General features: G+C 50.8%; 46 protein-coding genes, 1 pseudogene and 1 riboswitch (2 of these 48 cut by a window edge). Of the genes and pseudogenes, 29 read left to right on the forward strand and 18 right to left on the reverse strand.

The window, feature by feature from the left end; genetic code table 11:
• A protein-coding gene (locus A7589_RS00845; protein WP_000024643.1) for a LysR substrate-binding domain-containing protein crosses the window boundary here: on the reverse strand, positions 1-559 show its 5' portion. It extends 350 nt beyond the left edge of the window; only the first 559 of its 909 coding nucleotides appear in the window; the start codon lies at positions 557-559; its stop codon lies off the left edge, out of view.
• Positions 560-685: 126 nt separating this feature from the next.
• Here A7589_RS00845 and mhbT point away from each other — a divergent pair, with 126 nt between their 5' ends.
• The 6 genes from mhbT (at position 686) to dusC (ending at position 6,671) form a co-directional block, all read left to right on the forward strand.
• Positions 686-2,044: a 3-hydroxybenzoate transporter MhbT gene (gene mhbT, locus A7589_RS00850; RefSeq protein ID WP_000194206.1), complete on the forward strand. Its 1,359-nt coding sequence runs from the start codon at positions 686-688 to the stop codon at positions 2,042-2,044.
• A gap of 11 nt (positions 2,045-2,055) precedes the next feature.
• Complete coding sequence (gene gtdA, locus A7589_RS00855; protein WP_000131692.1) at positions 2,056-3,084, forward strand: gentisate 1,2-dioxygenase; 1,029 nt, start codon at positions 2,056-2,058, stop codon at positions 3,082-3,084.
• A 15-nt stretch (positions 3,085-3,099) separates the two neighbouring features.
• Positions 3,100-3,801 carry a fumarylacetoacetate hydrolase family protein gene (locus tag A7589_RS00860; RefSeq protein ID WP_108188687.1) on the forward strand — a complete coding sequence of 234 codons (702 nt, stop codon included), beginning with the start codon at positions 3,100-3,102 and terminating at the stop codon, positions 3,799-3,801.
• An 8-nt stretch (positions 3,802-3,809) separates the two neighbouring features.
• A complete protein-coding gene (gene maiA, locus A7589_RS00865) occupies positions 3,810-4,454 on the forward strand; it encodes a maleylacetoacetate isomerase (RefSeq protein WP_000781174.1) in 645 nt (214 codons plus the stop codon).
• Between the two features lie 14 nt (positions 4,455-4,468).
• Positions 4,469-5,662 carry a 3-hydroxybenzoate 6-monooxygenase gene (locus A7589_RS00870; protein WP_000170159.1) on the forward strand — a complete coding sequence of 398 codons (1,194 nt, stop codon included), beginning with the start codon at positions 4,469-4,471 and terminating at the stop codon, positions 5,660-5,662.
• 61 nt (positions 5,663-5,723) lie between these two features.
• Positions 5,724-6,671: a tRNA dihydrouridine(16) synthase DusC gene (dusC, locus tag A7589_RS00875; protein WP_105282578.1), complete on the forward strand. Its 948-nt coding sequence runs from the start codon at positions 5,724-5,726 to the stop codon at positions 6,669-6,671.
• A 371-nt stretch (positions 6,672-7,042) separates the two neighbouring features.
• Here the strand turns inward: dusC and yohP are convergent, their stop codons facing one another.
• Positions 7,043-7,126, reverse strand: coding sequence for a small membrane protein YohP (gene yohP, locus A7589_RS23455; RefSeq protein ID WP_000691708.1), 84 nt, complete (start codon positions 7,124-7,126; stop codon positions 7,043-7,045).
• Positions 7,127-7,349: 223 nt separating this feature from the next.
• Here yohP and mdtQ point away from each other — a divergent pair, with 223 nt between their 5' ends.
• Together mdtQ and A7589_RS00900 are read left to right on the forward strand one after the other, a co-directional pair.
• Positions 7,350-8,786 carry a multidrug resistance outer membrane protein MdtQ gene (gene mdtQ, locus A7589_RS00895; protein WP_001078096.1) on the forward strand — a complete coding sequence of 479 codons (1,437 nt, stop codon included), beginning with the start codon at positions 7,350-7,352 and terminating at the stop codon, positions 8,784-8,786.
• Between the two features lie 52 nt (positions 8,787-8,838).
• Positions 8,839-9,600 (forward strand): SDR family oxidoreductase, encoded by a 762-nt coding sequence (locus A7589_RS00900; protein ID WP_000079554.1) that lies wholly within the window; start codon positions 8,839-8,841, stop codon positions 9,598-9,600.
• A 125-nt stretch (positions 9,601-9,725) separates the two neighbouring features.
• Here A7589_RS00900 and A7589_RS00905 read toward each other — a convergent pair whose 3' ends face one another.
• On the reverse strand, positions 9,726-10,304 hold the full coding sequence (locus tag A7589_RS00905; RefSeq protein ID WP_010356678.1) for a DedA family protein: 579 nt from the start codon (positions 10,302-10,304) through the stop codon (positions 9,726-9,728).
• Positions 10,305-10,473: 169 nt separating this feature from the next.
• Between A7589_RS00905 and A7589_RS00910 the strand changes: the two genes are divergently transcribed.
• Together A7589_RS00910 and pbpG are read left to right on the forward strand one after the other, a co-directional pair.
• A complete protein-coding gene (locus tag A7589_RS00910; RefSeq protein WP_000020073.1) occupies positions 10,474-11,061 on the forward strand; it encodes a Yip1 family protein in 588 nt (195 codons plus the stop codon).
• Between the two features lie 173 nt (positions 11,062-11,234).
• Positions 11,235-12,167, forward strand: a complete 933-nt coding sequence (gene pbpG, locus A7589_RS00915; protein WP_010352881.1) for a D-alanyl-D-alanine endopeptidase — start codon at positions 11,235-11,237, stop codon at positions 12,165-12,167.
• 129 nt (positions 12,168-12,296) lie between these two features.
• Here pbpG and dld read toward each other — a convergent pair whose 3' ends face one another.
• Positions 12,297-14,003, reverse strand: coding sequence for a D-lactate dehydrogenase (gene dld, locus A7589_RS00920; RefSeq protein WP_105282579.1), 1,707 nt, complete (start codon positions 14,001-14,003; stop codon positions 12,297-12,299).
• Positions 14,004-14,198: 195 nt separating this feature from the next.
• On the opposite strand from dld, the gene bglX reads away from it, so the two are divergent.
• The 5 genes from bglX (at position 14,199) to yehW (ending at position 20,381) form a co-directional block, all read left to right on the forward strand.
• Entirely contained in the window at positions 14,199-16,496 is a 2,298-nt protein-coding gene (gene bglX / locus A7589_RS00925) for a beta-glucosidase BglX (RefSeq protein ID WP_000871476.1), read from the forward strand.
• 148 nt (positions 16,497-16,644) lie between these two features.
• Entirely contained in the window at positions 16,645-17,562 is a 918-nt protein-coding gene (gene osmF, locus A7589_RS00930) for a glycine betaine ABC transporter substrate-binding protein OsmF (protein ID WP_001131226.1), read from the forward strand.
• 6 nt (positions 17,563-17,568) lie between these two features.
• Positions 17,569-18,726, forward strand: a complete 1,158-nt coding sequence (yehY, locus tag A7589_RS00935) for a glycine betaine ABC transporter permease YehY (protein ID WP_000221817.1) — start codon at positions 17,569-17,571, stop codon at positions 18,724-18,726.
• The gene (gene yehX, locus A7589_RS00940) at positions 18,719-19,645 is read left to right on the forward strand and encodes a glycine betaine ABC transporter ATP binding protein YehX (RefSeq protein ID WP_000569387.1); all 927 of its coding nucleotides are present in this window, start codon (positions 18,719-18,721) and stop codon (positions 19,643-19,645) included. The genes yehY and yehX overlap by 8 nt, the downstream gene beginning before the upstream one ends.
• 4 nt (positions 19,646-19,649) lie before the next feature.
• The gene (gene yehW / locus A7589_RS00945) at positions 19,650-20,381 is read left to right on the forward strand and encodes a glycine betaine ABC transporter permease YehW (protein ID WP_000700016.1); all 732 of its coding nucleotides are present in this window, start codon (positions 19,650-19,652) and stop codon (positions 20,379-20,381) included.
• Here the strand turns inward: yehW and A7589_RS00950 are convergent.
• Positions 20,362-20,469, reverse strand: a complete 108-nt coding sequence (locus A7589_RS00950; RefSeq protein ID WP_001216965.1) for a protein YohO — start codon at positions 20,467-20,469, stop codon at positions 20,362-20,364. The genes yehW and A7589_RS00950 overlap by 20 nt on opposite strands.
• Before the next feature lie 59 nt (positions 20,470-20,528).
• A complete protein-coding gene (mlrA, locus tag A7589_RS00955) occupies positions 20,529-21,260 on the reverse strand; it encodes an HTH-type transcriptional regulator MlrA (protein WP_108188688.1) in 732 nt (243 codons plus the stop codon).
• A 221-nt stretch (positions 21,261-21,481) separates the two neighbouring features.
• Here mlrA and btsS point away from each other — a divergent pair, with 221 nt between their 5' ends.
• Genes btsS through A7589_RS00970 form a run of 3 tightly spaced genes read left to right on the forward strand, consistent with a single transcriptional unit; the run spans position 21,482 to position 24,400 of the window.
• On the forward strand, positions 21,482-23,167 hold the full coding sequence (gene btsS, locus A7589_RS00960; RefSeq protein WP_105282580.1) for a two-component regulatory system sensor histidine kinase BtsS: 1,686 nt from the start codon (positions 21,482-21,484) through the stop codon (positions 23,165-23,167).
• Positions 23,164-23,883: a two-component system response regulator BtsR gene (btsR, locus tag A7589_RS00965; RefSeq protein WP_108188689.1), complete on the forward strand. Its 720-nt coding sequence runs from the start codon at positions 23,164-23,166 to the stop codon at positions 23,881-23,883. The genes btsS and btsR overlap by 4 nt, the downstream gene beginning before the upstream one ends.
• A gap of 46 nt (positions 23,884-23,929) precedes the next feature.
• Entirely contained in the window at positions 23,930-24,400 is a 471-nt protein-coding gene (locus A7589_RS00970) for a YehS family protein (protein WP_010354036.1), read from the forward strand.
• 42 nt (positions 24,401-24,442) lie between these two features.
• Here A7589_RS00970 and A7589_RS00975 read toward each other — a convergent pair whose 3' ends face one another.
• The 10 genes and pseudogenes from A7589_RS00975 to metG form a co-directional block, all read right to left on the reverse strand.
• Entirely contained in the window at positions 24,443-24,904 is a 462-nt protein-coding gene (locus tag A7589_RS00975; RefSeq protein WP_010354037.1) for a YehR family lipoprotein, read from the reverse strand.
• A 106-nt stretch (positions 24,905-25,010) separates the two neighbouring features.
• Entirely contained in the window at positions 25,011-27,029 is a 2,019-nt protein-coding gene (yehQ, locus tag A7589_RS00980) for a zinc finger protein YehQ (protein ID WP_000992625.1), read from the reverse strand.
• Complete coding sequence (locus tag A7589_RS00985; protein WP_001292791.1) at positions 27,026-28,162, reverse strand: VWA domain-containing protein; 1,137 nt, start codon at positions 28,160-28,162, stop codon at positions 27,026-27,028. The genes yehQ and A7589_RS00985 overlap by 4 nt, the downstream gene beginning before the upstream one ends.
• Positions 28,155-30,434, reverse strand: a complete 2,280-nt coding sequence (locus A7589_RS00990) for a DUF5682 family protein (RefSeq protein ID WP_001294349.1) — start codon at positions 30,432-30,434, stop codon at positions 28,155-28,157. Before A7589_RS00990 ends, A7589_RS00985 begins: the two co-directional genes overlap by 8 nt.
• 10 nt (positions 30,435-30,444) lie before the next feature.
• A complete protein-coding gene (locus A7589_RS00995; protein WP_010354040.1) occupies positions 30,445-31,533 on the reverse strand; it encodes an ATP-binding protein in 1,089 nt (362 codons plus the stop codon).
• Between the two features lie 574 nt (positions 31,534-32,107).
• Entirely contained in the window at positions 32,108-32,428 is a 321-nt protein-coding gene (locus tag A7589_RS01000) for a hypothetical protein (RefSeq protein ID WP_000636978.1), read from the reverse strand.
• A 52-nt stretch (positions 32,429-32,480) separates the two neighbouring features.
• Positions 32,481-36,112, reverse strand: a pseudogene (gene yehI, locus A7589_RS01005) (DUF4132 domain-containing protein YehI).
• 9 nt (positions 36,113-36,121) lie between these two features.
• Positions 36,122-39,883: a DUF4132 domain-containing protein gene (locus A7589_RS01010; RefSeq protein ID WP_000860759.1), complete on the reverse strand. Its 3,762-nt coding sequence runs from the start codon at positions 39,881-39,883 to the stop codon at positions 36,122-36,124.
• A gap of 12 nt (positions 39,884-39,895) precedes the next feature.
• Positions 39,896-43,699 carry a DUF4132 domain-containing protein gene (locus tag A7589_RS01015; protein WP_001215571.1) on the reverse strand — a complete coding sequence of 1,268 codons (3,804 nt, stop codon included), beginning with the start codon at positions 43,697-43,699 and terminating at the stop codon, positions 39,896-39,898.
• Between the two features lie 139 nt (positions 43,700-43,838).
• Entirely contained in the window at positions 43,839-45,872 is a 2,034-nt protein-coding gene (metG, locus tag A7589_RS01020) for a methionine--tRNA ligase (protein WP_010354047.1), read from the reverse strand.
• A 132-nt stretch (positions 45,873-46,004) separates the two neighbouring features.
• On the opposite strand from metG, the gene apbC reads away from it, so the two are divergent.
• From apbC to A7589_RS01050, 6 genes are all read left to right on the forward strand, one after another.
• Complete coding sequence (gene apbC, locus A7589_RS01025; RefSeq protein ID WP_001005449.1) at positions 46,005-47,114, forward strand: iron-sulfur cluster carrier protein ApbC; 1,110 nt, start codon at positions 46,005-46,007, stop codon at positions 47,112-47,114.
• Between the two features lie 263 nt (positions 47,115-47,377).
• Positions 47,378-47,656, forward strand: a complete 279-nt coding sequence (locus tag A7589_RS01030) for a DUF2574 family protein (protein ID WP_032337105.1) — start codon at positions 47,378-47,380, stop codon at positions 47,654-47,656.
• Between the two features lie 291 nt (positions 47,657-47,947).
• Entirely contained in the window at positions 47,948-48,490 is a 543-nt protein-coding gene (locus A7589_RS01035; protein ID WP_000682825.1) for a fimbrial protein, read from the forward strand.
• 84 nt (positions 48,491-48,574) lie between these two features.
• On the forward strand, positions 48,575-49,249 hold the full coding sequence (locus tag A7589_RS01040) for a fimbria/pilus periplasmic chaperone (protein WP_000677377.1): 675 nt from the start codon (positions 48,575-48,577) through the stop codon (positions 49,247-49,249).
• A 15-nt stretch (positions 49,250-49,264) separates the two neighbouring features.
• Positions 49,265-51,745, forward strand: a complete 2,481-nt coding sequence (locus A7589_RS01045; RefSeq protein ID WP_108188690.1) for a fimbrial biogenesis outer membrane usher protein — start codon at positions 49,265-49,267, stop codon at positions 51,743-51,745.
• Between the two features lie 15 nt (positions 51,746-51,760).
• The gene (locus A7589_RS01050) at positions 51,761-52,795 is read left to right on the forward strand and encodes a putative fimbrial-like adhesin protein (RefSeq protein WP_000797965.1); all 1,035 of its coding nucleotides are present in this window, start codon (positions 51,761-51,763) and stop codon (positions 52,793-52,795) included.
• An 81-nt stretch (positions 52,796-52,876) separates the two neighbouring features.
• Here the strand turns inward: A7589_RS01050 and rcnB are convergent, their stop codons facing one another.
• The gene (gene rcnB, locus A7589_RS01055) at positions 52,877-53,215 is read right to left on the reverse strand and encodes a Ni(II)/Co(II) efflux transporter accessory subunit RcnB (RefSeq protein WP_000155512.1); all 339 of its coding nucleotides are present in this window, start codon (positions 53,213-53,215) and stop codon (positions 52,877-52,879) included.
• 218 nt (positions 53,216-53,433) lie between these two features.
• Complete coding sequence (locus A7589_RS01060; RefSeq protein ID WP_108188691.1) at positions 53,434-54,255, reverse strand: nickel/cobalt efflux protein RcnA; 822 nt, start codon at positions 54,253-54,255, stop codon at positions 53,434-53,436.
• Between the two features lie 120 nt (positions 54,256-54,375).
• On the opposite strand from A7589_RS01060, the gene rcnR reads away from it, so the two are divergent.
• From rcnR to A7589_RS01085, 5 genes are all read left to right on the forward strand, one after another.
• A complete protein-coding gene (gene rcnR / locus A7589_RS01065) occupies positions 54,376-54,648 on the forward strand; it encodes a Ni(II)/Co(II)-binding transcriptional repressor RcnR (RefSeq protein WP_000019944.1) in 273 nt (90 codons plus the stop codon).
• Positions 54,649-54,739: 91 nt separating this feature from the next.
• A riboswitch (TPP riboswitch) is annotated at positions 54,740-54,836 on the forward strand.
• A gap of 34 nt (positions 54,837-54,870) precedes the next feature.
• On the forward strand, positions 54,871-55,659 hold the full coding sequence (thiM, locus tag A7589_RS01070; RefSeq protein WP_001195573.1) for a hydroxyethylthiazole kinase: 789 nt from the start codon (positions 54,871-54,873) through the stop codon (positions 55,657-55,659).
• A complete protein-coding gene (gene thiD, locus A7589_RS01075) occupies positions 55,656-56,456 on the forward strand; it encodes a bifunctional hydroxymethylpyrimidine kinase/phosphomethylpyrimidine kinase (protein ID WP_000822265.1) in 801 nt (266 codons plus the stop codon). The genes thiM and thiD overlap by 4 nt, the downstream gene beginning before the upstream one ends.
• Before the next feature lie 65 nt (positions 56,457-56,521).
• On the forward strand, positions 56,522-57,340 hold the full coding sequence (locus tag A7589_RS01080) for a glycoside hydrolase family 25 protein (protein ID WP_010353786.1): 819 nt from the start codon (positions 56,522-56,524) through the stop codon (positions 57,338-57,340).
• Positions 57,341-57,391: 51 nt separating this feature from the next.
• Positions 57,392-57,671 carry the 5' portion of a GntR family transcriptional regulator gene (locus A7589_RS01085; RefSeq protein ID WP_000434024.1) on the forward strand. Its footprint extends 467 nt past the window's final position, so 280 of the gene's 747 nt are visible here — the first part of the coding sequence; its start codon is at positions 57,392-57,394; its stop codon lies beyond the right edge, outside the window.

The raw sequence follows: 57,671 nt of genomic DNA on the forward strand, positions 1-57,671 counted from the left end.
ATTTCGCCAGTGGATGGTTCGGGCGAGCGACAAAGCACACAGGCTCGGTGTAGAGCACCTGATAATTCAGCGGCAGTTGCAGCGCACGACCACCAATACGACCAACCACTACATCCACAGAACCTGCCAGCAGGTCTTGCAGTAATGGCGTCATCACCTTCTCTTCGATATTCAGGTGCAGCGTCGGCATCTCTTTTAGCAAATGCAAAATCGCCTGGGATACGCAGTCAGTGGCGACAGGAGAACAACCTATTTTCAGACTGCCGACCAGTCCGCCTTGTTTAAAGCGCGCCAGTTCATGCTGCGATCGCTCCATGTCGTTGATTAACCGTTGAGCATGTTGCAGTAACAATTTGCCGCCTTCGGTTGGACGTAGCCCTTTGCTGTGCCGCTCAAAGAGTGTGAGGCCGATCTCATCTTCGAGTTGTGACAGCCATTTCGACAGCGCAGGCTGGGTGATATTCATCATCCGCGCTACATGGGTCAGATTGCCCTGTTCGCCCAGCGCCACCAGCATTTGCAGGTGATGAAGTTTTAATTTCTGCGCCCAGTTTGCCATTTGCCATAACCTCCAGGTTATCTCTCTGCCGAAAATGCCATTGTACATTTCATCTCTTTAATCACAATATCGCAACATATACAAAACAATAGAAACATCTACCTTACCTGCACTGAGGCATTCACTATGACTCAACGACGTGATTTACAAGCACTGATCGATGCCGCTCCGGTCGGCAAGATGCAGTGGCGCGTTATCATCTGCTGTTTTCTGGTGGTAATGCTCGATGGTTTTGACACGGCGGCTATCGGCTTTATCGCTCCCGATATTCGTACTCACTGGCAACTCTCCGCAGGCGATCTCGCGCCGCTGTTTGGTGCGGGTCTGTTGGGATTAACCGCAGGCGCACTGCTTTGCGGCCCGTTGTCCGATCGCTTTGGGCGCAAACGGGTCATTGAGTTGTGCGTCTTTTTATTTGGTGCGCTAAGTCTTGCCTCTGCTTTTTCACCAGATCTGCAAACACTGGTAATCCTGCGCTTTCTCACCGGGTTAGGGCTTGGCGGCGCAATGCCGAATACCATCACCATGACGTCGGAATATCTGCCAGCTCGTCGTCGCGGCGCGCTGGTAACGCTGATGTTTTGCGGTTTCACGCTGGGGTCAGCCTTTGGCGGGATTGTCAGCGCACAACTGGTGCCGGTGATTGGCTGGCACGGCATTCTGGTGCTGGGAGGCGTATTACCGCTGATTTTATTTGTCGCGCTGCTGGTGGTTTTGCCGGAATCGCCACGCTGGCAGGTGCGTCGCCAGTTACCGCAGGCGGTAATTGCAAAAACCGTGAGTGCCATGACTCGCGAGCGTTATGTCGATACCCACTTTTATCTCAATGAACCAGCCGCTATTGCCAAAGGCAGCATTCGCCAGTTGTTTGCCGGGCGTCAGTTAACCATCACGTTGATGCTGTGGGTCGTTTTCTTCATGAGCCTGCTGATCATTTACCTGCTCTCAAGCTGGATGCCGACGCTGCTTAACCATCGTGGTATCGACCTGCAACATGCGTCCTGGATCACCGCCGCATTCCAGATTGGCGGCACGTTGGGCGCGCTGGCGCTGGGCGTACTGATGGATAAATTCAATCCTTTCCGCGTGTTGGCTGTGAGCTATGCCCTAGGCGTTGTATGCATCGTGATGATTGGCCTGAGCCAGGACGGATTATGGCTGATGGCACTGGCTGTCTTTGGCACTGGCATTGGCATCAGCGGATCGCAAGTGGGGCTGAACGCGCTGACCGCCACGCTCTACCCAACGCAAAGCCGCGCCACGGGCGTGAGCTGGTCAAACGCCGTCGGCCGCTGCGGTGCGATTGTCGGTTCGCTTTCTGGCGGCGTGATGATGGCGATGAATTTCTCTTTCGACACTCTGTTTTTCATTATCGCTGTGCCTGCGGCGATCAGTGCGGTGATGTTAACGCTGCTGATTACCGTCGTTCGCCAGTCGACCTCTGTCCCTGACTCACTGCCTCGCGCAGGCGTTGTGAACGAATAAGGAGCATCTCAATGACTGATAACAATCAAAATAGCCGCGAGCAATTTTATCAGCATATTTCCGGGCAAAACCTGACCCCGCTGTGGGAGTCGTTGCACCATCTGGTGCCGAAAACGCCCAACGCTAATTGTGCGCCAGCGTACTGGAATTATCAGGAGATCCGCCCGTTGTTGCTGGAGAGCGGCAGCCTGATTGGCGCGAAAGAGGCGGTGCGTCGCGTACTGGTGCTGGAAAACCCGGCGCTGCGCGGTCAGTCCTCCATTACCGCCACCTTGTATGCCGGTTTGCAACTGATCATGCCAGGCGAAGTGGCACCAAGCCATCGTCATAACCAGTCGGCGCTGCGTTTTATTGTTGAAGGTAAAGGCGCATTTACCGCCGTTGATGGCGAACGCACGCCAATGAATGAGGGCGATTTTATCCTGACCCCGCAGTGGCGCTGGCATGATCACGGTAATCCTGGCGACGAACCGGTTATCTGGCTCGATGGACTGGATCTGCCATTAGTGAACACTCTGGGCTGCGGTTTTGCCGAAGATTACCCGGAAGAGCAACAACCGGTAACGCGCAAAGAGGGGGATTATCTGCCGCGCTATGCCGCCAATATGTTGCCGCTGCGCCATCAGACGGGGAACTCCTCGCCGATCTTTAACTATCGTTATGACCGCAGCCGCGAAGTGCTGCACGATTTAACCCGCCTGGGCGATGCCGATGAGTGGGATGGCTACAAAATGCGCTACGTCAACCCGGTCACCGGCGGGTATCCGATGCCGTCGATGGGCGCTTTCCTGCAACTGTTGCCGAAAGGGTTCGCTTCCCGCGTGGCGCGTACTACTGACAGCACCATCTACCACGTGGTGGAAGGCGGCGGGCAGGTCACTATCGGCAATGAAACCTTCACCTTTAGTGCAAAAGATATCTTCGTGGTGCCGACCTGGCACGGCGTGTCGTTCCAGACCACGCAAGATACCGTTTTATTTAGTTTTTCGGACAGACCGGTACAAGAAGCCCTGGGGCTGTTCCGCGAAGCGCGTTATTAATTTGGGAGAGAAAAAATGACTCAATACGTATTCGAACCGCAAGCGCCCGTTACCGTACCGGTTGTTGGCAGTGATGAACAATTCCCCGTGCGCCGCGTTTACTGCGTCGGGCGTAACTATGCTGCCCACGCCCGCGAAATGGGCTTCGATCCGGATCGTGAACCGCCATTCTTCTTCTGCAAACCAGCGGATGCCGTTGTTCCGGTTGCCGCTGGCGAAACGCTGGCGCTGCCGTATCCGGCGCAGACCGATAACTACCATTATGAAATTGAGCTGGTAGTGGCAATTGGTAAAAAGGGCAGCGATATCCCGCTGGAAAACGCCCATGAATATGTCTGGGGTTATGCCACGGGGCTTGATATGACTCGTCGCGATCGTCAAATGGAGATGCGCCAGATGGGGCGTCCGTGGGAAATTGGTAAAGCGTTTGATCTCTCTGCGCCCATCGCGCCGCTGCACAAAGCCAGCGAAACCGACGGTATTGATAACGCGCCAATCTGGTTACAGGTTAACGGCGAAGATCATCAGCGCAGCGATATTCGTCATCTCATCTGGTCAGTGAATGAAACCATCAGCTACCTGTCCGGCTTCTTTGAACTGCAACCGGGCGATCTGATCTTCACCGGCACGCCGGAAGGTGTTGGCCCGGTGGTGAAAGGTGATGTGATCACGGGCAACGTTGAGGGTTTAACCCCTATCGCGGTGAAGATTGTCTGAGGTGCAAGATGAAGCTGTACAGTTTTTTTAATAGTTCAGCGTCGTACCGGGTACGCATTGCGCTGGCTCTGAAGGGCATTGATTACCAGACCGAAGGGGTGAATATCCGTATTGGTCAGCAAAACGAACTGGCCTACCGGCGGATGAATCCGGTCGGGCTGGTGCCGACGCTGCTGACCGATGATGGCGAGTCACTCGGTCAATCGCTGGCGATAATTGACTGGCTGGATCGTCATTACCCGCAAGTTCCGCTGTTACCGCAGGAAGAACCGGCTCGCAATAAAGTCCTGGAAATTGTTTATGCCATCGCTTGCGACATTCATCCTCTGAATAACCTGCGCGTGCTGCGCTACCTGACCGAAGAACTGAACGTTAGTGAAGAAGAGAAAAAACGCTGGTATGCGCACTGGATCCAGCAAGGGTTAAGCTCGGTGGAACAACTGCTGCGCCAGAGCCAGTCGGGACAATTTTGCGTGGGCGAGACGCCGACGCTGGCAGACTGCTGCCTTGTCCCACAATGGGCAAATGCGTTACGCATGAACTGCGACCTGAGTGCATATCCGCGCTGTAAAGCAGTGTACGACGCCTGCACGCAGCTGCCAGCGTTCATCGCTGCCGCACCAGAAAATCAACAAGATAAAATTTCAGCCTGACCAGGAGAACCATAATGACGAAAGTGACACGCGCAGTAATTGTGGGAGGCGGGATCGGCGGTGCGGCAACTGCGCTGTCACTGGCCCGCCAGGGGATCAAAGTGGTGCTGCTGGAAAAGGCGCATGAGATTGGTGAGATTGGCGCGGGCATCCAGCTGGGGCCGAACGCGTTTTCGGCGCTGGACAGCCTTGGCGTCGGCGAAATTGCCCGTCAGCGCGCGGTGTTTACCGATCACATCACAATGATGGACGCGGTAAACGCCGAAGAAGTGGTGCGCATTGAAACCGGTCAGGCCTTTCGTGACCATTTCGGCGGCCCTTATGCGGTGATCCACCGCGTTGATATTCATGCCTCGGTGTGGGAAGCGGTACTGACCCACCCGGACGTCGAATATCACACCTCTACTAACGTCGTGGATATTCGCGAGACGCCGGACGATGTTACCGTTTTCGACGATCGCGGCAATAGCTGGAGCGGCGATATTCTGATTGGCTGTGATGGCGTGAAGTCAGTGGTGCGTCAGAGCTTATTAGGCGATGTGCCGCGCGTTACCGGGCATGTGGTCTACCGTGCGGTTATCGATTGTGCCGATATGCCGGAAGATTTGCGTATTAACGCGCCGGTACTGTGGGCGGGGCCGCACTGTCACCTGGTGCATTACCCTTTGCGCGGCGGCAAGCAGTATAACCTGGTGGTAACATTCCACAGTCGCCAGCAGGAAGAGTGGGGCGTGAAGGATGGCAGTAAAGAGGAAGTGCTCTCCTATTTTGAAGGCATTCATCCACGCCCGCGCCAGATGCTGGATAAACCGACCTCATGGCGACGCTGGTCAACTGCCGATCGCGAACCGGTGGCGAAGTGGGGAACGAAGCGCATAACGCTGGTGGGCGATGCGGCGCATCCGGTGGCGCAATATATGGCGCAGGGGGCCTGTATGGCACTGGAAGACGCAGTGACGCTCGGTAAGGCGCTGGCAGAATGTGACGGCGATGCGGCACAAGCCTTTGCGCTGTATGAGTCGGTACGTATTCCACGCACCGCGCGCATCGTCTGGTCGACACGTGAAATGGGGCGGGTATACCACGCTGCGGGGGTAGAACGCCAGGTGCGTAATCTGCTGTGGAAAGGGAAATCGCAGGCAGAGTTTTATCGTGGTATGGAGTGGCTGTACGGCTGGAAAGAAGATAACTGTCTGCAACCACGCTGAGCACTTTAATCCGCTGACCGGAGGCGCTACCATAGCGCCTCATTTTTTTGCGGGTGATGATATGCGTGTACTACTGGCGCCGATGGAGGGTGTGCTTGACTCTCTGGTGCGTGAATTGCTGACCGAAGTTAACGACTACGATCTGTGCATCACCGAATTTGTCCGCGTGGTCGATCAACTGCTGCCGGTAAAAGTCTTTCATCGCATTTGCCCTGAACTACAAAATGCCAGTCGAACGCCATCCGGTACGCTGGTGCGGGTACAACTGCTGGGGCAGTTCCCACAGTGGCTGGCGGAAAATGCTGCTCGTGCGGTGGAGTTAGGTTCCTGGGGCGTGGATCTCAATTGCGGCTGCCCATCGAAAACGGTTAACGGCAGCGGCGGTGGGGCGACGTTACTCAAAGATCCTGAACTCATCTACCAGGGTGCAAAAGCGATGCGCGAAGCTGTACCGGCGCATTTACCCGTCAGTGTGAAAGTGCGGCTTGGCTGGGACAGCGGCGAGAAGAAGTTTGAAATTGCTGATGCGGTTCAACAGGCCGGAGCCACGGAACTGGTGGTGCATGGTCGGACAAAAGAGCAGGGTTACCGTGCGGAGCATATTGACTGGCAGGCGATTGGCGAGATTCGCCAGCGGCTGAATATTCCGGTGATTGCCAACGGTGAAATCTGGGACTGGCAGAGTGCGCAACAATGTATGGCGATCAGCGGCTGCGACGCGGTGATGATTGGGCGCGGGGCGCTGAATATTCCCAACCTGAGCCGGGTGGTTAAATATAACGAACCGCGAATGCCGTGGCCGGAGGTCGTTGCTTTGCTGCAAAAATATACCCGTCTGGAAAAGCAGGGCGATACCGGGCTATATCACGTCGCGCGGATTAAACAGTGGTTGAGTTATTTGCGTAAAGAATACGATGAAGCAACGGAATTATTTCAGCATGTTCGGGTGTTGAATAATTCCACAGATATTGCAAGGGCTATTCAGGCAATTGATATCGAGAAACTCTAAAAACCATAGTGATGTTTTTTGACAATGTGTTAGCTCTTTATCAATAGGCCGCACGGTTATTTGGTGGCGCCAAAATCGCCGAGGCGTTCCCTGGAGGCCGGGGCAGCCCACATGGATGTGGGCTGAGGGCGCGTTTTACAGGGATGTTACCTCGCGCCCGACCCGGTAGCCGTAAGGGATAAGCCGAGGGCACCGCGCAGCGGCGATTTTGTTCGCCAGAGCCCGGGGGGGCAGGGGGCGGCGGCGATTGGCCGCCCCCTGCGCGCTCCTTGCGCCAGTGATTATATGAAGCAATGCACATGACAGGAGCGCAACAGGATGAGAGACTGAAATATTCTTGTTATTTTCGGATCTGATGACATTAATTAATTTTAAAATATCATCTTAAATACGCCAGTCACCACCAGTAGCCCAATCAGGAAAATAATCAATACAGCCCAGAGTATAATTTTCATTGGCGTTCCTTTATTTGTGAGTGCTGAATAAGTATAGGTAAAAATGAAACCCTTTGCCGTTATCCATAAACGATTAAGATAAATCAGATGATATCATTCACTTACTGTATATTTTTCTGAATATGTCGTTTTATTGCTGCTGATGTATTGCCACGCGAAACTAAAAAATACATTGCAACACACGGTAATCTCCGCGCACCTTTTCTTACCTGATTATTCCCCCATGAATCGTGATTCCTTTTATCCAGCTATCGCCTGTTTTCCGCTGTTCCTCATTCTGGCTGGGTGTGCGCCTGTGCACGAAACCCGCCAGGCGTTAAGCCAGCAAACGCCCGCTGCGCAAGTTGACAGCGCATTACCCACGGCGCTGAAAAATGGTTGGCCAGACAGTCAGTGGTGGCTGGAATATCACGATAATCAACTCACTTCCTTAATTAATAACGCATTACAGAACGCACCGGATATGCAGGTGGCTGAACAGCGCATTCAACTGGCTGAAGCGCAGGCGAAAGCTGTAGCCACTCAGGATGGTCCGCAGATCGATTTTTCTGCGGATATGGAGCGACAAAAAATGTCGGCGGAAGGGTTAATGGGGCCGTTTGCCCTGACCGATCCGGCGGCAGGTACTACCGGGCCGTGGTATACCAACGGTACTTTTGGTCTAACGGCGGGCTGGCATCTGGATATCTGGGGAAAGAATCGGGCTGAAGTCACAGCGCGCCTCGGTACGGTTAAAGCACGGGCGGCGGAACGCGAGCAAACCCGCCAATTGCTGGCTGGCAGTGTGGCTCGCCTGTACTGGGAGTGGCAGACCCAGGCGGCGTTAAACACTGTCTTACAGCAAATCGAAAAAGAACAGAACACCATTATCGCGACCGATCGCCAGCTATATCAGAACGGAATTACCTCTTCGGTTGAAGGTGTGGAAACCGATATTAATGCCAGTAAAACCCGGCAACAGCGCAATGATGTGGCGGGAAAAATGAAAATTATTGAGGCGCGGTTAAATGCGCTGACTAACAGCCAGACGAGCGGTTTAAAGCTGCATCCGGTTGTGCTGCCTGAAGTGACAAGTCAGCTTCCTGATGAACTGGGTTATTCCTTGCTGGCACGCCGTGCCGATTTGCAGGCGGCGCACTGGTACGTTGAATCATCCTTAAGCAGCATCGACGCGGCAAAAGCGGCCTTTTATCCCGACATAAACCTGATGGCCTTCCTGCAACAAGATGCGTTGCACTTAAGCGATCTGTTCCGACATTCCGCGCAGCAAATGGGTGTTACGGCAGGCCTGACGCTACCCATTTTCGATAGCGGTCGTCTTAACGCCAACCTCGATATTGCGAAAGCCGAAAGCAACTTGTCTATCGCCAGCTACAACAAAGCGGTGGTTGAGGCGGTGAATGACGTGGCGCGGGCAGCCAGTCAGGTTCAGACACTGGCGGAGAAAAACCAGCATCAGGCGCAAATTGAGCGCGATGCCCTGCGTGTGGTAGGTCTGGCGCAGGCACGCTTTAACGCGGGCATCATTGCTGGTTCCCGCGTCAGCGAAGCCAGAATCCCGGCGCTGCGTGAGCGAGCCAATGGCCTGTTATTGCAAGGGCAGTGGCTGGATGCCTCCATTCAACTCACCGGCGCGCTGGGTGGGGGCTATAAACGCTGATGATATGCGGCTTCTATACTTAACGTTTATTCAGCGTTAAGTGGAGAACTCCATGGCACAGGTCGCGATTATTACTGCCTCCGATTCGGGGATCGGTAAAGAGTGCGCGTTATTACTGGCGCAGCAAGGGTTTGATATTGGCATTACCTGGCACTCTGATGAAGAAGGGGCAAAAGATACCGCGCGTGAGGTAGTTAGCCACGGCGTCCGTGCGGAGATGGTGCAACTGGATCTCGGCAATCTACCAGAAGGTGCGCAGGCGCTGGAGAGACTCATTCAACGATTGGGGCGCATCGATGTGCTGGTGAATAACGCGGGGGCGATGACCAAAGCGCCGTTTCTTGATATGGCTTTTGATGAGTGGCGCAAGATTTTTACCGTTGATGTCGATGGTGCATTTTTATGCTCGCAAATTGCTGCCCGCCAGATGGTGAAACAGGGGCAGGGTGGTCGCATCATCAACATTACATCGGTACATGAACATACGCCGCTGCCGGATGCCAGCGCCTACACCGCCGCTAAACATGCACTCGGCGGGTTAACCAAAGCGATGGCGCTGGAACTGGTCAGGCATAAGATTCTGGTGAATGCGGTCGCGCCAGGTGCAATTGCCACGCCAATGAACGGCATGGATGACGGCGACGTGAAGCCCGACGCAGAACCATCAATTCCCCTGCGGCGTTTCGGCGCAACGCATGAGATTGCCAGCCTGGTGGCCTGGCTATGTTCCGAAGGCGCAAATTACACCATCGGGCAGTCGTTAATTGTCGATGGTGGTTTTATGCTGGCGAATCCGCAGTTTAAGCCGGAGTAGTGCAATGGGATATGTGGATATTTCAATGGGTATGTTGTAGGCATGATAAGACGCGCCAGCGTCGCATCAGGCATGGAACCCCTGATGTCGGATGCGGCGCGAGCGACTTATCTGTGGCAACTGCTTTACGCCTGATTATCCGGCTTTTTCTTCCCGCGCCGTTTCAGCCACCAGCGCACGCCAACCACCAGAACCACGACCAGAATCAACCAGACCCAGTGTTTCAGATGCTGATCAAGACTGTGCAACCACGGCGCAATCACCTGACCACCGGCGTAACCGATAGTGGTAAAAATCAGCGCCCAGGCAAATGCGCCGAGAATATTCAGCGGCAGAAAGATTTTCGGCGGCAACTGACTGGCACCAATCAGCGTCGGGCCAATTACCCGAAAGCCATACATAAAACGCGTACCAATAACAAACAGATACGGATGGCGCTGGATCAGTTTCTGCGCCCGCTCAATTTTATCCTGATGCTTTGAGATACGACGCAACAGCTTGCCGCCAAACCGCCGTCCGCACAGATAAAGCACCTGGTCGCCAATCATGCCGCCAAGCGCCACAGAAAGAACCACTAGCGGGAATTTTAATAAACCCTGATGTGCCGCAACGCCTCCCAATAAAGTCACGGTTTCACCCTCTGCCAGACTGCCGAGCACCAGCGCGGCATAACCATATTGTGAGATGAGTGTATTGAGATCCATAGGCCAGTCTGTCTCCCTTTGGTTGCCTGTAAGCATACACCCTGTGAATTGTTTGCGCAGAAAAAGGCGTTTCATCACGCGACGCAAATTTCACAACAGGGCAAAAAATAACCACAAGCTGACTTATACTTGAACTGTCAGGTTCAGCAACTCACAAAAAGGGGGCGGTATGAGCCATGTCTGGGGACTGTTTTCCCATCCCGATCGTGAAATGCAGGTGATTAATCGTGAAAACGAAACGATTTCTCATCACTACACCCACCACGTTTTGCTGATGGCGGCGATTCCGGTGATCTGTGCCTTCATTGGCACCACGCAAATTGGCTGGAATTTTGGCGATGGCACTATCCTGAAGTTATCCTGGTTTACCGGACTGGCGCTGGCTGTCCTGTTTTATGGCGTTATGCTGGCTGGGGTCGCGGTGATGGGGCGAGTCATCTGGTGGATGGCGCGCAAATATCCGCAACGTCCGTCGCTTGCGCACTGTATGGTCTTTGCCGGATATGTCGCGACGCCACTATTTTTAAGCGGCCTGGTGGCGCTTTATCCGCTGGTCTGGCTGTGCGCGCTGGTAGGTACGGTGGCGCTGTTTTACACCGGCTATCTGCTTTATCTCGGTATTCCGAGCTTCCTGAATATCAACAAAGAGGAAGGTCTTAGCTTCTCCAGTTCGACGCTGGCGATTGGCGTACTGGTGCTGGAAGTGCTGCTCGCTATTACCGTTATTCTGTGGGGGTACGGTTATCGGCTGTTCTAGAAAGTTCTTTTGCGTTGCATTGCTGGCGTAAATGTCAGCAATGCAGCATTTCCTCACGATTCTCCTTTGACGATCGCACTTTTTGCTCGTTATGATGGCGTCGCTAGCCTCAGTAAATCCTTACTCCGGCGGTGCGCAACCCGTGCGCGTGAACCACTATCTGAATGCTCATCATGCCGAAATTTCGAGTTTCTTTATTTAGCCTGGCTCTAATGCTGGCTGTGCCTTTTGCACCGCAGGCCGTTGCGAAAACGACTGCCGCTACCACAGCTTCGCAGCCGGAAATCGCTTCCGGTAGTGCGATGATTGTTGATCTGAATACCAACAAAGTGATCTATTCGAACCACCCGGATCTGGTGCGTCCGATTGCGTCAATCACCAAATTAATGACCGCAATGGTGGTGCTTGACGCACGACTGCCGCTGGATGAAAAACTGAAAGTGGATATCAGCCAGACGCCAGAGATGAAAGGGGTCTATTCGCGCGTGCGACTGAACAGCGAAATCAGCCGTAAAGAGATGCTACTGTTGGCGCTGATGTCTTCAGAAAACCGCGCGGCGGCAAGCCTGGCGCACCATTATCCTGGTGGTTATAACGCTTTTATTAAAGCGATGAATGCGAAAGCGAAATCGCTCGGAATGAACAACACGCGCTTTGTTGAACCGACCGGATTGTCGGTGCATAACGTTTCGACTGCCCGTGACCTGACCAAATTGCTGATTGCCAGCAAACAATATCCGTTGATCGGTCAGTTGAGTACCACCCGTGAAGATATGGCGACCTTCTCTAATCCGACGTACACCCTGCCGTTCCGCAATACTAACCATCTGGTTTATCGCGATAACTGGAATATTCAGTTAACCAAAACCGGTTTTACCAATGCCGCAGGGCATTGTCTGGTGATGCGCACGGTTATCAATAATAAACCGGTGGCGCTGGTGGTGATGGATGCATTTGGCAAATATACCCATTTTGCCGATGCCAGCCGCCTGCGTACCTGGATTGAGACCGGTAAAGTGATGCCTGTTCCGGCTGCGGCGTTGAGCTATAAAAAACAAAAAGCCGCCCAGATGGCGGCAGCGGGGCAGACGGCACAGAACGATTAAGTTTGCTTGCCTGTAGGCCGGATCAGGCGTTCACGCCGCATCCGGCATTAGGTGCCAGTGCCTGATGCGATGCTTACGCATCTTATCAGGCCTCTATCTGCATCAGGCATCCAGCCGTATTAACTCCACTTACTGCCAGTTTTTCCGCTTACTGGTCTTACCGATCCCAGGGTTCATACTGTTGGTCGGATCGTTCTCGCGATAAAACTTCTGCAGCGTCTCCGGCGCTTTATATAAATGACCGACGTTATGCTCGGCAGGGTATTGCGCGCCGCGCTGGCGTAACAGCTCCAGCATCTGTTCCTTCAACGCATGTACATCCACACCTTTTTTGACGATGTAATCCTGGTGGAAGACATAGCACATAAAATGGCCGTAATAGAGCTTGTGTACCAACTGGCTGTCGATCTCCGGCGGCAAATGCTCATACCACTCCGTGTCATTACGACGCAGAGCAATATCCAGAGCCAGAATGTCTTCGACTTCATCGGAATGCACAGCCTGATAACGAATTGCCGCCCCCGCAGCGGCGAAACGGTGCAAAAATGCTTTGCTTCCTTCCTCCGGCGTACAGACAAAGAAATCGCCTTCAGCCTGTTTGAAATAATCCACCAGCCACGATTTAGCTTCGCCAATGCCATCGCCCGCCATTTTTAACAGCAGATGATGTTCATATTTATCGCGCCAGCTGTTCATGCGTGGGGGTAAATGGCTGGGGAACAGATGACCGAATTTTTGCATCGCACGGTCGGTAAAATGCGGACGGAAGAATTTCACTTTCTCCAGCATCGCATCGGTACGTCCTTTGATATTAAAGAAGAGAGGCATCTTGTCGGTGCCAAGTTTATCGATCATCAGGAAGGTGTCTTTGCCATATTTTTCCGCGATATCGTAGATATCCCGATGCATATATTCCCCTGCAACCGGCAGATTTTCGAAATTAGCCAGAATATGGCGGCGGATTTCAGTCAGCACTTCCGGCTGGTTGGTGCCGATATAAAACACCTGCTGATTTTTTTCCGCTTCGAAGGTATCAAGACGTACCGCGAATACTGCCAGTTTTCCGGCGCAACCGGAGGATTCAAACAGGCGATCCGGGTCGGCGTTATAACGTGCGGGCGTGTCGGCTTCAATATCCCTAACGCGGTGAACATAATCATAATCGTGGGCGTGACGACCATCGTGGCGCACATCATCTTCTTTGATACGATCGTCATCCAGCTTGCTGAGGATCTGCTCCGGTGTTTCGCCCAGATCAATCCCCAGATGGTTCACCAGCGTCAGTTTGCCGTCTTCATTTATGCGCGCGAACAACGACATTTCGGTATACGCCGGGCCACGCTGGACCAGCGAGCCGCCGGAGTTATTACAGATACCGCCGATGACCGATGCACCTATGCACGACGAACCAATCACCGAGTGCGGTTCGCGCCCCAGCGGTTTGAGAGCTTTTTCCAGCGAATAGAGCGTGGTGCCAGGATATGCCAGCACTTGTTCGCCCTTGCCGAGAACGTGCAGTTTGTCGAGACGTAGGGTGCTGATGATAACGATATCGCGATCATAGTCGTTACCGTTTGGCGTCGAGCCTTCGGTGAGGCCGGTATTGGCAGCCTGCATCAGAATAATTTTGTCGGCGGTGACGCAGGCTTTCAGCACCCGCCACAATTCCAGTAACGAACCAGGAAAAACGACAGCCAGCGCGTCGCCCTGACCAGAACGGAAGCCCTTGCGATAGCGGGCCGTTTTTGCGGGATCGGTGAGCAGGTGTGAATGACCGACCAGACGGGCAAGTTCATTCAAAAAGGCTTTATTATCAGTTGTTGTCATGGAAGACATTTTCCACTCCTTGTGGTGGCGAAAAAATATCACAAACTAGAATAGCGCCTTGTATGACAATTCAGCGAGTGAATATTTTGAAAATTCAGACAATAAACTGAGCATTCTTTTTCTCTCTCTATCATGCTTATGGCAAACTACGGTTTTTGCACCATTTTCGCTGCCACATCGGGCAACAAAGGAAGAAAAATCCACATGAAATGGCTATGTTCAGTAGGTATCGCGGTAAGTCTGGCCTTACAGCCAGCACTGGCGGATGATTTGTTTGGTAACCATCCATTAACGCCCGAAGCGCGTGATGCGTTCGTCACCGAGCTGCTCAAAAAAATGACAGTTGATGAGAAGATTGGTCAACTGCGCTTAATCAGCGTCGGCCCGGATAACCCGAAAGAGGCGATCCGCGAGATGATTAAAGACGGGCAGGTTGGGGCGATTTTCAACACCGTAACCCGTCAGGATATCCGCGCCATGCAGGATCAGGTGATGGAATTAAGCCGCCTGAAAATTCCTCTTTTCTTTGCTTACGACGTGCTGCACGGTCAGCGCACTGTCTTCCCGATTAGCCTTGGTCTGGCCTCTTCTTTTAACCTCGATGCGGTAAAAACTGTTGGGCGTGTATCTGCTTATGAAGCGGCAGATGATGGCCTGAATATGACCTGGGCGCCAATGGTCGATGTCTCGCGCGATCCACGCTGGGGACGTGCTTCTGAAGGTTTTGGCGAAGATACGTATCTCACCTCAATAATGGGTAAAACCATGGTGGAAGCGATGCAGGGTAAAAGCCCGGCAGATCGCTACTCGGTGATGACCAGCGTCAAACACTTTGCGGCTTATGGTGCGGTAGAAGGCGGCAAAGAGTACAACACCGTCGATATGAGCCCGCAGCGCCTGTTTAATGACTATATGCCGCCGTACAAAGCGGGGCTGGATGCAGGCAGCGGCGCGGTGATGGTGGCGTTGAATTCGCTGAACGGCACGCCAGCCACCTCCGATTCCTGGCTGCTGAAAGATGTTCTGCGCGATCAGTGGGGCTTTAAAGGCATCACCGTTTCCGATCACGGCGCAATCAAAGAACTGATTAAACACGGCACGGCGGCAGATCCGGAAGATGCGGTGCGCGTGGCGCTGAAATCCGGGATCAACATGAGCATGAGCGACGAGTACTACTCGAAGTATCTGCCTGGTTTGATCAAATCCGGCAAAGTGACGATGGCAGAGCTGGACGACGCTGCCCGCCACGTGCTGAACGTCAAATATGATATGGGACTGTTTAACGATCCGTACAGCCACCTTGGACCGAAAGAGTCTGACCCGGTGGATACTAATGCTGAAAGCCGCCTGCACCGCAAAGAAGCGCGTGAAGTGGCGCGTGAAAGCCTGGTGCTGCTGAAAAACCGTCTCGAAACGCTGCCGCTGAAAAAATCTGCCACCATCGCGGTGGTTGGCCCACTGGCAGACAGCAAACGTGATGTCATGGGAAGCTGGTCAGCAGCCGGAGTTGCCGATCAATCCGTGACTGTACTGACTGGGATTAAAAATGCCGTTGGTGAAAACGGTAAAGTGCTGTATGCCAAAGGGGCAAACGTCACCAGTGATAAAGGTATTATCGACTTCCTGAATCAGTATGAAGAAGCGGTCAAAGTCGATCCTCGTTCTGCGCAAGAGATGATTGATGAAGCGGTGCAGACCGCGAAACAATCTGATGTGGTGGTGGCGGTAGTCGGTGAAGCTCAGGGGATGGCGCATGAAGCCTCCAGCCGTACCGATATCACTATTCCGCAAAGCCAACGTGATTTGATTGCGGCGTTGAAAGCCACCGGTAAACCGCTGGTGCTGGTGCTGATGAACGGGCGTCCGCTGGCGCTGGTGAAAGAAGATCAGCAGGCTGACGCGATTCTGGAAACCTGGTTTGCGGGTACGGAAGGCGGTAACGCGATTGCCGATGTGTTGTTTGGCGATTACAACCCGTCCGGCAAGCTGCCGATGTCCTTCCCGCGTTCTGTCGGGCAGATCCCGGTTTACTATAGTCATCTGAATACGGGGCGCCCGTATAACGCTGACAAGCCGAACAAATACACTTCACGCTATTTCGATGAAGCTAACGGTGCGCTTTACCCGTTCGGTTATGGTCTGAGCTATACCACTTTCACTGTCTCTGATGTGAAACTCTCTGCTCCGACCATGAAGCGTGACGGCAAAGTGACTGCCAGCGTACAGGTGACGAACACCGGCAAACGCGAAGGGGCGACGGTGGTTCAGATGTATTTGCAGGATGTGACCGCTTCTATGAGCCGTCCGGTGAAACAACTGAAAGGCTTTGAGAAAATCACCCTCAAACCGGGCGAAACTCAGACTGTCAGCTTCCCGATCGATATTGATGCGCTGAAGTTCTGGAATCAGCAGATGAAATATGATGCCGAGCCTGGCAAGTTCAACGTCTTTATCGGCACCGATTCCGCACGCGTTAAGAAAGGCGAGTTTGAGTTGCTGTAATGCTTTAGTAAGGGCGCGACGTTTGCGCCCTTTAAGTATTTATCTGATTCTGCAACTGAATCCATCCGCTCAGGCTAACCTCGCCATTATCAACTATGCTTTTCTCTTAATTCGCTGAAAACAACAGTAAAAGAATGAGGAAAGCATCATGCCACTCTCAAAGCTCTGGGCAGGTTCACTGGTTTTGTTGGCAGCCGTGAGCCTGCCGCTACAGGCGGCTTCTCCCGTTAAAGTCGGTTCAAAAATCGATACCGAAGGCGCGCTGCTCGGCAACATTATTTTGCAAGTGCTGGAAAGCCACGGCGTACCGACGGTCAATAAAGTCCAGTTGGGAACTACGCCGGTGGTGCGCGGGGCGATCACTTCTGGCGAGCTGGATATCTACCCGGAATATACCGGCAATGGCGCTTTCTTCTTTAAAGATGAAAATGATGCGGCGTGGAAAAATGCCGGGCAAGGCTACGAGAAAGTCAAAAAGCTCGATGCAGAGCAAAATAAGTTAATCTGGCTGACGCCTGCGCCTGCAAATAACACCTGGACCATCGCCGTGCGTCAGGATCTGGCAGAGAAAAACAAACTCACTTCGCTTGCCGATCTCAGCCGTTATCTGAAAGAGGGCGGCACCTTCAAACTGGCGGCCTCGGCAGAGTTTATCGAACGCGCCGATGCCTTACCCGCGTTTGAAAAAGCCTATGCCTTTAAGCTCGGTCAGGATCAGTTGCTGTCACTGGCTGGTGGCGATACGGCGGTGACGATCAAAGCCGCTGCCCAGCAAACCTCTGGCGTTAATGCCGCAATGGCTTACGGCACTGACGGCCCGGTAGCGGCGCTGGGGCTGCAAACCTTAAGCGATCCACAAGGTGTTCAACCTATCTACGCGCCTGCGCCAGTGGTGCGTGAGTCGGTGTTGAAAGAGTATCCGCAAATGGCACAGTGGCTACAGCCAGTCTTCGCCAGCCTCGATGAAAAAACATTGCAGCAACTGAATGCCAGTATTGCCGTAGAAGGGCTGGATGCTAAAAAAGTGGCTGCCGACTACCTGAAACAAAAAGGGTGGACGAAGTAATTTCTCGTGACTTATCTACGTATTAATCCTGTTTTGGCGCTGCTGCTGTTGCTGACGGCAATCGCAGCGGCGCTGCCGTTTATCAGTTACGCGCCTAACCGTTTAGTCTCTGGTGAGGGGCGTCATCTCTGGCAACTGTGGCCGCAAACGAGCTGGATGCTGGTGGGTGTTGGTTGCGCCTGGCTGACAGCCTGTTTTGTTCCCGGTAGAAAAGGCAGCATTTTTGCTCTCATCCTTGCGCAATTCGTCTTCGTATTGCTGGTATGGGGCGCAGGAAAGGCCGCGACGCAACTGGCGCAAAGTGGCAGTTCGCTGGCGCGTGCCAGCCTTGGCAGTGGCTTCTGGCTGGCTGCGGCGCTGGCATTGCTGGCCTGTAGCGATGCAATCCGCCGGATCACCACTCATCCGTTGTGGCGCTGGTTGTTGCATATACAGATTGCCATCATTCCGCTGTGGCTGCTGTACTCCGGCACGCTTAACGATCTCTCGCTAATGAAAGAGTACGCCAACCGTCAGGATGTGTTCGATGACGCACTGGCGCAGCATCTGACGCTGCTGTTTGGTTCGGTACTGCCTGCGCTGGTGACTGGCGTGCCGTTGGGCGTCTGGTGCTACTTTTCCACTGCGCGGCAGGGGACGATTTTTTCTCTGCTCAATGTCATTCAGACCGTGCCTTCGGTGGCGCTCTTTGGCCTGTTGATTGCGCCGCTTGCCGGGCTGGTCAGCGCATTTCCGTGGCTCGGAACGCTTGGTGTTGCAGGAACCGGAATGACACCCGCACTGATTGCGCTGGTGCTTTACGCCTTACTGCCGTTGGTGCGCGGCGTGGTAGTGGGGTTGAATCAGATCCCGCGCGACGTGCTGGAGAGCGCCACAGCGATGGGCATGAGTGGGACGCAGCGATTCCTGCATGTGCAGTTACCGCTGGCGTTACCGGTATTTCTGCGCAGCCTGCGTGTGGTTATGGTGCAGACTGTCGGTATGGCGGTGATTGCGGCGTTAATCGGCGCTGGCGGTTTTGGCGCACTGGTTTTCCAGGGGCTGCTAAGCAGTGCCATTGATTTAGTGTTGCTGGGAGTGATCCCGGTGATTGTACTGGCGGTGCTTACCGACGCGCTGTTCGATTTGCTTATCGCACTGCTGAAGGTAACAAACCATGATTGAATTTAGCCATGTCAGCAAACTGTTCGGCACACAAAAAGCCGTTAACGACCTCAATCTCAATTTTCAGGAGGGGAGTTTCTCGGTGCTGATTGGCACATCAGGCTCCGGCAAATCCACTACCCTGAAGATGATTAACCGCCTGGTGGAGCATGACAGTGGTGTGATCCGCTTTGCCGGAGAAGAAATTCGCTCGCTGCCAGTGCTGGAGCTGCGCCGCCGGATGGGATACGCCATCCAGTCGATAGGTTTATTTCCCCACTGGAGCGTGGCGCAAAACATCGCTACCGTGCCGCAATTACAAAAATGGTCGCGGGCGCGGATTGACGATCGTATCGATGAATTAATGACGCTGCTGGGGCTGGAGGCGAATTTACGCGAGCGTTATCCCCATCAACTTTCTGGTGGTCAGCAGCAGCGAGTCGGCGTTGCTCGTGCGCTGGCTGCCGATCCGCAAGTTTTGCTGATGGATGAACCGTTTGGCGCGCTGGATCCTGTGACGCGCGGCGCGTTGCAACAAGAGATGACACGCATTCACCGTTTGCTGGGGCGCACCATTGTGCTGGTCACTCATGATATTGATGAGGCGCTACGGCTGGCAGAACATCTGGTGTTAATGGATCATGGTGAAGTGGTGCAGCAGGGCAATCCGCTGGCGATGCTTACTCGCCCGGCGAATGATTTTGTGCGCCAGTTTTTTGGTCGCAGCGAGCTGGGCGTGCGCTTGTTATCGTTACGTAGTGTGACCGATTATGTGCGCCGCACCGAACGCGCTGAAGGTGAGGCACTGGCAGAAGAGATGACGCTACGCGATGCGCTCTCATTGTTTGTCGCTCGTGGTTGTAAAGTGTTGCCGGTGGTTGACGCTCAGGGTAAACCTTGCGGCACATTGCATTTTCAGGATCTGCTGGTGGAGGCGTAAGCGTATGAAAATAATGCGCGATCCGCTGTTCTGGCTCATTGCTCTGTTTGTGGGACTGATTTTCTGGCTACCCTATAGCCAGCCACTGTTTGGTGCTTTATTTCCGCAATTACCTCGGCCTGTTTATCAGCAGGAAAGCTTTGCTGCCCTGGCGCTGGCTCATTTCTCGTTGGTGGGGATCTCAAGTTTGTTTGCCGTGATCATTGGTACTGGTGCTGGAATTGCTGTCACTCGCCCGTGGGGCGCGGAGTTTCGCCCGATGGTAGAAACCATTGCCGCCGTTGGGCAGACTTTTCCGCCTGTCGCTGTGCTGGCGATTGCTGTTCCGGTGATGGGGTTTGGTCAGCAACCGGCGATTATTGCCTTGATCCTTTACGGCGTGCTACCGATCTTACAGGCAACACTTGCCGGACTGGGAGCGATTGATGCCAGCGTGACAGACGTTGCCAAAGGGATGGGAATGAGCCGGGGTCAGCGATTACGTAAAGTGGAGTTACCGTTGGCAGCGCCAGTGATTCTGGCCGGCGTGCGGACTTCAGTAATTATCAACATTGGTACGGCGACCATTGCCTCAACAGTAGGAGCCAGCACGCTGGGAACGCCGATCATCATCGGACTTAGCGGATTTAACACTGCTTATGTGATTCAGGGGGCGTTGCTGGTGGCACTGGCGGCGATCATCGTAGACCGCCTGTTTGAACGACTGGTGCAGCGACTCAGCCAGCACGCAGAATAAAGGTATAACCTGCGAGCATGACGCCACCGATACCGCCTAACGCCATCAACAGGAACAGGGTGATAACCCCAATTTTCGCTATGCGCATAATGCACTCCTTATGTTAACGAAAGGATTGTACAGTAAAGCGCATTTGTTAACGAATCATTAAATGCCGAGTGGGAAAATATCATTGCCTTGTTCCTGCCAGCTGGTGAGTTGCTGCTGCTGGGCGGGAGACTGGTTTTCACCGCACCACACTAATAGCGTGCGGCCTTCAAACAGTTCCGGGCGTAGTTGATTGAGCGAGTGGGCGAGGACATCAATGCGCCATCCTTGTTGACTGGCAATCCATCCTTCCAGCCACAGACGCGTGGTATCCTGAATATTCCAGCCAACCACCAGCGCATCTTTGCCCTGTTTTTTACGTGCTGAGGCCAGACAAATGGCGATGTAGTTGATCAGTACACCGTCGAGGATCGCCAGTAACGCCTGGAGAGTTGGTTGCTGACACTGAAGACGTCGGCGCAGAGGAATGAACAGATGTGTGGTGAGCGTCTGGGCGGGGTAATCCTGACCACGCTCTTTGATCCACATTCGCAGACTTTGTAGATTGCCACTTTGCAGGTAATTAAGCAGAGTTTCTTGCTGATCGCGCCAGCCGTTTTGCACATCAACATTCTCATTACTGAGTAGCATTTTAACTTTGCTGACCTGCACGCCGTTATCGATCCAGCGTTTGATCTCGCGGATCCGGTCGATATCGGCATCGTTGAACAGGCGATGTCCGCCGTCTGTGCGCTGCGGTTTCAATAATCCGTAACGCCTCTGCCACGCGCGTAACGTGACAGGATTGATATCACAAAGCAACGCCACTTCACCAATTGTGTAAAGCGCCATCCTACCACCCATGCTCGCGAGGTCCCGGTTTAACTTTAGACGCAGATTTGCGAACCAGGTAGTTTTGTCCGTTTTTAGTTCATCGTTAGGGTGATTTTATTTTTGCCAGGCGATTTTGAGTGATCGTACTCACGAATTCTCATTTTTCTGCAAGAGTTCAAAGAAAGTTAAACGCAGGCAATGTATGTTACGCGTTTTAAAGGGAAGTGTGGTTTGCGGGTATGTACGATTTTAATCTGGTGTTGCTGCTGCTTCAGCAGATGTGCGTTTTTTTAGTCATTGCATGGTTAATGAGTAAAACGCCATTATTCATACCGTTAATGCAGGTCACGGTTCGTTTGCCGCATAAATTTCTCTGCTACATCGTTTTTTCCATCTTCTGCATCATGGGCACCTGGTTCGGGTTGCATATCGACGATTCGATTGCTAATACGCGGGCGATTGGCGCGGTGATGGGAGGCTTACTCGGCGGCCCGGTGGTGGGCGGTCTGGTTGGTCTGACCGGCGGGTTACATCGATACTCAATGGGGGGGATGACCGCGCTAAGTTGCATGATCTCGACTATCGTCGAAGGGTTGCTCGGTGGCCTGGTACACAGCATCCTGATCCGACGCGGGCGCACTGATAAAGTTTTTAACCCCATTACCGCTGGTGCCGTCACGTTCGTTGCTGAAATGGTGCAAATGTTGATCATCCTGGCGATCGCCCGACCTTATGAAGATGCGGTGCGTCTGGTGAGTAATATTGCTGCGCCAATGATGGTCACCAATACCGTCGGCGCGGCGCTGTTTATGCGTATATTGCTTGATAAACGCGCGATGTTTGAAAAATACACTTCGGCTTTTTCCGCCACAGCGTTGAAAGTCGCAGCCTCGACGGAAGGCATTTTGCGCCAGGGCTTTAACGAAGTGAACAGCATGAAAGTGGCACAGGTGCTATATCAGGAACTGGATATTGGTGCTGTAGCCATTACCGATCGCGAGAAATTGCTGGCCTTTACCGGGATCGGTGACGACCATCATTTGCCAGGCAAACCGATTTCCTCGACCTACACCTTAAAAGCGATTGAAACCGGCGAAGTGGTCTACGCCGATGGCAACGAAGTGCCTTACCGTTGCTCTTTGCATCCGCAATGCAAACTGGGGTCGACGCTGGTGATTCCATTGCGTGGCGAAAATCAACGGGTGATGGGCACCATCAAATTGTATGAAGCGAAAAACCGTTTGTTCAGCTCAATCAACCGCACGCTGGGGGAGGGGATTGCGCAGTTGCTTTCGGCGCAGATCCTCGCCGGGCAATATGAGCGGCAAAAAGCCATGCTCACCCAGTCAGAAATTAAACTGCTTCACGCCCAGGTGAATCCCCATTTCCTGTTCAATGCGCTTAACACCATTAAAGCCGTTATCCGCCGCGACAGCGAACAGGCCAGCCAGCTGGTGCAGTATCTTTCTACTTTTTTCCGCAAAAACTTAAAGCGGCCTTCGGAGTTTGTTACTCTCGCCGACGAGATTGAACATGTGAATGCTTATCTGCAAATTGAAAAGGCGCGCTTCCAGTCGCGATTGCAGGTCAACATTTCTATTCCAGAGGAGTTATCCTGGCAGCAGTTGCCCGCGTTTACCCTGCAACCAATAGTGGAAAACGCTATTAAACATGGAACATCACAACTCCTGGATACAGGGCGAGTGGCAATTAGCGCAAGGCGTGAAGGGCAACATTTAATGCTGGAGATCGAAGACAATGCCGGTTTGTATCAACCGGCAACCAATACCAGCGGGCTGGGGATGAATCTGGTGGATAAGCGTTTACGTGAGCGTTTTGGCGATGACTATGGGATAAGCGTCGCCTGTGAGCCTGATAGTTACACCCGAATAACGTTACGACTGCCATGGAGGGACGAGGCATGATTAAAGTCTTAATTGTCGATGATGAACCGTTAGCACGGGAGAACCTGCGCGTATTTTTGCAAGAACAGAGCGATATTGAAATTGTCGGCGAGTGCTCAAACGCCGTGGAAGGGATCGGCGCGGTGCATAAACTGCGCCCGGACGTGCTGTTTCTCGACATCCAGATGCCGCGCATCAGCGGTCTGGAAATGGTGGGGATGCTCGACCCGGAACATCGTCCGTATATCGTTTTTCTCACCGCGTTTGACGAATACGCCATTAAAGCCTTTGAAGAACATGCCTTTGATTATCTCCTGAAGCCAATTGATGAAGCGCGACTGGCAAAAACGCTGGCGCGTTTGCGTCAGGAGCGGAGCAAGCAGGATGTTTCGCTGTTACCGGAAAATCAGCAGGCGCTGAAATTTATTCCTTGTACGGGGCATAGTCGGATTTATTTGCTGCAAATGAAAGATGTGGCGTTTGTCAGCAGTCGGATGAGCGGTGTTTATGTCACCAGTCACGAAGGGAAAGAAGGTTTTACCGAACTGACTTTGCGCACCCTGGAGAGTCGTACACCGCTACTGCGTTGTCATCGTCAGTATCTGGTTAACCTCACGCATTTGCAGGAGATTCGCCTGGAAGATAATGGCCAGGCCGAGTTGATTTTACGTAATGGTTTAACCGTGCCGGTCAGCCGCCGTTATCTGAAAAGCTTAAAAGAGGCGATTGGCCTTTAAAAGACTGCTAAAATGGCTTTTTGCCTCATCAACACCTGAAGGCCTCATGCTAAGTAACGATATTCTGCGCAGCGTGCGCTACATTTTAAAAGCCAATAATAACGACCTGGTGCGCATTCTGGCGCTGGGCAATGTCGAAGCCACTGCCGAACAGATTGCCATCTGGTTGCGTAAAGAAGATGAAGAAGGTTTTCAACGTTGTCCGGACATTATTTTGTCCTCATTCCTGAATGGCCTGATTTACGAAAAACGCGGCAGGGATGAATCTGCACCGGCACTGGAGCCGGAACGTCGTATTAATAACAATATTGTGCTGAAAAAATTGCGCATCGCGTTTTCACTGAAAACCGATGACATTCTGGCGATCCTCACCGAACAGCAGTTCCGCGTTTCTATGCCGGAAATTACTGCGATGATGCGTGCGCCGGAGCATAAAAACTTCCGCGAATGCGGCGATCAATTCTTGCGTTATTTTCTGCGTGGACTGGCGGCGCGCCAGCATGTGAAGAAAAACTAAGACAGGTCTGGAGGCCATGCAGAGAGCATGGCCTCCAGCAGATTATTTCACTTCTTTAAAGCCAGCGGCTTTCATCACCAGTTCCATTTGCGCCATAGTGATGCCTTTTTTGGCATCGTCAGCAGAAATGTTAATGCCGGAAATACCCTGCAGGGCTTTAAAATCAACTTTTTCCATATCGATAGTCACGTTTTCCTGCGCGTAAGTATCAGTAAAGGTTAATTTTTCTTCAACGCCAGTAATGTTTTTATATTTTGCACTTAACGGCTCAAGCTTTTTAGCCGCCTCTTCTTTGTTAGCTGCACCGATGGTTGCAAACTGAATTTTGGTTTCTGAAGATTGCTTAAGCACCTTGTCGCCTTTGTAGACATAGGTAATGGCAATTTCAGTACCGTTCAGATTGGCACTAAATTTCTTTGATTCTTCTTTATCACCACAGCCAGCGAGAGAGAAAACCAGAACAGATGCAACAACGAGGGAAAACAGTTTGTTGAAAGCCTTCATGTAAAACTCCATTTTATCAAGATCAGAAAACTGGTGACTCTCACCAGGGCGCTATAGAATATTCTTTATACCTCGTCTTGAGCAGTCCGGAAATGGAGTAGATCTCTTAATAAAAAGCATTTTTTCCTCCTTGTTGCTCAAGCATCAGTAACAACTGTTCGCAGAGTAAAACACAGTTATTCAATACTTCTGCCAGTGTCTCGCCTTCCGAATTGCGTAATTGCTTCAACACATGCGCCAGCCGATAAAAACCTACTACGGTGAGTTCGTTCGCCAGCAAATCAGCCTGACTAATGGCGCTCTGTTGCTGATAGCGCCAGCCGTTATGGAGCAGTTGAATAAGCAACGCCTGGCAGCGCATCAGCACTTGATGATCGGTGGACGGTACAGGAAGAACTCTGGCGGAAGGTAGCGGTGCCACAGGCGCAGTTTCTGCATCCAGCGCCCAGGCGCGAGTTTGCGTCATCATTACCCGTGGCTCCAGCGTCAATTGCCCCTCAACAAAACTGACAAAACCAGAAACCAGACACACAGGATCATCCTGCTGTTGTAAAAGGGACGCCATACGTTCAACTGCAAAGGGCGCACTGGTTGAAGCTGGCAGTGATAACGTCAGCACGTTATCTTCGCCTTCGCCACTGATTACCTGCGCATCCAGCGTCTGGCGGCTGCTATCCCAGCCAAGAGAAAGACATTCCGCCACCGGCAGAATAAATAAATTATCCACCTGGTTAAGAGGTCGTATGCAGGCTGGTGGACGCTGGCATAGGTATTCCCGCAGAGCCACAATGCCTGGCTGGCGTAACGGTGCCCCCAGCATTTGCCAGGCATCAGGTGACAGTGGCACAACGCTACTTAAGCGGTTGCGCGTACCTAATAACAGTTCGCCTTCGGCGCTCCGACGTGCAGCTTGTGAAACAATTTGCCCACCCGCCAGCGCGGCAGCCTGAAAGGTAAACAGCCGACGTGTAGCTGCAGGCGCCTTTTCTTGTTCACTTCTCGACCAACTGCGTGACAGATGCAAAATACTGCCAGTGTCGGGGTCGCTAAACCAGATCCGTAAACCATACTGTTGGAAGTCCTGCCAGCAACGCATACCTAACGATACCAGCCGCAGATGATCAAGCTTTGCTTCTCCGGCAATGCCTGCACCAACGACCGTGCGCCAGGGCATGGGCGGGACTTCACTAACACCGTCGCGTCGTGCCATCTCTTGTGCACAGTTCAATCGACTGTTTAATGCCGCAAGCTGATGTAAGCATTCTCCGGCATGATAGTGACTGGCGCGGGCGTGGGAGGCATCAATACTGGCGCGCAGTTGCCGTAGCGATTCACTCACCCATCGCCAGTTGCAGCGTTCCGCCGCTTGCTGTGCGCGGCTGAATGCTGCCTCGTAGTGGAGTAACGGCTGGCTGATGCCGCCCAGCCATAATGCCTGGCTTAATTGTTGGACATATTGACGACATGCTTTGCCTTCGTCGCTGGCAAATGGATCGTCGTTCGAGGCGACGTGTTCGCTGCGCATCTGCCAGATTAAATGGGTAAATTCTGCCTGCTGCGTTTTGGCCTGGGCAAATGCCTGCACTGCCAGTACTACGTGTTCGCACAGCGTTCCTTCAATGCAATCACAACGGGCGAAACGAATGCTGCTGCGGGAATAAAAACGCACATCGCTCATCGGTAAGCGGGCAGAGGGAATTTCGCCTGGCGCGCAGAACAGTTCAATGGTGATACCTTTGGCGACCAGGGATTGAGCGCGTTTGTGCGTGGCAGTGGGCAGGGTAGTCAGTTCTTCCAGCCAGATTGCCGGATTCCATTCCTCTTCTTTTTCCGTGGGCTGAGAGGTAGCACAAAGTCGCTGATAACTTAACACCAGCATCACGCGATGGCGGCACATACCGATAGCTCCGCAGCTACACTGAGCCTCCTTCAGCGCCTGACCGCCTGCCAGTTGGCTGCGTGTACCGTCACTAAATGTGGCGATCAGCGTGCCGTTTTCATGGCTGATTTGCGGGATATTGCCATTTTCCAGCTCCTTAAGGCTGCGCTTAACAAAACCAGCATTGCTTAACGCCGTCAGGGCTTGTGGCGTCAGTTCTAATAATTCCGGGTGTAGTGCATTCATGACTGAAGATTCTCCGCCAGCCATGACGCCAGTTCGCCCGGCGTCATGGCAGCAATTTGTGCACCGACATTAACCAGCGCCTGGGCCATATCACGGTCATAACAGGGCGTTGCTGTGCTATCGAGCGCCGTCAGTCCCAGCACTTTGATGCCGCTTTGAACACATTGTTTCACCTGGTGGATGAGTGATGATGATGATCCTCCCTCATAAAAATCGCTCACCAGAATAATTACACTTTTACCCGGCTGTTCAATAAGTTGACGGGCATACTCCATCGCACTGGCGATGTGCGTTCCGCCGCCTAACTGTACTTTCATTAATAACTCCACCGGATCGGCAACGTCTGCCGTGAGATCGACCACGCTGGTGTCAAAAGCGACCAGATGTGTGCGGATACCGGGTAGTTGCCATAGACAGGCCGCCATCACTGCCGAGTGGATCACCGAATCCACCATTGATCCACTTTGATCAACCAGTAAAACCAGTTGCCATTGTTCGCTATGGCGCTTAATTCGGCTGTTAAAGCGGGGCGATTCGATATACAACTTGCCGTGTTGCGGATGCCAGTGTTGCAGGTTGGCGCGCAGAGTACTTTTGAAATCGAAATTACGCGCCAGGGGAATATGCGAGCGGCGTCGACGGTCACGTACACCAGAAAAAGCCTGACGAACTTCCTTCGCCAGTCGCGCCATAATTTCTTCCACCACCTGGCACACTATCCGGCGAGCGGCGGCCAGCACGTCCGGATTCATCAAATGTTTAGTGTGCAAAACGGCGCGTAACAGGCTTTCAGAGGGCTGCATACGTTCCAGCACCTCAAGATTTGTCACCACATCTTCAATGCCGTAGCGCAGCACCGCGTCACTTTCCAGCCGCTCAATGACCTGTTGCGGAAAGAGCGTATGAATACTATTGATCCATTCTGGCGTGGTGAGATTTGAGCTACCTAATCCACCGGATCGTTCACCACGCTGGATACGTTCGGGATCGCGCCCATACAGCCACTCCAGCGCGTGGTCTATCTGCCGGGCATTGCCATCCAGAGCACCAAGGGTAGTTTCTGCCGCTTCGCCAAGAATCAATCGCCAGCGTTGTAGCTCACGGGTAGTCAGAAGATCGTTCAGTTCAGACATGGAAAACTCCCCAGTGTTGCAGCGATGCCAGTGCCTGCTGTTCGAGTTGTTGATGATGTGCAATAGCTTGCGGTGGGCAATGCAACGGCATTTGCAGCGCCGAAACAGGAAGTTGCGCCAGTTGATAATGTTCAAGCACCTGATGCGCCAGCGTCCCGCGTTCTCGTGGTGGTAGCCAGGCCATCGCCGCGCGCAAATCGGGCAGGGCGTTAATAAAATCGGCGTCACTCAGTTGATTTAAATGACGGCTGAAACCGGCGATAAATGCAGGCTGACAGGCCAGTTGATGACGGGCCAGCGCCAGCAAACCGTGCAGAGCTTCGCCTGACTGTGCCGGAGACAATTGCGTTAGCATCGTCAGCGCCGCTTCGGCACTGGCGTTGGAATGTTCCAGACGCATCAGTGCGCCAAGAGCCGCGCCGCGATCCAGCGCCGTTGCATGAGTGCTCTGGCTGCGGCGTTCCAGTAATGCCAGAGCGGCGGAAAGCGAGACGCCCGGCAGTTGAATGCCGCTATGAAGATCGCGCAGGATATGACACAACGCTCGCCAGCTATGCAAATGGGTGTGAAATTCTTTTTCGTCCGGTCTGCCGTTGGATTCACATAGCCATAGCGTGCGATCGATGGCCGCACATAACGTTGCTTGTAATATCTGTGAGCCTTGCATACCGCTGATTTCATCCAGCCGCCACAAAGCGTAAAGCACCTCCAGCGCCTGGCCCATCTCAGCAAACTGATTTTCCTGGGCGATGAGCAACGCGAGTTGTTCCAGTAACAGCTCACTAAAGTTCGCCAGACCGGCCAATGCTGCCTGACTCAGACATGCAGTGATGCTGCTAATTCCTCCTGCATCCAGCATGTCTGCTTCTAATTTGTTACGTGCAGCTTCCTGAAGTGTGGCGCCAAAGCAGGCTGCTTCAATCAATGCGGCATGTTGGCTAAGTGGTTGAGTTAATTTCCACTGTTCTTCGCCGTTACCCGCAAGCGTCAGTGTACTTCCGTGTTGACGTGTGATGCCGGGGAGTTCGAGGATTGCCAGCCGATGCAGCACTTGACTTTGTGCCAGGCCGCCGGGGGTAAAGCGATTCAACGCCAGGTCGGATGGTAGGGTGATTTCGGTACGTTCCAGTTCGGACGTTACATCTTTTGGTAGAGGAGGTAGAGGCGTGGAAGGGGCAAGTTTGCCAAATCCATCTCCTGTCAGGACATCAATCAGCGTCAGCAAAATGGGATCGGTATCCGGGTGAATGACTCCGCGATAGCTCCACGGTAGCGGCGCGTTTAATGCTTCTTTGATAAGCGAGCCCGCTAATGCATCCAGCCAGTCAGTACGTAGCGGCAGAGTATGACCGCGCAGTTGTGCCAGAGCCATCGAATGCAGATGGGCGGCAGCCATATCGGCGGTGGAGGCTGGTAAGTGGTGCTGACGTAAACGGGTTAGAATCGTTTTAAGTAACAGCTCTCCGGCGCGTTGCAAACCAAATTTCCAGCACCAGTTTTGCCAGACCGGAGCTGGCATTCCTGAAAGGTATCCCGCCAGCACATCAAGACGTTTTTCACTGTATGGTGTGAGATAACAACCAGTAACAGCTTCTGGCAGTGATGGTAATTCTGGTTTTTGACTTTCCTGCAAGCATTCGCGCCATCTTTTTGCCAGCGCCGGGGCGTGCCAGCCGCCGCAGACGACTAACACATTGCCATTGTTTTGCCGCATAGCCCATGCAATCCAGCGAGCCATAAAGGTTTCACGCTGGCAGTTGAGAGCATCAGCAGGGGTTTCTCCCCGTAGTTGTTCAAAATAGTGAGCCAGTGATGATGGCAGCACAGCTTGCTGGCTTTCATCTTCGAACAGGTGATCCCACAGCGTGTCGCTGTTATCCATGCGGGTAGCGCGTAACAGTAAGGCCAGACCGCCATCAGCCGCAGCCGATTCATCGTCATCTTCTTCACTTTGCGCCCAGCAAGGCAAATCGATAAAGTACGTTTGCGCCTGAATGCGACGCGCAGCGTGCAATGCCTGCCACTCCGGGGAAAATTCGGCAAACGGGGTCCAGGCACCGCGCCCCGTGGCCTTACTGTCCTGATATTGAGAATAACTGTATATGGCAACAGGAAGCTGGTGGTCTAAAAACAATTCATCTACCCGGTCATTAAAATCGGCCGGACCTTCAATCAAAACGTATCGTGGTTGCTTACTTTCGATTAGCGATTTCACCAGCCGGGCACAGGCCGGGCTATGATGCCGGATGCCGACAATTAACGGCTCGCTCATACAACTTCCCTCACGGCAGACGGTGGCGAGCTTGATAATAAGCCTGCCAGTGAGCTTCTTTATACGTGGCAACACGCTGTTCAAAGTAACGGCGCAGCCGAGCGCGATCTTCTTCGTTATCTTTGACGATGGTGCCAGCAATACAGTCCACCAGATCGGCAGGCTCTCCCGCGCGATTCGCTAAAAACCAGGCGCGGACCCCCACGGCGTGTGCCACGTTAACGGCTTCAGCGGTAGACATAATGGCCGTCAGGGTATCCATTGACGTTTTCTTTTCGCCGTTGGCACGCAGATCGCGGAAGGTACGCACCAGTAATTCCAGTACCGCGTCAGGTACTTTGTGCGGAATGCCACTATGAGCCAGCAAACGCGCCGAAGCAGTGGCGACCAGTTCCAGTTCCTGGGCGAAATCCATAATCGGAAAGACGGTTTCAAAATCGAAGCGACGCTTTAGCGCCGCGCTCATTTCATTGACGCCGCGATCGCGGGTATTGGCGGTGGCAATAATGTTAAAGCCTGCACGGGCGTAGAGTTGACTTGCTTCACCGGTAAGTTCCGGAACCGTCATAACCCTGTCAGAAAGCATACCTAACAGACAGTCTTGTACTTCCAGCGGTGTACGCGTTATCTCTTCAAAACGGACGATTTTGCCATCACGCATCCCCTGGTAGAGCGGAGCCGGGACAAGAGCTTCTGTTGACGGACCGTGGTTGATTAGCAGAGCGTAGTTCCAGCCGTATTTGATTTGGTCTTCGGTGGTTGATGCGCCGCCCTGAATGGTTAAACCGGCATCGTCGCTAATGGCTGTTGCGAGCAATTCAGAAAGGAGGGATTTTGCCGTACCCGGCTCCCCAACCAGCATTAAACCGCGCCCGGTGGCAAGAGTCACTAACATGCGTTCGATAGCAGAAGGGCTGATTACGACTTTACGGCTGATGTTTTGCGTCTCATCGCCAAGAATAAAAGCACGGGCTGCAGGCAAACTTAACTGCCAGCCGGGAGGGCAGGGCACGCGATCATTTTTTTTTAATTTTGCCAGTTCATCGGCATATAACACAGCGGCAGGCGGACGCTGCAGATGATTATTCTGTGGTGACATATATTCATCCCTGAAATGTATTAGTGAAATAAACGATATTCTACGCGCAATAATTGTTTGGCGCATTAATTGTTTGAGTGGAAAATATCTGGAAAGTAGATCACAGGAAATAAAAAAACCTGCTGGTGAGGCAGGTTTTTTTATTTACGACTTTCAGGCTCTGAACCGCAGCCTGTGCAACATCGTGTTCCAACGAACGAATTATAACCATCCCCAGACCCTATTGCAATTCACTCAACGAGATTTATAATCCCGAACATTGGAACGCAAAACCGGATCGGACCAATTTCAAGTCCTGGCTGCCGGACGGATGGTGCTGCAGGCGGTGCCCTGATCCGGAGTGCAATATCGTGTTCCAACATACGTAAACCGGCATCGACAGGCAGCGTAAGGGTAAGGTGCTGGTGTTGCGCTCCTTAATAAGGAGAGCGAATGGACACGCTGACACGAAAGTTAACCGTGCTCATTGCTGTACTGGAGCTGTTAGTGGCTCTGTTACGGTTGATTGATTTGTTGAAGTAATTAGCAAATTGAAACGCATCTAAGGGGGAATACCTCTTCCCCCTTTAATAAATTATAATTCTATTTGTTGACTGAATATATTATGTAGTTCACGATTAAAAATTGCTATTACAGTTTCTGGTGATTCACCTCGTAATATTCGCTCATCAATAAATTCATCTCTTATATAAATCAAAGCATCATTTATTAGCGGATCGCTATCATCTCGATCAAATTGATTAAATGTTGGATGCAACCGGAAGCGTTCCAGTCGATAGACCGTTCCAGTAAATAATTGGGCATATTTATGTATTTCAAGTCGGAAGGTAAAGGGTTCTTCAGGATCAATGACCTGATAGTCGTAAATAGCGACCAGTTCACTTTGCACGATCATGGATTTTCTCAGTTGTCAGACAGTGGGCAGTTTTGTTACTACCCGCAGTGCGTTAGTGAAAAATGATGTCCGGCGTACTTAAGGCTTCACTCAAATCAAATACATCGAGTTCGGCAAAAGTGACAGATTGATTGTCGCGATACACTTTAAGAGAACTGAAACTCATCAACGCCTTGCTATCAACATTGTAGTGGTGAAAACCGGGTGAAAACTTAAGCACCAGACGATACTCACCTAAGCCATAGACAAATTCGTCTTCATACCCTGATGCCCAGCCCTTGTAACGCATCCCCATCAGTTGCCCAACGGTGGCTGACTTCCCCTGCCAGCGGTTCAGGCTATTGTTTGCTGCTTCATCTGGCGTGAGAAGTACCGTGCGTCGTGCCAGTTGACGAAATGGCGGAATAATCTCGTAATCGGCAAAAAGTTGTTCAAATTCACCACGTATTTCTGTTGGCATTTCTAACGGGTGCGCAATGCCAATCAGGCAATCTGGAGGTAGATCAATAACATCGTCCTGGGCATTACAGAATTCCCCTTCTGCCGCTACGCGAAATGCATTAAGTAAACGACGTGGTTCATTTGCCGGATAAATGCCCCATATCAGTCGCTGGGCAACCAGTCGGGTAAAAGGATGTTTAACAAACAGAGAGTAAAAATCTGCCAGTGACCAGCGTCGGGCGGTGCGCAGTGCCGATTCCAGACGCGGCAGTAGATCTTTGCTGATCTGAGTAGCGTCTTTTCTCAATCCTTTCAGGCGAGCCAGTGCTTCAGGCGCTTTAAGTTGATCGTCATCGGCTCGCAACCGGGGAACACTTTTCTGGCGCACGTTTTGCTGATCGTAGATAACCGGGGTGAGGTTTTCATCGAAACGAATGGTAAACTGTCGTGAACCAAAATCAAAAATTAACGCTAGTGGATCATCGAGACCCAGTGTTGGGACTAATCTGTCCGCTAACTCTTCCTGGCTTAGTCCGCGATTTTCTGCGACCACCTGAAGAAATTCCGCCGCGTTATCACGTAAGGGGCGCGATTTCGCTCGTTGCGAGATATGGTGCAGTTGTATTAGCGCCATATCATTATTCATCAGGGTAAGTATATTCAGGCCACTGACAGCCCGGGCAGATTTGCCTTCCTGCGGCCAGGCGAGGATCTGCGTTGTCAGATCCCGTGCCGTGCTTTCATCGCCAAAGAGACTTAACGCCAGAAATGCCCAGTTGTCTTTTGCGGGGGCGCCAGCTTGTTGCCAGGCGGTAAACAGATCCCAGGCAAAAGTGGTCAGCGTTTGCGCCTGGCAGAACGTTTTCAATTGTTCCAGTCCGCTATAAAAACACCCACCCTGGGTAAAGCGCAGCATTTCGCCAATAATTTCCAGAGCATCATCGGTAACAGGCTGATTATTATTGATAAGCCGTGGCCTGCGCCACATTGTCGGATGCCAGAAATCAGGGGCTTTCGGAATGCGCGGCGGGTAAATTTCCAGTGGGTTCTGGGTAAGCAATTGCTCCAGGGCAGGCCAAACATCAGCACGTTGCCAGCGGTTTGCCACGGTTTGCAGCAATTCACCATGTCCCTGCTCATACAGTAAACGCAGGGCAAGTAATGCGGCTTCGCGGTTGTCGCTGGGCTTGGTAAAGACGAGAGGAATAAGTGCGGTAGCCGTATGTTCCGGCCATTGTAAAATCCACTGACGTGCCAGATCACGCTGAGTGGCAAAACGGTGCCAGATGCGGGCGACGGGTAGCGCCAGTTCGGTTGTGCCGAAATTTAAAGTTAACGGAAATGTTTCTTTCGGACGATGTGAAAAAGCCAGCAACAAACCGGGTAATGCATCCAAACCGAGGATGCTGAGAAAATAGTCTTCACCCGCGAACAGATGTTTTTTCTCATTGATACGCAGCCAGAAAGCCACTGCCATCTCACGCGGAAGCTGTGCCAATAAATACAGATTCCAGACACTCTTTTCAGGACGATAACGCGAGTAGCTGTCATTTTCCCAGGTGTTAATTAACGCTTCAACGTCGCCGTTACGAAGCGCCTGTTCTGCTGATTTTGCTTCCGGAGAATACCAGCCATTGTTGATTTCCTCGACTCTGCCCTGGTAGTAATGCCACTGAACCACTAATGCTTTGCGCGCCGCATCCAGTTTGCCGGGCAGTATATAATTTCGGAACAGCCATACATCATCCCCAAAACCCAGCTCCTGTAGTACAACCCGACCACTTTTTCGTTCCATGCGTTCCGCAAGTGATTCCGTGCTGAAATAACGGGCAGGCTCTGTGGTGGCAAGCCTCTCTTGCTCGCCCGGTTGCCAGCGGGCTTTGGGCGCTAATTTGAGAGGCGCTAGATCAAGGCGCAGCAATGCCGTTTTTTTCTTACCTCGCCACGGTGGAGAAACAAGTATTTCTGGCGGGTCGTTGCTATAAGTACTCTCGAAAGCAGGTTTCGGCGGTGCCGATAAATAACTCTTCAGCACGGCCTGGGCTTGAGTGCTTAACCATGGACTTACGTCTTCTGCCAGTTGTGGCTGCGATGCCATCAACGTTTGTAACAGCGTGCGCCAGTATTCATCACGTGCTTTTTGCTGTGCAGGCAGCTTTTTGTCTTCGATGACTGGATAACCAGGGCGCGCAGGTGGTTCTTTTAACGCCAGCAGCTCAGCCAGTGCGGTGAGTGTCGAATGGGGGAAATTTTTACTGTATTTAGCCACGCGTTGCAGGCTGGGTTTGTTTTTATCAGCCACCAGTAACAAGATGCGGATGACCAGCGGGTGGTTTATTTGTACCAGCAGGCTGCCGCAGTCGTCTTTATGAGCATACATTGCCAGACGTGGCACGGCAGCTAACCCTTGTTCGCGCAAAAGGGCGGCACAGGCAGCGTAACCGAAGTGGTTTTCATGCGACATATAACTGGCTTCACGATAGCTAAATACGTCCTGGCTCCAGTATCGTTCGAGGCTTTTTACCGCCGTAGTATCAGTAGCAACGACCTTTAACCACTCCTTTGAGTAAACACTCGTTGATGGGTTTTCGAGGCTGGCAAGCTCATTCGCTATCTCTGGTTTTTCCGGAAGCAGCAGCGCAATAAAAGGGCGGCGAACTATGGGGATCTCTGGCAGTGCGGCAATGAGTTTGTCGGCACAATGCTGCCAGCAATTTTCCTCTGCCAGTGAAAGATGTTTACGCAGACGAAAATCGAAATTGCTAAAAGTCTCTGAGCGATAGCCATAGCCTGTATCTTCGTTCGGTGTCATTAAACACACTGCTGATGGATCAGCATGATAACTCTGTACAATGAACTGACGCGCTATCACCACATCCGTCGCATATTCCAGCCCATATTTTTGCACGATTTCATCAAGTAACTGCTGGCGATCATTTTTCTCGATACAGATCAGAGCCGCCATTGTAAAGGCTGGGATTGACGGTTTATGCTCGCCAATCAAATTAATTGCCTGCTGGATAGCGGATTGCCACTTCAGTGAACATTTATCATAATGCCAGGTGATATTTTTCTTCTTGCCTGCTTGTTGTAGTAATTCATCTCCCAATGTCTGAATGAGGCTTGCAGTAACAACGGGCACCGGTTCGCCCGGCCAGCGGCGATGGCTTAGCGGCGTTTTTCCCTTTTTGTGTTCAGTTCCAGTTGTGCGTTATCCGCCAGCCACGGTAATTCCTTGCTCATGTTCTTTCCTTATTCAAACAGTGCTTCAATATCGTTAATCAGCTCGCTGGCGGTGATGTCGTCGAGCACGGAGAACTGCGCTTCCTGAGTTGAATTACTTCCCCAGCCATAACGCTCTGCTTTTCCATCCCATAGCCATAGTTTGCTTAAAAGTTGCTCGGCACTGAGTTCGGCTGGTGACATGCCTACCGCAAAACCTTCATCGATTTCCATGATTAACGACCAGCGACCAAGAGGTTTGATCATCCAGCCGATCCAGCCTGCATCCTGCGGTTCGCCACGCAACCAGCCTTTATTTGCCAGCCCCATGACCCGACCGCTCGGGCATTTTCTGCCTGTCCAGCGGGTTAGTTCGCTGGCATTGCGTTCGGCTTCTGTCAGGGGGTAACTGTTACGATCAAGCTGGCGGAACGGCGGTAACAGTTCGTAGTCGGCAAAAAGCTGACCAAAAGCGGCGGCATCCGTCGGTGATATTTCCAGAACGTGAGGGATACCAATAGAAATGGCTCCTTCTGGCAGAGTGAAGAGATCATCGTCAGCAGTACTGTAGCTGTTATCTTCCGCAACGCGAAAGCAAGCCAGTAGCTGGTTGTCGGTGCTATAAACGCCCCAAATCAGGCGGCGGGTTAAGTGGCGTACCAGTGGGTGCTCAACCAGAAAGAGCCGGAAGTTTTCCTCTGACCAGCGACGGCGCAGGCACATGGCGGATTCCAGCCTCGCTACCTGCTGGGCTGCGACGGTACGCGCATCTTTTTTCAGCAATTTGTAGAGGTTAACAGCATCGTTCGCCTGTGATTCATCATCGCTTTTATTCGGTTTAGGTAAGTCTTTCAGGCGGCTGCCGGAAACATCACGCACAAACGGTTTTAAGGTTTCATCAAAGCTGACGGTGAACTGGCGTGGGCCGAAATCCAGCAGCAGCGAACCGTTATCATCCAGACCGAGATCCGGTGCTAACCGGTCTTCAAGCTCCGCGACCGTGAGTTCGCGGCTCTCGGCAATGTCGGCAATCTTTTCTTTTGCCCGCTCCTGCAATGCTTTGAATTTTAGCTTCTGGGCGATACCGTTAAGTTGCATCAGAGCAATATCGCTGCCGATAGCGGCGAGAATATCCAGTCCGACGGTGGCCCGTTTATGCTGGGATTCGCCAGGCCATGCGCGGATAATCGGCGTCAGTCTGCGGGCGGTGTCATCGTTGCCGAGAACACCTAGCGCACTGAACGCCCAACTCTCTTTCGATGGCGCGCCAGCCGTCTGCCAGGCGATAAATAGATCCCAGGCAAATTCAGCCAGTGAGTCTGCGGTACAGACATCTTTCACCTGTAATAATCCCGGATACAGCGCGTCTTCCTGGGGGAAGCGGAGCATTTCGCCGAGGTGGAGGAGGGCGTTATCTGGTAGTGATTGGGCGTTTGCTTTTAATACCGGGCGCGTCCAGAGCGATGGCTGATAAAAGGTCGGAAGAGTAGGGATTTTTGTCGGGTGATTATCCAGCGGATCGAGAGCCAGCAGGGCGTTGATGGCGGCTGTTACTTCCGGTTGGTTATAACGCAGGGCGACTTGTTCCAGTAATGGCTGATGACCATTTTCAGTCAACATACGCAAGGCGGCGCGGGCATTATCCTGGGCTTCACCGGCTTTGCCGAGCGCCGCTGGCAGCAGGCCGGTAATGGCATGTTCAGGGTATTTCAGAAGCCAGGTACGGGCGTCTTGTCGTAGGGTTTTGAGTTTGTTGAAGGCGCGAGCGACAGCGGGTGCCAGCTCACTCGCTGCGAAGTAATTGGTGATTGGCATAGCTTCTTGTGGATAACGTGTAATTGAGTTCACTAACCCCGGTAAACCCATGAGACCCAGATGTAACATGACGTATTCGGTATCGGTATGTGGGGATTGAGTAAGGGCATTCCATGCTTTTACTGCTTTCTCCATCGGCAATGTTGTCAATATCCCCAAATTCCAATAATGCCCGGTAGATGAATGAAACAACTTAAATTTACTTATTAATGTTGAATAATCTTCATTTAGCCATGCCTCAACTGCGGCTCCGGGAGCTTTAATATATGTACCATCGACCCGTCGTTGAAAACCCATCCTTGCCAACAGGTTGGTCATACTTTCTTCATGACTAACTGTGATGTGTTTTGAATACCAGATATATTTGGTCAAAAGTTTATTACTGAGTTCTTTTGTCAGATAACAGAGTGGTTCGAGGATTAATGGCGCTAAGTCCAATACTGGCATTACAGATTTTTTCTTTTTCGAAAGCCACGGGGGGGAGACTACTACGGCTGGCAGCATATCGGCGCAGGCATGGTTTGAGGATTGTGTCAGTTGTTGCTGGCATGATTTCAGCACTGTAGCTGCTGGCGACGTTAGCCAGGGAATTACCCGTTCTGCTAATGCTGGTTGAGAGATAAGCATTGTCATCAGCATCATACGCCAGCTTTTTTCCTCTTTTTGCGCCAGCAATTCAGCTAATGCCGCCATAGCAGCATGTGGAAAGCGAGCGAAAGCCTTTATCATCCGTTCGTGGCAACGCTTTCCTTGCTCGCTCGCATGGATAAGCGACGTAAGTGCCTGCGGGTGGTTGATATGCATCAACACTTCACCGCATGTGTCGCCGGAAGCATAAGGGATGAAACGGGCTAGCGCAGCGACACGTTGTTCCTGAAGTACCGTCGCACACCAGATTTTACCGCAGTAATAATCATCAAATACCTGCCCTGGGTGCCCAGGATGGTATTTTTCCAGTTCCGTCAATACCTGCTCATCTGTGGCCACTAGTTTTAGCCATTCCAGCGCATATAACCCTTTTTGCCCGCAAAGACGTCTGGCAATTTCATGAGCTACTTCTGGTTTTTCTGGCAACAATAACGCAACTAGTGGCTGGTTCCAGGCAGGCATGTTTCCGAGTGCAGCAATCAGTTTGCCGGCGCAGCGTTGCCATACCTCGTCATTTGCTAGTGACAGATGCTTACGCAGGCGCATTTCAATTGCGGCGAACCGTGACAGATAATCAGGCTGCGTCTTAGCCGGAGTGACCGTAATAAGACTGGCGTCATAATTCCAGCTAAAACAGATGGATTGCCACGCAATGATCACTTCAGTGGCATATTCCAGACCACCTTCCTGGACAATTTGATCCAGTAACTCTTCGTGATCATTACGATTGAAACCTTGTTCCAGAGCAACCAATACCGCCAGAACTTGTGGCGGTAGCGTGGTATGAATGGGGGAGTCGATAAGGTCGACAGCCCGGGCTATTGCTTGCTGCCAGTCCGGTGAACAGGCGCTGTAATCAAAGGTGACCATCTTTTTAAAACGCCGATGAGTATTTGCGGCGACGGTGCGAAGTAGAGTTAATTTACCATCTTGTGGCACAGGATTGCCTGGCCAGCGTCGATGACTTAGAGTTGTTGGGGCTACTTCTGTAGGCAGAATGATTTGGGCATCGTCTGCCAGCCAGGGAAGAGTAGCTCCAGCAGATGTTGGTTTGGCTTGTGGCAAAGGGGGTATTTCAGAGCTTTCGGTAACTTTGGCGAGGGCTGATGACGGTGTTATTACAATGTTCTCCGCCACATACCCCTTTTTCGTTTTCTCCGCAATCAACTTCAGCTCCGCCTTTTCCGCCGCCGCAGCGTCCGCAAAGTTTTTTACCTGGCTTTGCCCGGTGGTGCCGACCTTACCCCAACTTATATGCAACTCGTTTCCCTGCTGCTCAACCGCCCAGAATTTATGTGATTTTTCGTCCTGATAAATATAGGTTTTCATTGTTAAATCCTTTTAATCAAACAGTGATTCAATATCGTTAATGAGTTCGCTGGCGGTGATGGCATCAAGCGCCGAGAAAGTGAGCGAGGACTGTGTACTGTAGCGTTCCCCTGGCGAAGTGATTTTTACGCTTTCAACAGGTAGTAAATCGCCATAACCCGTTTCACCATAAATCAATGAGAAAGGTTCTGTTTCAAGTTCGAGATCGCCATAAAGGGTAGATTTGCGCATTGCATAGACGCTGCCGCTTTCTTCCAGGCGTTGCCAGCCTCTGCGTTCCAGTCCGACAATGCGCCCGGCCTGGCAAAGCCGTCCGCTCCAGCGTGTCAATTCATGGGCGCTGCGTTCATTGTCAGCAAGGTGGTAACTACAACGGTCGAGCTGTTGGAAGGGGGGAAGCAGTTCGTAATCAGCGTAAATTTGCCTGAATGCAGCGGCGGATTCAGGGGAGATTTCCAGCACATGCGGAATACCGATGTTCCCTGCTGGCAGCGTGAATAGCTCATCCTGTGCATTGCTGTAAGTTCTGTCTTCTGCCACGCGGAAACAGGTCATAAGGGTGTTTTCATCGTTATATACCCCCCATAACAGTCGTCGGGTTAAGTGACACATCAACGGATGTTCTGCCAGGAACAGGCGGAACTGCTCTGCCGTCCAGCGTCTGCGCTGGCACATAGCCTGTTCCAGGCGAGCAATCTGCTGGCTGGCTATGGCGCGTACATCTTTTTTCAACTGTTTGAAGAGGTTAACGGCGTCAGTTGCCAGTGTTTTATCATCGCTCTGGTTTGGTTTGGGTAAATCTTTCAGAACTTTGCCGTTTGCGTCGCGCACCACGGGTTTTAAGGTTTCATCAAAACCAACGGTGAATTGACGTGAACCGAAATCAAGTGTCAGAGAACCGTGGGTATCAAGTCCTAAATCTGGAGCCAGGCGGTCTTCCAGTTCGGCCATTGTCAGCCCGCGATTTTCGGCGGCCATACTGATTTTGTCGCGGGCATGTTCCTGTAATGCTTTGAATTTAATCTTTTGCGCAATGCCATTAAGCAACATCAGCGCAATATCGCTGCCAATATCAGCCAATACATTCAGCCCGGAAACCGCCCGTTTATGCTGGGATTCCCCCGGCCAGGCGCGGATGAGCGGGGTTAATTTACGCGCGGTGTCGTCATTGCCTAAAATCCCAAGCGAAGTAAATGCCCAGTTTTCTTTTGCGGGGGCGCCAGCTTCTGTCCAGGCGGTATACAGATCCCAGCCAAATTCAGCCAGTGATTCGCGGGTGAAGGTTTCTCTAATGATATCCAGCCCAGCGTAGGCGGTAATGTCGCGAGGAAAGCTCAACATAGTGCCGAGGTGGCGCATAGCGTCATCTGGCAGAGGCAGGTTGTTACTTTTAAGCCGTGGTCTGCGCCATAAGCTGAACTGATAAAAGCCGGGCAGAGGGGCGATTTTGGCGGGATATTCTTCCAGCGGATCGCTATCGAACAATGTTGCCAGCGCAGCTAAAACATCAGGTTGGTTATACCCTTGGGCGATTTCCTCAATCGTTTCTCGCTGGTTTAATTTCACCAGCAGGCGGAGCGCCTGGCGGGCATAATCACGATCTTTTCCTTGTTTGCCCAGTGCCACAGGAAGTAGCCCGGCGGCGGCATGGCGTGGGAATTTAGCCAGCCATTTTCGGGCATCTTCAGCAGACATTGTTTTCTGTAATCGCTGCGCCATCTGTAATGCTAATTCGCTGACGCCCAGGAAGAGAGTGAATATCCACAACTGTTGTGGCTTACGTTGCAGACATTTCATAAACGCAGGAATGGCCGCATCACCAAAAATCGCCAGAATCTCTTTCTCGCCGGAGAATTCTTCTTCATTGATTATTTGATTGAGGAAAGAAATAGCATGTTGAGTGGGTAGGAAACAGAGAGCGTACAACTGCCAGGATTTACTGCCTTTGTTATGGTATTGCGCAAACTCTGCTTTCAGCGCCGGGAAATCGAAACGTAACAGGGCATCAACTGCGCTTTGTGGCATTATTTTTTTTTCGTATTGTTCTTCTCCGGTTCTGCGCCATTCCTTAAACCCCAGTCGCCAGAGAATTTGTTGTTCTGGTGTAAAAGGAATGAAAGATGTCTCCCAGCTTTCTTTTTCAATTAGTGGCAGATCGGTAAATAATGTTTGCTGTGATGCCTGATATTTTGCGATGTCACTGAATCTGGATATGTCAGTATAACTGATTAATTCTGTAATTCCTGGTGTGATATCAGTGACGGCAGGAACGGGAAGTATCGGTAAATCAAATACGGGTACTGCATTCTTTTTCTTATTTATTACCCACGGTGGCGAAGTAAACAGCTCTGGCAACATATCCGCAGTGGCATATTCACATTCTTCAGTCGCAGGTTGCGGACGACATTCAGATAAGATACCTGCCGCTTTAGCATTAACCCAGGGAATAACGTCACATACCAACTCTGGCGTGGCGGTAATCAGTTTGACAAGTGCGTTACGCCACTGTGCATCTTCATGTATTGCCAACAAAGTAGCATAAGCGGCAATAGCCGCAGCAGGATGTTTTTGACAGGCTTTGCTTAAGTATTCCAGGTGCTTTTTCTTGCCAATTACACCGAGGATCAGAATTTGAATCGCATCCGGGTGATTCGTTTTCCATAGCCATTTGACAAGGTTTTCGGTTTCACTGATGCGCTCGAAGAGATAACAGGGATTGTCAGAATGATCTTCCGTTAACTCAAAAAGTATCCGACTTACACCATGCACCCCATGATTCGCCACCAACATTGCCAGATAAGCGCGAAAATTACGATGCAATGATGGGAAGTCGTATTTTTCCACTGTATTCAGTGCAGCATCATCGGTTACCACCAGTCTTAACCAGGTCATCGCCGGAACGTTTTGATCTGCATAACGTAGCGCCATGGCATTGGCGATATCCGGTCGTTCAGGGATCAGTAGCGCCGCAAAAGGTTGCCGTGCCGGGGAGAGCGAGGGAATAGCAGCAAGTACTTTATCTACACAGCGTTGCCACTCATCTTCTGAAGCGAGTGAAAGATGATGACATAGACGTTGATGCCAGTTCGGTAGCGATTCTGCTTCGAGATTGGGAGGAATTATGGTCGTGACGGCGGCTTTTACTGTTTTATATCTAAGTTGAAGAGCGAGAAGGGTGATTTCAACGGTAGTTTCCAGGCCACAACGAACGACTAAGTCATCGACCAGTTCATCTGTTGAGTAAGAGTTCCAGGAGTGCCAGAGTAATGCCGCATCAGACTGCGCACTACCTGTCTGTAGATTATCCTGGATTCGCAACTGTAATTCGGCAAACGCCTGCTGCCAGTTTTCCGGATAAGAACTGTAGTATTTTTTTAAATCATATGCATAAGTGCTATCTGCAATGCGCTTCCATACCTCACCTTTATTGCGCAGATAATTAATTTCTCTTGGCCTGGTGCGATGAGGAAAAGCAAATCGATTAATATCGTCAGTTAACGCAATGGCTGCATCATTAGCAAGCCATGGGCGTTTGTTTTTACTTACAACTGCAGTTTTAACTTCAGAAGGGGGGCTTTCTTTTGTGACTGGCGGGAGAACCATATTTACCGAGTCACCTTCCACATAACCCTTCTTCATTTTCTCCGCGATTAGCTTCAGCTCTGCTTTTTCCGCAGCAGCAGCATCCGCAAATCTTTTTACCTGGCTTTGCCCGTTGGTGTCGACTTTTCCCCAGCTAATATGCAGTTCGTTTTCCTGCTGCGCCACCGCCCAGAATTTATGTGATTTCTCGTCCTGATAGATAAAGTGTCTCATTCTGCATCCCTGTAATTTTATCCAGTTTAATACAGATGCTAACAGCATTTGCGCAGGTTACAGAGCGACAAAAAGGCGAGAAAACAACTTTAGGAATTTATAAAGAAAAGGCGCTGTCGATGCAGCGCCTTGAAGGGGATTATTTCACTTGATGACCCGGTTTAGCACCGGCATCCGGGCTTAACAGGAAGATATCTTTCCCGCCAGGACCTGCGGCCATCACCATGCCTTCGGAGATACCAAAGCGCATTTTACGCGGTGCCAGGTTAGCCACCATAATGGTGTGACGACCAATCAGCGCCTGCGGGTCCGGGTAGGCAGAACGAATGCCGGAGAAGACATTGCGTTTTTCACCGCCGAGATCCAGCGTCAGGCGCAGCAGTTTGTCAGAACCCTCAACAAACTCTGCGTTTTCAATCAGCGCCACGCGCAGGTCAACTTTGGCGAAGTCGTCAAAGGTGATGGTTTCCTGAATCGGATCATCAGCCAGCGGGCCAGTAACTGGCGCGGCAGTGGCTTTCACTTCTTCTTTAGAGGCTTCCACCAGTGCTTCAACCTGCTTCATGTCGATGCGGTTATACAGTGCTTTGAACGGATTAACTTTGTGCTCCAGCAGCGGTTGCTGGATGCCATCCCAGGTCAGTTCCGTATTCAGGAACGCTTCCGCACGCTCGGTCAGTTTCGGCAGTACCGGTTTCAGGTACGTCATCAGCACGCGGAACAGGTTAATGCCCATTGAGCAAATCGCCTGCAGGTCGGCATCGCGACCTTCCTGTTTCGCCACCACCCACGGAGCCTGCTCGTCAACATAGCGGTTAGCCAGGTCAGCCAGCGCCATGATTTCGCGCACAGCTTTACCAAATTCGCGGCTTTCCCACGCTTCTCCAATCGCTTCGGCTGCATCGGTAAAGGTTTTGTACAGTTCAGGGTCTGCCAGCTCGCTTGCCAGCACGCCGTCAAAACGTTTGTTGATAAAGCCCGCGTTACGGGAGGCCAGATTCACCACTTTGTTCACGATATCGGCATTTACACGCTGAACGAAATCTTCCAGGTTGAGATCGATATCATCAATACGCGAAGAGAGTTTCGCGGTGTAGTAGTAGCGCAGGCTGTCGGCGTCAAAGTGATTCAGCCAGGTGCTGGCTTTAATGAACGTGCCGCGAGACTTGGACATCTTCGCGCCGTTCACCGTTACATAGCCGTGAACAAACAGATTGGTCGGCTTGCGGAAGTTGCTACCTTCCAGCATGGCTGGCCAGAACAGGCTGTGGAAGTAAACGATATCTTTACCGATGAAGTGGTACAGTTCGGCGGTGGAATCTTTCTTCCAGTACTCATCGAAGCTTACGGTATCGCCACGCTTGTCGCACAGATTCTTGAAGGAACCCATGTAGCCAATCGGTGCGTCCAGCCAGACGTAGAAGTATTTGCCCGGCGCGTTCGGAATTTCAAAACCGAAGTACGGTGCGTCGCGGGAGATGTCCCACTGTTGCAGGCCGGATTCAAACCATTCCTGCATTTTGTTTGCTACCTGCTCCTGCAACGCGCCGCTGCGGGTCCATGCCTGCAACATTTCGCTGAAAGAAGGCAGATCAAAGAAGAAGTGTTCGGAATCACGCATTACCGGCGTAGCGCCAGAAACCACTGATTTCGGCTCGATCAGTTCCGTCGGGCTATATGTTGCGCCGCAGACTTCGCAGTTATCGCCGTATTGATCCGGTGCTTTACATTTCGGGCAGGTGCCTTTCACAAAACGGTCCGGCAGGAACATGCCTTTTTCCGGATCGTACAGCTGAGAGATGGTGCGGTTTTTAATAAAACCGTTCTCTTTCAGGCGAGTATAGATAAGCTCAGACAACTGACGGTTCTCTTCACTGTGCGTTGAGTGATAGTTGTCATAGCTGATGTTAAAGCCTGCGAAATCAGTCTGATGCTCCTGACTCATTTCGCCAATCATCTGCTCCGGGGTGATACCAAGCTGCTGGGCTTTCAGCATGATCGGTGTACCGTGGGCATCGTCGGCGCAGATGAAGTTGACCTCGTGGCCGCGCATTCGCTGGTAACGGACCCAGACATCAGCCTGGATGTGCTCCAGCATATGGCCGAGGTGGATTGAGCCGTTAGCGTACGGCAGTGCGCACGTCACCAGAATTTTCTTCGCGACTTGAGTCATAGTAGGCATTACTTCTTAGTAGTGAAAAGGGGTTAGATAGTACCAAATGGGAAAATGTTAAGTAAGTACTTATCTATTTTCTTCAGGTAAACTATTTAGCTGATGGTTTATCTATATAAATAAGGAGTCGGGATGAACGAACAATCCCAGGCCAAATCACCAGAAGCCTTGCGCGCAATGGTCGCCGGGACACTGGCTAATTTTCAGCACCCAACCCTGAAGCATAACCTTACCACGCTGAAAGCGTTGCATCATGTCGCCTGGATGGACGACACCCTGCATGTGGAGCTGGTTATGCCGTTCGTCTGGCATAGCGCGTTCGAAGAGTTAAAAGAGCAATGTAGCGCCGAATTGCTGCGTATCACCGGGGCAAAAGCTATCGACTGGAAACTGTCGCATAACATTGCCACCCTGAAACGCGTTAAAAATCAGCCGGGAATTAACGGCGTGAAGAACATTATCGCGGTCAGTTCCGGCAAAGGCGGCGTGGGTAAATCCTCCACGGCAGTAAACCTGGCGCTGGCGCTGGCGGCGGAAGGCGCGAAAGTCGGCATTCTGGATGCCGACATTTATGGTCCGTCTATCCCAACCATGCTGGGGGCAGAAAATCAGCGCCCGACCTCGCCGGACGGGACTCACATGGCACCGATTATGTCTCATGGCCTGGCAACCAATTCAATTGGTTATCTGGTCACTGACGACAACGCGATGGTGTGGCGTGGTCCGATGGCGAGCAAGGCGTTAATGCAGATGTTGCAGGAAACTTTGTGGCCGGATCTCGACTATCTGGTGCTCGACATGCCGCCAGGCACCGGTGACATTCAATTGACACTGGCGCAAAACATTCCAGTAACCGGTGCAGTCGTGGTCACCACGCCGCAGGACATCGCGTTGATCGACGCGAAAAAAGGCATTGTGATGTTCGAGAAAGTCGAAGTTCCGGTGCTCGGTATTGTCGAGAACATGAGCGTCCATATTTGCAGTAACTGTGGTCACCATGAACCGATTTTCGGCACTGGTGGTGCAGAGAAACTGGCCGAGAAATATCACACACAGTTGCTGGGGCAGATGCCGTTACACATCTCCTTACGTGAAGATCTCGATAAAGGCACGCCAACGGTTATCAGTCGTCCGGAAAGTGAATTTACCACTATCTACCGCCAGCTGGCTGACCGCGTGGCTGCCCAGCTCTACTGGCAGGGTGAAGTCATTCCTGGCGAGATTTCCTTCCGCGCGGTCTAACGCGTATTAACCTTTCTGGTCATTCCTTATACACCGCAGCAATAATATATTGATGCGGTGTATTTATTTTTGTGGCTTTAAATGAACACTTTTTTAATGCTGCAAATATTCAGCGGATCTTAGTCCTAAACTGTACAAAGTAGATTGATCGTACAGGTAAAGCCTCTTTATCATCCTTCGTGGCTGTGTAGTGGATGTACAGCTATAGTTTGTTATGCACTCAATCTATCCAGGCATAACCTTTACTACAGGGATAACGTTCAATGAATAAGTATTGGCTGTCAGGAATTATTTTTCTCGCTTATGGATTGGCGTCACCCGCGTTCTCATCAGATACTGCCACATTAAATATCAATGGCAGGATCAGCCCCCCGACATGCAGTATGGATATTGTTAATAGCCAACCCCAACAGCATTGCGGTCAGGTATCGCAAAGCGTTGATACCCGTCATCGTATTTCTTCGCCGGTAAAAGGCGTTACTACAGAGCTGGTAGCGGGCAACGATAGCAAACGTCGAATCGTATTAAATCGCTACGATTAATCAGGCAACACTGTTTTAATCATATTTTGAAAGCTCAAATCACTCTTATGAATGATTTGAGCTTTTTTATATATTTGAAGAATGTGGTTAACAATAAATTATATCAATTAATAGATGGGATAAATATTTAACTCTTTTAAGTATTTGTTGTAATTATATTGCAATGGTTAATTTGCTTTAAATCAATAAAACAATGTGTTTACATTGCGGTAACCTTTTTGATGTGAGAAATTTGTTTCCACGAGATACAGAGTCTTAACAATCAAAATAAATTCTATTAAGGAACCTATTATGAAACATTCAATTATTGCTGCCGCTGTCTTTTCTTCTTTTTTCATGAGTGCTGGCGTATTTGCTGCAGACGTTGATACCGGAACTTTAACCATTAAGGGGAATATTGCAGAGTCTCCGTGTAAATTTGAAGCGGGTGGTGATTCAGTAAGTATTAATATGCCAACCGTACCAACCACTGTCTTTGAAGGTAAAGCGAAATATTCTACCTATGATGATGCCGTCGGTGTAACCAGTAGCATGTTAAAAATTAGCTGTCCGAAAGAAGTAGCTGGTGTAAAACTCTCGTTGATCACCAATGATAAAATAACCGGAAATGATAAGGCTATAGCCAGTAGTAACGATACCGTGGGTTATTATCTCTATTTAGGTGATAACAGTGATGTACTGGATGTTTCAGCGCCTTTTAATATTGAAAGCTATAAAACAGCGGATGGTCAATATGCGATTCCGTTTAAAGCAAAATACCTGAAACTGACAGAAAGCTCAGTGCAATCAGGTGATGTGGTATCTTCTTTAGTTATGCGTGTGGCTCAGGATTAATAATTAAATAAATTTGCAAGCTTCTCCAGGCAATAAACATGGCCGCTATCCCCATGGCGGCCTTTTAATTCAAGGGGCATTAAGATGAAAGGATTATTACCTTTACTCATTTTTTCTATGGGCATTCCCGCCCATGCCGGAATTGTCATCTACGGGACGCGAATTATTTACCCGGCAGAAAAAAAAGAAGTGATGGTGCAGTTGATGAATCAGGGAAATCGCTCTTCGCTGCTGCAGGCGTGGATTGATGATGGCGACACGTCGCTGCCACCAGAAAAAATTCAGGTTCCTTTCATGTTAACGCCGCCAGTGGCAAAAATAGGAGCAAATTCCGGGCAGCAAGTAAAAATTAAAATTATGCCGAATAAGCTGCCTACTAATAAGGAGAGTGTTTTTTATCTGAATGTTCTGGATATTCCACCAAATAGTCCAGAACAAGAAGGCAAGAATGCACTGAAGTTTGCGATGCAAAACAGAATCAAATTGTTTTACCGACCGTCGGGTATTGCTCCGGTAAATAAAGCAACGTTTAAGAAATTACTGGTAAATCGTAGCGGCAATGGACTGGTGATAAAAAATAATTCGCCGAACTGGGTGACTATTTCCGATGTAAAAGCGAATAATGTCAAAGTCAATTATGAAACCATCATGATTGCGCCATTAGAAAGCCAGAGTGTTAACGTCAAAACTAATAATACGAATAACTGGCATTTGACCATTATTGATGATGATGGCAACTATATTAGCGACAAAATTTAATTGCAGGAGCTGCCTATGTTGAGAATAACCCCACTCGCATCAGCAATCGTTGTGTTATTGCTCGGCATTGAAGTTCATGCAGCAGAAGAAACCTTTGATACCCATTTTATGATGGGCGGAATGAAAGACCAACAGGTTGCTCATATTCGCCTGGATGATAATCAACCTTTACCGGGCCAGTATGACGTCGATATTTATGTCAATAAGCAATGGCGTGGAAAATACGAGGTTATCGTTAAGGATAATCCCGAAGAAACATGCCTGGCGAGAGAAATTATAAAGCGGTTAGGTATTAATACCGATAACTTCGCCAGTGGCAGTCAATGTTTAACATTAGAGCAACTTGTTCAGGGCGGGAGCTATGCCTGGGATATCGGTGTTTTTCGTTTAGATTTCAGCGTTCCGCAAGCCTGGGTTGATGAACTGGAAAGTGGTTATGTTCCGCCGGAAAACTGGGAACGGGGTATTAATGCTTTTTATACCTCTTATTATATGAGCCAGTATTACAGCGACTATAAAGCGTCGGGTAATAGTAAGAGTAGTTATATTCGTTTTAACAGTGGATTAAATCTGCTGGGGTGGCAACTGCATTCTGATGCCAGTTTCAGCAAAACGGATAACAATCCAGGAGTTTGGAAAAGCAATACCCTGTATCTGGAACGCGGATTTGCACAAATTCTCGGCACGCTGCGTGTTGGTGATATGTACACCTCAAGTGATATCTTTGACTCTGTTCGCTTCAGCGGCGTGCGACTGTTTCGCGATATGCAGATGTTGCCTGACTCGAAGCAAAATTTTACCCCACGGGTGCAGGGGATTGCGCAGAGTAACGCGCTGGTAACTATTGAACAAAACGGTTTTATTGTTTATCAGAAGGAGGTTCCGCCAGGCCCATTTTCGATTACTGACCTGCAATTAGCGGGCGGTGGAGCGGATCTTGATGTTAGCGTGAAAGAGGCTGACGGTTCGGTTACCACGTATCTGGTGCCTTATTCGGCGGTGCCAAATATGTTGCAACCGGGCGTGTCGAAATATGATTTTGCGGCGGGTCGTAGCCATATTGAAGGAGCAAATAAGCAAAGCGATTTTGTTCAGGTCGGTTACCAGTATGGCTTTAATAATTTATTAACGCTGTATGGCGGCACGATGATTGCCAATAATTACTACGCGTTTACTCTTGGGACTGGCTGGAATACACGCATTGGCGCAATTTCTGTCGATGCAACAAAATCTCATAGTAAGCAAGATAATGGCGATGTTTTTGACGGACAAAGTTATCAGATAGCCTACAACAAATTTGTGACTCAAACATCGACGCGTTTTGGCCTGGCAGCCTGGCGTTATTCTTCGCGCGATTATCGGACGTTTAACGATTATGTCTGGGCAAATAATAAAGATAATTATCGTCGCGATAAAAATGATGTCTATGATATTGCCGATTATTACCAGAATGATTTTGGCCGTAAAAATAGCTTCTCTGCCAATATGAGCCAGTCATTGCCCGAAGGCTGGGGTTCTGTGTCATTAAGTACGTTATGGCGAGATTACTGGGGGCGTAGCGGCAGCAGTAAAGATTATCAGTTGAGTTACTCCAATAACTTGCAACGGATAAGCTATACCCTCGCAGCAAGTCAGGCGTATGACGAGAATCATCATGAAGAGAAACGCTTTAATATTTTTATCTCGATTCCCTTTGACTGGGGTGATGACGTCACGACACCACGGCGGCAAATATATATGTCTAACTCAACGACGTTTGATGATCAGGGGCTTGCCTCAAACAATACAGGAATATCGGGAACGGTTGGGAGCCGCGATCAGTTTAACTATGGTGTCAACCTGAGTCATCAGCATCAGGGAAATGAAACGACAGCTGGTGCAAATTTAACCTGGAACGCGCCGATGGCGACAGTGAATGGTAGTTATAGTCAGTCCAGCACGTATAGGCAGGCTGGAGCCAGTATTTCAGGGGGCGTTATCGCCTGGTCTGGCGGTGTGAATCTGGCAAACCGTCTTTCTGAAACGTTTGCTGTGATGTATGCACCAGGAATTAAAGATGCCTACGTGAATGGACAAAAATATCGCACGACAAATCATAATGGGGTGGTGGTATACGACGGAATGACCTCTTATCGGGAAAATCACCTGATGCTGGATGTGTCGCAAAGCGATAGCGAAACAGAATTACGCGGTAACCGGAAAATTGCCGCCCCTTATCGCGGTGCGGTCGTGCTGGTTAATTTTGATACCGATCAGCGCAAGCCCTGGTTTATAAAAGCGTTAAGAGCGGATGGACAACCATTAACGTTTGGTTATGAAGTCAATGATATCCATGGTCATAATATTGGCGTTGTCGGTCAGGGAAGCCAGTTATTTATTCGCACCAATGATATACCGCCATCGGTTAATGTGGCAATTGATAAACGACAAGGACTTTCATGCATAATCACCTTCGGTAAAGAGATTGATGAAAGTAAAAATTATATTTGCCAGTAATAGTCAGGTGGTTCTATGAAAAATAGTATAATGTTATTTATATTCATGATGATGGTTATACCTGCGAGCTATGCGGCATGTTATGGAGAGTTGTCAGCGCAGCATAATTTGGTTGTTCAGGGGGATTTTGCGCTAACTCAAACACAAACAGCGACATATGAACATAATTTTAATGATTCGTCATGCGTGAGTACGAATACCATTACCCCCATGAGTCCTTCGGATATTATTGTTGGGCTTTATAACGATACCATCAAATTAAATTTACATTTTGAATGGACTAACAAAAGCAGCATCACATTATCAAATAACCAGACCAGTTTCACCAGTGGTTATTCAGTAACGGTGACATCGGCAGCCAGTAACGCGAAAGTGAATGTTTCTGCGGGGGGCGGCGGAGCAGTGATGATTAATGGTGTCGCGACATTATCCAGTGCTTCATCAACAACGCGTGGGAGTGCCGCAGTACAATTTTTATTGTGTTTGTTAGGAGGAAAGTCGTGGGATGCATGTGTGAATAGCTACAGAAATGCATTGGCACAGAATGCAGGTGTCTATTCCTTTAGTCTGGCATTGTCATACAACCCGATAACAACGACCTGCAAACCTGATGATTTATTAATTACTTTAGAGAGTATTCCCGTTTCACAGTTACCAGCCACAGGTAACAAAACAACAATAAATAGCAAGAAAGGGGATATTATTCTGCGTTGTAAAAATTTATTAGGTCAACAAAATCAAACATCACGGAAAATGCAGGTGTATTTATCAAGTTCTGACTTGTTAACCAGCAGTAACACGATACTGAAAGGTGCGGAAGATAATGGCGTAGGATTTATTCTTGAAAGTAATGGTTCGCCAGTCACACTTTTAAATATCACTGACAGTAGTACAGGATATACAAATTTAAAGGAAATTGCGGCGAAGTCAAAAATTACAGATACAACGGTCTCAATTCCAATAACAGCCAGTTACTATGTTTATGATAAAAACAAAGTTAAATCTGGCGCACTGGAGGCTACCACATTAATCAACGTGAAATATGACTAATAACAAGTAAGACGAGCAAGTGGCTAATAATAAAAAATAACAAGGTGTCTGCATTTCCCCCTCATGATGAGGGGGCTTTTTTTAGCGATGGTAAAATATTTCGCCGTCGTAGGCTTTAATGATTTTACCGTCAGTGTCGTTGATCAACACATATGCGCCACCCATATAGGTCCAGTGGGTTCCGGCGTCAGGCGCAGGCAGGTTACGCAACTGCCACTGCTTAATATTGTACTCATCGGTGCGGTACATCTCTGGAACGGTATCGCCTGGTTTGAAATGCTTGAAGTCAGCGATGAAACTGCTCAACTCATACTTTGAAATTCCAGAGGCATTGGTCGAACCCGCAGTGGCCGGTGCGGCCCACGCTACGCTGGTTGCCAGCAACAGCGCACCCAACAATAACTTATTTCTTATGGTCATATACTCTCCACGTTGGGGATCAGTAAAATCAGTCGCATATCTTTCCTGTCATACAATATAACCGACAAGCGATATTTTGTTAGTGATCCCATGATTTCGTAAAAAGTGTAAATGAAAGGATGCTGTAAAAGCATCCTCATCGGGCGAAGAGTCAGCGGAAATAGCTGATTTAAGAATCATCCTGGGTTGAAGATAACATGCAAGCCCAAAGGATTGAGTTATCGCATTATGCCCATAACGCCATGCACGCCCATATACACTCCGACTAAGCCAATTAACAGGCTGGAAAAATAGGGGGCTTTTTTGGCGAGTGTGTTAAAGCCGCTCCAGCGTTTTGCCACTTGCTGGACACTGATTGCTGCGCCAACGCCCACGGTGACCAGCGTTAACGCGAGGCCAATACTGAAGCTAACTACCAGAGTTGCTCCCAGAGTGAGGGCTTTCAGTTGAATACAAATCAGCAGCACAATTATCGCTGCAGGGCAGGGGATCAGTCCGCCAGTCAAGCCAAACAGTAAAATCTGCCAGTTCGTGACTTCCCTGCCATCAAAGCGTCGTTTAATGTCATTTGCGTGAGCCAGCTCATGGGCGTCCTGATATTCGACATTCTCGCCATGTTCGTGATGGTGATGATGTTCGTGATCATGGTCATGATGGTGGTGCTCGTGATCATGCCCGTGCATATTCTCAAGCCAGTTTCGTTCACCGCGCCATGTGCGCCAGAACATCCATAATGCGGTGCCGAGAATGATGACCGCAGAAATTAACTGTAGCCACGGTTCCGCCGACTGCGCGGTAAAGCGTTTGCTGATCACCATCCCGCCAAAGGCAATCAACCAGACTACCGCAGTATGCGAAATGGTTGCTGCCAGTCCAAGCATTACCGCCTGTTTAATCGTACCTTTAATGGCGATGATAAACGCCGCCATCATCGTTTTTGAGTGCCCTGGCTCCAGGCCATGAAGCGCACCAAGTAAGATGGCGCTGGGAATAAAAAACCAGGCGTTTCCTTGCTGAAGAAGAGTGGTAAATTCGGTCATGATAATAATTCTTAGTATTAAATGGATGCAGAGATTCTACTCCCCCCCAGTACATGATACTACCCCCCAGTAGATTAATAGTGCTATGATTTTTCATTATCTTGTTAACCAGGTGTTGCCATGTCTCATACCATCCGCGATAAACAGAAACTGAAAGCGCGTGCCAGTAAGATTCAGGGCCAGGTCGTTGCGCTTAAGAAAATGCTCGATGAACCGCATGAATGCGCTGCCGTTCTACAACAGATTGCCGCCATTCGTGGTGCGGTAAACGGCCTGATGCGGGAAGTGATTAAAGGGCATCTGACGGAACACATTGTTCACCAGGGTGATGAACTAAAGCGTGAAGAAGACCTGGATGTTGTCCTTAAGGTGCTGGATTCTTATATAAAATAGTTCCGTAACGTTATTGTAATACTGCCGTTTTTCCTCGTTTACAACGTGCGCGCCGGACATTAACATCCTCCTTTGCGATTCATCATCGCAACCAAACGACTCGGGGTGCCCTTCTGCGTGAAGGCTGAGAAATACCCGTATCACCTGATCTGGATAATGCCAGCGTAGGGAAGTCACAGACCGCCAGGTCATTGCTTCTTCACGTTATGGCAGGAGCAAATTATGCAAGTCGACCTGCTGAGTCCGGCGCAATCTGCGCCCGTGTTACACCTTTTTCACCAATATTCCCCCCTTGTGCATTGCATGACCAATGATGTGGTGCAAACCTTTACTGCCAATACTTTACTGGCGCTCGGCGCATCGCCAGCGATGGTTATCGAAACCGAAGAGGCCAGTCAATTTGCGGCAATTGCCAGTGCCTTGCTGATTAACGTTGGTACATTGACGCAGCCACGCGCACAGGCGATGCGTGCCGCCATAGAACAGGCAAAACGCTCCCAAACGCCCTGGACGCTTGATCCAGTAGCGGTTGGTGCACTCGATTATCGCCGCCGTTTTTGTCTGGAACTCTTGTCTCATAAACCAAGCGCCATACGCGGTAATGCTTCGGAAATCATGGTATTAGCAGGCATCGCTAATGGTGGTCGTGGTGTGGATACCACTGACGCCGCCGCCAACGCGTTGCCCGCCGCACAAACTCTGGCAAATGAAACTGGCGCAATCGTCGTGGTCACTGGCGACGTGGATTATGTTACCGATGGTTGTCGCACCGTTGGCATTCATGGCGGTGACCCGTTAATGACCAGAGTAGTAGGAACTGGCTGCGCATTATCGGCAGTTGTCGCTGCCTGTTGTGCATTACCAGGCGATCAGTTGAAAAATGTCGCATCTGCCTGTCACTGGATGAAACAAGCGGGAGAACGCGCAGTCATCAGAAGCAAAGGGCCGGGCAGTTTCGTCCCACATTTCCTTGATGCGCTCTGGCAGCTGACGCAGGAGGTGCAGGCATGAAACGGATTAACGCTCTGACGATAGCCGGTACTGACCCGAGCGGCGGCGCGGGGATTCAGGCCGATCTTAAAACTTTTTCGGCACTTGGCGCTTACGGCTGTTCGGTAATCACCGCGCTGGTGGCGCAAAATACCCGTGGCGTACAGTCGGTGTATCGCATTGAGCCTGATTTTGTCGCCGCACAGCTTGATTCGGTGTTCAGCGATGTGCGAATCGACACCACCAAAATCGGCATGTTGGCAGAAACCGATATCGTTGAAGCGGTAGCAGAACGGCTGCAACGTTATCAGATCCAAAACGTGGTGCTGGATACCGTCATGCTGGCGAAAAGCGGCGACCCTCTGCTTTCACCTTCGGCGGTAGCCACGCTGCGTAGTCGATTATTGCCACAGGTTTCATTAATTACTCCGAACTTGCCGGAAGCAGCCGCTTTGCTCGATGCGCCACACGCGCGTAATGAACAGGAAATGCTGGAGCAGGGACGTGAATTATTGGCGATGGGCTGTGGCGCTGTGCTGATGAAAGGCGGTCATCTGGATGATGAACAAAGCCCGGACTGGTTGTTTACTCGCGACGGCGAACAACGCTTTGCTGCGCCGCGTATTATGACCAAAAACACCCACGGCACCGGTTGTACGCTCTCTGCGGCACTGGCGGCGTTGCGCCCGCGTCATACAAACTGGGCTGATACCGTTCAGGAAGCAAAAAGCTGGCTGTCGGCAGCGTTAGCCCAGGCAGACTCACTGGAAGTCGGCCACGGAATTGGTCCGGTTCACCACTTCCACGCCTGGTGGTGAGCACCGTACTATAGCTGCTTTGGTTATTGTCAGCTTTTTTGCGCTGAAATTCAGGGATGAAACTAATGCAGCTAAAAATCGTCAGTCGCAAAAAATTCACCGCCTTGTTATGCGCTCTGGGGCTAATTTCCATCGTTGCGATTTATCCCCACCAGACGGTGAATTTTTTCTATTCGACAGCAGTTCAGATCAAAGACTACATTCACTTTTACGGTTATCGCCCGGTCAAATCTTTTGCTATTCGCATTCCTGCCAGTTACACCATTCACGGAATAGATGTTTCACGCTGGCAGGAGCGGATCGACTGGCAGCGGGTGGCAAAAATGCGCGATAACGGTATCCGCTTACAATTTGCCTTTATTAAGGCGACGGAAGGCGAAAAGCTGGTGGATCCATATTTTTCGCGTAACTGGCGTCAAAGCCGCGAAAATGGCCTACTGCGCGGGGCGTATCACTATTTTTCCCCGTCGGTAGCTGCGCCGGTTCAGGCTCGATTATTTCTGCAAACGGTGGATTTTACACAAGATGATTTTCCTGCGGTGCTGGACGTAGAAGAGCGGGGGAAATTATCGGCAAAAGAATTACGCAAGCGGGTCAGTCAGTGGTTAAAAATGGTTGAAAAGAGCACGGGAAAAAAGCCGATTATTTATGCTGGTGCGACGTTTTATCACACTAATCTGGCGGGATATTTCAATGAATATCCGTGGTGGGTGGCTCACTATTATCAACGTCGCCCGGACAATGACGGCCTGGCCTGGCGTTTCTGGCAGCATTCCGACCGTGGACAGGTGGATGGCATTAATGGTCCGGTAGATTTTAATGTGTTTAATGGCACGGGGGAGGCGTTGCAGGCATTCGTTCATGGGATTAAAGAAACGCCTTAAATAAGAAGCAGTGATATACTCCCACCAGACTCCCCGGCAGGAAAAAGACAAATGGAACAAGCGCATACCCAGCTTATCGCCCAACTGAACGAACGTATTTTAGCGGCTGACAACACGCCGCTTTATATTAAGTTTGCCGAAACGGTAAAAAATGCCGTGCGCAGCGGGGTGCTGGAGCATGGCAATATTTTGCCCGGCGAACGCGATTTAAGTCAGTTAACCGGCGTTTCGCGCATTACGGTGCGCAAGGCGATGCAGGCGCTGGAAGAAGAGGGTGTGGTGACGCGTTCGCGTGGTTACGGCACGCAGATCAACAACATTTTCGAATACT

Source organism: Escherichia sp. MOD1-EC6475 (genome assembly GCF_003046645.1).
Taxonomy (GTDB): Bacteria; Pseudomonadota; Gammaproteobacteria; order Enterobacterales; family Enterobacteriaceae; genus Escherichia; species Escherichia ruysiae.

Coding starts and splice junctions, on each gene's coding strand:
- A7589_RS01030 (WP_032337105.1), top strand. CDS start 47,378: ATGAATAAGTATTGGCTGTCAGGAATTATTTTTCTCGCTTATGGATTG.
- A7589_RS00975 (WP_010354037.1), bottom strand. CDS start 24,904: ATGAAGGCTTTCAACAAACTGTTTTCCCTCGTTGTTGCATCTGTTCTG.
- dld (WP_105282579.1), bottom strand. CDS start 14,003: ATGTCTTCCATGACAACAACTGATAATAAAGCCTTTTTGAATGAACTT.
- btsS (WP_105282580.1), top strand. CDS start 21,482: ATGTACGATTTTAATCTGGTGTTGCTGCTGCTTCAGCAGATGTGCGTT.
- A7589_RS00995 (WP_010354040.1), bottom strand. CDS start 31,533: ATGTCACCACAGAATAATCATCTGCAGCGTCCGCCTGCCGCTGTGTTA.
- A7589_RS01060 (WP_108188691.1), bottom strand. CDS start 54,255: ATGACCGAATTTACCACTCTTCTTCAGCAAGGAAACGCCTGGTTTTTT.
- A7589_RS00860 (WP_108188687.1), top strand. CDS start 3,100: ATGACTCAATACGTATTCGAACCGCAAGCGCCCGTTACCGTACCGGTT.
- A7589_RS01015 (WP_001215571.1), bottom strand. CDS start 43,699: ATGAGACACTTTATCTATCAGGACGAGAAATCACATAAATTCTGGGCG.
- A7589_RS00870 (WP_000170159.1), top strand. CDS start 4,469: ATGACGAAAGTGACACGCGCAGTAATTGTGGGAGGCGGGATCGGCGGT.
- A7589_RS00985 (WP_001292791.1), bottom strand. CDS start 28,162: ATGTCTGAACTGAACGATCTTCTGACTACCCGTGAGCTACAACGCTGG.
- bglX (WP_000871476.1), top strand. CDS start 14,199: ATGAAATGGCTATGTTCAGTAGGTATCGCGGTAAGTCTGGCCTTACAG.
- thiD (WP_000822265.1), top strand. CDS start 55,656: ATGAAACGGATTAACGCTCTGACGATAGCCGGTACTGACCCGAGCGGC.
- A7589_RS00905 (WP_010356678.1), bottom strand. CDS start 10,304: ATGGATCTCAATACACTCATCTCACAATATGGTTATGCCGCGCTGGTG.
- osmF (WP_001131226.1), top strand. CDS start 16,645: ATGCCACTCTCAAAGCTCTGGGCAGGTTCACTGGTTTTGTTGGCAGCC.
- yehX (WP_000569387.1), top strand. CDS start 18,719: ATGATTGAATTTAGCCATGTCAGCAAACTGTTCGGCACACAAAAAGCC.
- dusC (WP_105282578.1), top strand. CDS start 5,724: ATGCGTGTACTACTGGCGCCGATGGAGGGTGTGCTTGACTCTCTGGTG.
- yohP (WP_000691708.1), bottom strand. CDS start 7,126: ATGAAAATTATACTCTGGGCTGTATTGATTATTTTCCTGATTGGGCTA.
- btsR (WP_108188689.1), top strand. CDS start 23,164: ATGATTAAAGTCTTAATTGTCGATGATGAACCGTTAGCACGGGAGAAC.
- A7589_RS01045 (WP_108188690.1), top strand. CDS start 49,265: ATGTTGAGAATAACCCCACTCGCATCAGCAATCGTTGTGTTATTGCTC.
- A7589_RS00990 (WP_001294349.1), bottom strand. CDS start 30,434: ATGAGCGAGCCGTTAATTGTCGGCATCCGGCATCATAGCCCGGCCTGT.
- A7589_RS00970 (WP_010354036.1), top strand. CDS start 23,930: ATGCTAAGTAACGATATTCTGCGCAGCGTGCGCTACATTTTAAAAGCC.
- A7589_RS01040 (WP_000677377.1), top strand. CDS start 48,575: ATGAAAGGATTATTACCTTTACTCATTTTTTCTATGGGCATTCCCGCC.
- pbpG (WP_010352881.1), top strand. CDS start 11,235: ATGCCGAAATTTCGAGTTTCTTTATTTAGCCTGGCTCTAATGCTGGCT.
- A7589_RS01010 (WP_000860759.1), bottom strand. CDS start 39,883: ATGAAAACCTATATTTATCAGGACGAAAAATCACATAAATTCTGGGCG.
- mdtQ (WP_001078096.1), top strand. CDS start 7,350: ATGAATCGTGATTCCTTTTATCCAGCTATCGCCTGTTTTCCGCTGTTC.
- A7589_RS00900 (WP_000079554.1), top strand. CDS start 8,839: ATGGCACAGGTCGCGATTATTACTGCCTCCGATTCGGGGATCGGTAAA.
- metG (WP_010354047.1), bottom strand. CDS start 45,872: ATGACTCAAGTCGCGAAGAAAATTCTGGTGACGTGCGCACTGCCGTAC.
- gtdA (WP_000131692.1), top strand. CDS start 2,056: ATGACTGATAACAATCAAAATAGCCGCGAGCAATTTTATCAGCATATT.
- thiM (WP_001195573.1), top strand. CDS start 54,871: ATGCAAGTCGACCTGCTGAGTCCGGCGCAATCTGCGCCCGTGTTACAC.
- apbC (WP_001005449.1), top strand. CDS start 46,005: ATGAACGAACAATCCCAGGCCAAATCACCAGAAGCCTTGCGCGCAATG.
- A7589_RS00910 (WP_000020073.1), top strand. CDS start 10,474: ATGAGCCATGTCTGGGGACTGTTTTCCCATCCCGATCGTGAAATGCAG.
- mhbT (WP_000194206.1), top strand. CDS start 686: ATGACTCAACGACGTGATTTACAAGCACTGATCGATGCCGCTCCGGTC.
- mlrA (WP_108188688.1), bottom strand. CDS start 21,260: ATGGCGCTTTACACAATTGGTGAAGTGGCGTTGCTTTGTGATATCAAT.
- A7589_RS01035 (WP_000682825.1), top strand. CDS start 47,948: ATGAAACATTCAATTATTGCTGCCGCTGTCTTTTCTTCTTTTTTCATG.
- rcnB (WP_000155512.1), bottom strand. CDS start 53,215: ATGACCATAAGAAATAAGTTATTGTTGGGTGCGCTGTTGCTGGCAACC.
- yehQ (WP_000992625.1), bottom strand. CDS start 27,029: ATGAATGCACTACACCCGGAATTATTAGAACTGACGCCACAAGCCCTG.
- rcnR (WP_000019944.1), top strand. CDS start 54,376: ATGTCTCATACCATCCGCGATAAACAGAAACTGAAAGCGCGTGCCAGT.
- A7589_RS00950 (WP_001216965.1), bottom strand. CDS start 20,469: ATGCGCATAGCGAAAATTGGGGTTATCACCCTGTTCCTGTTGATGGCG.
- A7589_RS01080 (WP_010353786.1), top strand. CDS start 56,522: ATGCAGCTAAAAATCGTCAGTCGCAAAAAATTCACCGCCTTGTTATGC.
- yehW (WP_000700016.1), top strand. CDS start 19,650: ATGAAAATAATGCGCGATCCGCTGTTCTGGCTCATTGCTCTGTTTGTG.
- A7589_RS01050 (WP_000797965.1), top strand. CDS start 51,761: ATGAAAAATAGTATAATGTTATTTATATTCATGATGATGGTTATACCT.
- A7589_RS01000 (WP_000636978.1), bottom strand. CDS start 32,428: ATGATCGTGCAAAGTGAACTGGTCGCTATTTACGACTATCAGGTCATT.
- maiA (WP_000781174.1), top strand. CDS start 3,810: ATGAAGCTGTACAGTTTTTTTAATAGTTCAGCGTCGTACCGGGTACGC.